Source organism: Clostridium sp. 16K-1-R1 (assembly GCF_023921145.1).
In the GTDB taxonomy this organism is placed as follows: domain Bacteria; phylum Bacillota; class Clostridia; order Clostridiales; family Clostridiaceae; genus Sarcina; species Sarcina perfringens.
This window is the reverse complement of the sequence record NZ_CP046515.1, coordinates 2,076,170-2,133,840: the sequence shown is the minus strand read 5'-3', so window position 1 is coordinate 2,133,840 and position 57,671 is coordinate 2,076,170. Positions and strand designations below refer to the sequence as shown.

Genomic DNA, 57,671 nt, shown 5'->3' with positions numbered 1-57,671 from the left:
ATCCAAATCTTAGCTAAAAGACCAGAGCACAATACTAAAGGTATCATATTCGCAGCAATGGTTGAAACATATGCATTATTAGGATTCGTTATATCATTCTTATTAGTAAATGGTGCAAGCGTAATACAATAATAGTAAGCAAAGATTGGAGAAGTGAAGGGAATGTCAAATTTAAATAATTTAACTTCCAAGATTCTAAATGATGCTGAAGAAAAGAAAAAGTATATATTAGCTGACGCTGAAGCCCAAAAAGATAAAATAATATCTAAGAAAACTAATAGAGCTGAAGCAGATAAAGAAGAAATAATAACTAAAGCTAATATAGAAGCAGAAGTTAAAAAGGCAAGAATAATTTCAAATGCTAAATTATCAGTAAGAAATGATATGTTAAGAGCTAAGCAAGACGTTATATCAAAAGTATTTAACGAAGCTATAGAAAAGTTACAAAATCTTTCTAACGGAGATTATAAATACTATGTTATCTCAACTTTAGATTCTTTAGAGTTAGAAGGAACAGAAGTTATTATAATCAATGAAAAAGATAAAGATATATTTAGCAATGAGTTCTTGGAAGCATTAAATAAAGAACTTGAATCTAAAGGAAAAAAAGGAAGTATTACATTAAATATGGAAGGCAAATTTAATGGTGGCTTCATATTAGATAGAAATGGAATACAAATAAATAATACCTTTGAAGCTTTAATTAACTCTTTAAGAGGAGAGTTAGAGTTTGAGGTGAACAAAGTATTATTTGATTAAGGAGGATGAAGAATGGATTCAATGCAATTTTTGCAATTAATTCCTAGAATCAGAGTATACGAAAAGAAACTCCTTGATAAAGCTCAAATAGAAAGAATGATAGATGCAAACACTTCAGAAGGTGCATTAAAAGTTCTACAAGAAACAGAGTATGCAGCATTTATGAATGAAGTAAGAAGACCAGATGATTATGAAATTCTTTTATCAAATGAGTTAGTTAGATTATATAAAACTATGTATGAAGCTAGTCCTTTAAAAGAAATCATAGATGTTATGGCTTTAAAATATGACTATCATAACATAAAAGTGTTAGTTAAGGGGAAAATCTTAGATAAAGATTTTTCCCAAATGCTAATACCAGTTGGTATGGTAGGAGTAAATGATTTAAAATCTGCAATAAATGGAGAAGATTTTGGTAGACTTCCTAAGAAAATGGAAGAGTGCTTAAGAAAAATATTTGAAAAGTTTGAGGAAACTAATGATCCTCAATTTATAGATTTAATCGCAGATCAATACTTATATGCTCATATTCATGAAATTGCAAATAAGAAAAATATAAAAGATAAGGCTTTAGATAGATATCTTACTAATCTTATAGATTTAAATAATGTAAAAACATTATTAAGAGCTAAAAAGCAAGATAAAAATGTTAACTTCTTTTTAGATGCTATAGTACCAGGTGGTAGTATAGATGCAAGTAAGTTTAGAAGTTTATACTTAGATACAATCGAAAATATTCCAAACAACTTAAGTAGTAAAGAATATTCACAAGTACTAAGAGAAGGTATAGCTAGTTACATAGAGACTTCATCAGTTAGTGAATTTGAAAAGCTTATTGATAATCACATAATGGGTATAATGAAGGAAGCTAAAATAGTAACTAAAGGTTTAGAGCCAGTTTTAACATATATGTATGTTAAAGAGAATGAAATAAAGCAAATAAGAACTATCATGGTTGGTAAATTAAACAATATTACTAAGGAAGTAATAAGAGAAAGGCTGCGTGATGGATATGTATAAGAAAATAGGAGTTGTAGGTGATAAAGATTCAGTTTTAGCTTTCAAAGCTCTTGGAATAGATGTTTTCCCTGTAGTTGAAGATGAAGAAGCTAGAAAAACAATTGATAAGCTTGCAATGACAGGTTATGCAGTAATCTTTGTTACAGAGCACGTAGCTAAGAATATAGAAGAAACTATCGAGAGATATACAAGACAAGTACTTCCTGCTGTAATATTAATTCCAAGCAATCAAGGAACTCTAAATATAGGAAAACAAAGAATATCAGATAACGTTGAAAAAGCAGTTGGCGTTAACATTTTATAGAAAGTAGGTAGATAACTTGAAAACGGGGAAAATTATCAAGGTTTCAGGTCCTTTAGTAGTTGCTGAAGGTATGGATGAAGCTAATGTATATGACGTTGTAAAAGTTGGAGAAAAAGGTCTTATCGGAGAGATCATTGAAATGAGAGGAGATAAGGCTTCAATCCAGGTATATGAAGAAACATCAGGTATTGGACCTGGGGACCCAGTTATAACTACTGGAGAACCACTTTCAGTAGAGTTAGGACCAGGACTTATAGAGTCAATGTTCGATGGAATACAAAGACCTCTAGACGCTTTCATGAAAGCAGCTAATTCTGCTTTCTTAAGTAAAGGGGTAGAAGTTAAATCTTTAAATAGAGAGAAAAAATGGCCTTTTGTGCCAACTGCTAAGGTTGGAGATAAGGTTTCAGCTGGAGACGTAATAGGAACAGTTCAAGAGACTGCCGTTGTTCTTCATAGAATAATGGTTCCTTTCGGCGTTGAAGGTACAATAAAAGAAATCAAAGCTGGAGATTTCAATGTAGAAGAAGTTATCGCTGTAGTAGAAACTGAAAAAGGTGATAAGAATTTAACATTAATGCAAAAATGGCCTGTAAGAAAAGGTAGACCATATGCAAGAAAATTAAATCCAGTTGAGCCAATGACTACAGGACAAAGAGTTATAGATACTTTCTTCCCAGTAGCTAAAGGTGGAGCTGCTGCCGTTCCAGGACCTTTCGGAGCTGGTAAAACAGTAGTTCAGCACCAAGTTGCTAAATGGGGAGATACTGAGATAGTTGTTTACGTTGGATGTGGAGAACGTGGTAACGAGATGACAGACGTTCTTAACGAATTCCCAGAACTTAAAGACCCTAAAACTGGGGAAAGCTTAATGAAGAGAACAGTTCTTATCGCTAATACATCTAACATGCCAGTTGCTGCCAGAGAAGCATCAATATATACTGGTATAACAATAGCAGAGTATTTTAGAGATATGGGATACTCAGTATCAATCATGGCTGACTCAACTTCACGTTGGGCAGAAGCTCTAAGAGAAATGTCAGGAAGACTTGAAGAAATGCCAGGAGACGAAGGTTACCCAGCATACTTAGGATCAAGACTTGCTGATTACTATGAAAGAGCTGGTAAAGTTGTAGCTTTAGGTAAAGATGGAAGAGAAGGAGCCGTTACAGCTATCGGAGCAGTATCCCCTCCAGGAGGAGATATATCTGAGCCAGTTACACAATCAACTTTAAGAATAGTTAAAGTTTTCTGGGGACTAGATGCTCAATTAGCATATAAGAGACACTTCCCATCAATTAACTGGTTAACATCATACTCATTATACTTAGAAAAAATGGGTGAATGGATGGATGCTCACGTAGCAGACGATTGGTCAGCATTAAGAACAGAAGCTATGGCACTTCTTCAAGAAGAAGCAAACTTAGAAGAAATAGTAAGACTTGTTGGTATGGATGCACTTTCAGAAGGTGATAGATTAAAACTTGAAGTTGCTAAGTCAATAAGAGAAGACTATTTACAACAAAACGCATTCCATGAGAATGACACATATACTTCATTAAATAAACAGTACAAAATGTTAAACTTAATCTTAAGTTTCAAACATGAGGCTGAAAAAGCTTTAGAAGCTGGAGTTTATTTAGATAAAGTATTAAAACTTCCTGTTAGAGATAGAATTGCAAGAAGTAAATATATTTCAGAAGAAGAAATAAGTAAGATGGATGACATCTTAGTTGAATTAAAATCAGAGATGAACAAGTTAATCAGCGAGGGAGGTGTTCTAAATGCTTAAAGAGTACAGAACAGTTACAGAAGTTGTAGGACCCTTAATGGCTGTTGAAGGCGTGGAAGGTGTTAAATACGATGAACTAGTTGAAATAGAAATGCAAACTGGTGAGTTAAGAAGAGGTAAAGTTCTTGAAGTTAACGGAGATAAAGCTATGGTTCAGCTTTTCGAAGGTTCAGCAGGAATCAACCTTAAAAATACAAAAGTAAGATTCTTAGGAAGACCACTTGAAATTGGTGTTTCAGAAGATATGTTAGGAAGAGTATTCGATGGTATGGGAAGACCAAAAGATAATGGTCCAAATATAATACCAGAGAAGAGATTAGATATAAATGGAGAAGCTATAAACCCAGTTGCTAGAAACTACCCATCAGAATTTATTCAAACTGGTATTTCTGCAATAGACGGACTTAACACTCTAGTTAGAGGACAAAAACTTCCTGTTTTCTCAGGATCAGGTCTTCCACACAAAGAGTTAGCTGCTCAAATTGCAAGACAAGCAAAAGTTTTAAACTCAGATTCTAAGTTCGCAGTTGTATTCGCTGCTATAGGTATAACTTTCGAAGAAGCTGAATTCTTCGTAGATGAATTCACAAAAACTGGTGCTATAGATAGATCAGTTCTATTTATGAACTTAGCATCAGACCCAGCTATCGAGAGAATAGCTACTCCAAGAATGGCATTAACTACTGCTGAGTACTTAGCATATGAAAAAGGAATGCACGTTCTTGTTATAATGACAGATATAACAAACTACTGTGAAGCTTTAAGAGAAGTTTCTGCTGCTAGAAAAGAGGTTCCAGGAAGAAGAGGATATCCAGGATACTTATACACTGACCTTTCAACATTATATGAAAGAGCAGGAAGATTAGTTGGAAAAGAAGGTTCAATAACTCAAATTCCAATATTAACAATGCCTGAAGATGATAAAACTCACCCAATTCCAGACTTAACTGGATACATCACTGAGGGACAAATAATCCTTTCAAGAGAACTTTACAAGAAAGGAATAATGCCTCCAATAGATGTTTTACCATCATTATCAAGACTTAAAGATAAGGGTATTGGTAAAGGAAAAACTAGAGAAGATCACGCTGATACAATGAACCAATTATTCTCAGCATATGCTCAAGGTAAGCAAGCAAAAGAACTTGCTGCTATCTTAGGAGAATCAGCATTATCAGATGTAGATAAAGCATACGCTAAATTTGCTGAAGCTTTCGAAAATGAATATGTTTCACAAGGTTTCACAACTAACAGAACAATAGAGGAAACTCTAAATCTTGGATGGAAATTACTTAAGATCTTACCTAGAACAGAGCTTAAGAGAATTAGAGATGAATATCTTGAAAAGTATATGCCTGTTGGAGAGGATGAGTAAGAATGGCACAAAGATTAAATGTCAATCCTACTAGAATGGAACTCTCAAAGCTAAAGAAAAGATTAGCAACAGCAACAAGAGGACATAAATTATTAAAAGATAAGCAAGATGAGTTAATGAGACAATTCATAAATCTTATCAAATATAATAATCAATTAAGAGATGAAGTTGAAAAGGAACTAGGAAGTTCCTTAAAAGACTTCGTTATGGCTAGAGCTGTTATGAGTTCAGAGTTCCTAGAGGAAGCTATAGCATACCCTAAAGAAGAAATTGAGGTTGAAGTGGGAAATAAAAACATAATGAGTGTAAATGTGCCTATAATGAACTTCAAAAGAAAATTAGAAGGTGATGAAGGTAGTATTTATCCTTATGGCTTTATGAATACTTCAGCTGAACTTGATGATGCAATTTCTAAACTATATGGAATTTTACCAAAGTTATTAGAACTTGCAGAAGTTGAGAAATCTGGTCAGCTTATGGCAGACGAGATAGAGAAGACAAGAAGAAGAGTTAACGCTCTTGAATATATGACAATTCCTCAATTAAAAGAAACTATCAGATACATCAGAATGAAGCTTGATGAAAATGAGAGAAGTGCCTTAACAAGACTTATGAAAGTTAAGTCTATGATAGAGCAAAGAGGATAATATATTTAAATTAATAAAAAAGGCAATCTTATGTTAATAAAACATCAAGATTTGCCTTTTTTCTTTACTATTTTCAAAATAAAATGTATAATCTTATTAAGCAAAATAGATATTTTAATATAATAAAAATTTTAATAACACCTTATATATGTAAAATATCTAAAAATATGGTATAATAAGTAAATATTATACTGAAATATTAGGGGGGGCTTAAAATGAACAGTGTTATGAATTTAACAACTTTAGAACAAATAAAAGCATATTCAGATCCTTATAGGCTGAAGATAATAACTTATCTTAGAAATAATCAAGAATCTGCTACGGTAAAGGAAATTGCTGATTTTTTTGGGGAAGTACCAGCAAAAGTTCATTACCACATTAAAAAATTAGAAAAAGCAGGTATCTTAGAGCTTGTAAAAACAAAAGAAATAAAGGGAATAATAGCAAAATATTATTATCTAACTGCAGAAAGCTTCAATATAGAGGGAAATCAAATAAAAAAAGAAGCTAAACAAGTTTACAAATCTCAAATATTAAATATTCTAAGTGAATATTATGATAGTTCAAAGGAACAAACTATGAAAAGAATATCTGAGAAAGTAGATACTGGTAATGCAGAGGATTCCATAGGTTTCAATTATAAGAACATATACTTAAATGAAGAAGAGTTTAAAGAAGTAAATAGACAAATGAGAGAACTGGTTAAAAAATACGAAAGAAAAGAAGAAGGGAAAATGCCTTGTCATGTATTTTCAGTTTGCTTAAAACATGAAGTAGAGTAATTATTAAAATATGATTAAATTTCTTAATTAGTGATATAATAAGAAGTGATAAAATAATTTTAATTAAAATGTCATTAATATGACTTATTAATCTACTAGAATAGTATATGTAAGAAAAAATGTTTTTAATACAGAGGGAGAAAAAATGATTAAGTATTTAATTGTAATGCTTATTCCTTTTGTCATAGTATATCTATTAATGCCAAAGTTTATTGAATTTGCAAATGAAAAGGGTTTTGTTGATAAGCCTACAGGAAGAAAAAAACATGATAAATTAACACCTTTAATAGGTGGGGTTGTTATGTATATAGGATTTTTTGCAACATACCTTTTTGGAATAGATTCTACAAGGCAATTATCACAAACTTTTATTATATTTATAGCAGCTACTTTGGTAATAATAATAGGAGTGATTGATGACTATTATAAGGGAAAGGGCAAAGAGTTTCCGATTTATCCAAGAGTTATAATTCAAATTTTAGCTGCAACTATGGTTTTTAAAGCTGGGATTGTTTTTAGGGGTATAACTAATCCATTTACTGGAGAGTTTACTCAATTTTCAGGATGGATTCAATATATACTTACAATAACATGGATTTTTGGGGTTACTACAGTAATAAACTGGTCTGATGGAATGGATGGATTAGCAGGAAGCATTTCCATAATATCTGCTATGACTATGTTTGTTGTTGCTCTTGCAAAAGGACAATTTAACTCTGCATATATGTCAATAACTCTAGTAGGGTCAATATTAGCCTTTTTAAGATATAATAGACATCCAGCGCGAGTATTTATGGGTGATTCAGGTGCTAACTTTTTAGGGTTTATTTTAGCTATTATAGCCTTAGAAGGTGCTTTTAAGCAAGCAACAGCATTATCTATATTAGTGCCAGTATTAGCCTTAGGAGTTCCTATTTTTGATAATATCTTTGTAATTTTTAGAAGATTTCAATCTGGAAAGCCTGTTTATGAAGCTGATAGAAGCCAAATACATTATAGGCTACAAGAAAGAGGAATGTCTGTAAAGCAAATTGTGTCATATATATGCATACTAAGTGGATGTTTAAGTTTAGTATCATTATTAATAATTATGATAATATTATAAGTATTGACTGTCTTTAAAGTATAATAAGTTTTAACTTAGATGCTTTAAAGACAGTCAATAATATTTTACAGAGAATATAATATATAATTTATTAGTGAAAAATTTATATTTTTATGTTTTAATATATTTATAGGAATTTTGAAAGGAGAAGTTAAATGGCTGTTAAGAAAATAGTTCAAATAGGACACGAAGCTTTAAAAAAGGTTTCAGAACCTGTTAAAGATGTTAATGAAGTTAAAGGATTAATACAAGATTTAAAAGATACATTAGCAACTGTAGAAGGAATAGGATTAGCTGCACCTCAAATAGCAGTTAATAAAAGAGTTGTTTATATAAATTTTGGAGATGGTGAGAATGAATATGTTCTTATAAATCCAGAGGTAACAGGAGTTTCAAAGGAAACTTATGAAGATTATGAAGGTTGTTTAAGCTATGTAATGCATGAGGGATTAGTTGAAAGACCAAGAGCAGTAAGAATACAAGCTTTAAATGAAAAGGGCGAATTAAAAGTTTATGAAGCTCAAGATCTTTTAGCAAGATGTTTCTTACATGAGATAGATCACTTAGAAGGTATTATGTACGTTGATAGAGCTAAAGAAATGTACGAATTAGTTGAAAAATAAATAGCTAGTTTAAGAGTATAGATTTAAAAATCTATACTCTTTTTTTATATTTTTACAAAAAAAGTCTTGATTATCGTTTACAAAAGTATTATTATATAGTTAATCGGTTCACTGAATCGGTTAACTAGGGAGGGATATTAATGAATAAGATATGTGTACTTGGAAGTATGAATATGGATTTAGTTTTAAAGGTTAAAGATATGCCTAAAGTAGGAGAAACTATACTCTCTAAGTCATTTCAAAAAATAGCTGGTGGAAAAGGAGCTAATCAAGCAGTAGCAGCTAAAAGAAGTGGCGCAGAAGTTTTCATGATTTCTAAAATAGGAAAAGATGAAAATGGAAGAGAGTTAAGAGATAAATTAGTAGAAGATAATATAGATGTTAAATATGTTTTTGAAGATAGAATAGAGCCAACTGGAATGGCTTTAATAATGGTAAATGATAATGGAAATAATTCAATAATTGTTAATGCTGGTTCAAATATGACATTAACAAAAGATGAAATACATAGTGCTGAAAATTTAATAAAAGAATCAGATATTATAATTTCACAATTTGAAACACCAGAGGATATTACAATAGAAGCATTTAAAATAGCTAAGGAAAATGGAAAAGTTACAATATTAAATCCAGCTCCAGCTAAAAAAATAAAAGATGAATTATTAAAATATACAGATATAATAGTTCCAAATGAAACAGAAGCAGAGCTTTTAACTGGAATTGCAATAAAAGATATAGAAGATGCTAAAAAGGCTGGGGATATATTCTTAGATAAAGGAGTTAAGTTTATAATTATTACTCTTGGTGAAAAGGGAGCAGCTTTAATAGGAAAAGATTTTTGTGAAATAGTTCCAGCGTATAGAGTTAATGCAATAGATACTACAGCTGCTGGAGATAGCTTCATTGGAGGCTTAAGTTCAAAGTTAGATACTAAAAATTTAGGAAGAGAGACTTTAAGTAGTTCCATAAGATTTGGAAATAAGGTATCATCAATAGCAGTACAAAGGAAAGGGGCTCAACCATCAATACCATATCTAAAGGAAGTTTTAGAAGTTTATAAGGGAGAAGAGTAATTATGAGAAAAACAAGCTTATTAAATAGTAACATAAGTTCAGTAATATCAAAGATGGGCCATACTGATATGTTGGCTATAGGAGATTGTGGATTACCTATACCAAAGGAAACTGAGAGAATAGACTTAGCTTTAATAAAAGGCGTACCTGGCTTTATAGAAACTTTAAAAGCTATTTTAGAAGAATTACAAGTAGAAGAGGTACTTATTGCTAAGGAAACAGAAAAGGTAAGTCCAGAATTATTTACAGAAATAAAAGAGATTATAAAAGATACTAAAATAACTTTTATATCACATGAGGAATTAAAGAAAGAATTAAAAGATTGTAAGGCAGTTGTTAGAACTGGAGAACAAACTCCATATGCAAATATAATCTTAAAATCAGGGGTTGTTTTTTAAAAAGTTTAAAAATGAATATTCTGCTCAGTATTTATTGGGTGGAATATTCTTTGCAAAATAGGAATTATTTTGGGAGGTGTAGTAAATGGGTGAAAGAACACCAATGCTAAAAATGGTAGGTGTATCAAAATCCTTTCCAGGAGTCAAAGCTTTAGATAATGTTAGCTTAATGGCTTATGGTGGAGAAGTTACTGCTTTAATGGGAGAAAATGGAGCAGGGAAATCAACTTTAATGAAAATACTAAGTGGAGTATATAAAAAAGATGAAGGTAAGATATTCATTGAAGGAAGAGAAGTAGAAGTAAAGGGAATTAAATCAGCAGAAGAAGCTGGTATAACAATAATTCACCAAGAACTTAGTGTTTTAAATAACTTAACTGTTTCAGAAAATATATTTTTAGGTAATGAAAAACATAGTAAATTTACAGGAAGAATAAATAAAAAATTATTAGATGAAAGAAGTAAAATGTTCTTAGAGCAAATAGGCTGTGATATAGATCCAAATAGATTAGTTAGTACTCTTAATGTAGGTGAAAAGCAAATGATAGAAATAGCAAAAGCCTTAACTAAGAATGCTAGAATAATTATTATGGACGAGCCTACTACAGCCTTAACTGATGTAGAGACTGAAAACCTTTTTAAAGTAATAGAGAATTTAAGAAAAAAGGGAATAGCAATAATATACATATCACATAGAATGGAAGAAATATTTAAAATATGTCATAGAGTAGAAGTATTAAGAGATGGTAAATATGCAGGAAGTGCAGAAATAAAAGACATAGATAATGATAAGCTTATAGCAATGATGGTTGGAAGAACCATAGAGGATCAATTTCCATACAGAGATGTTAAAAAAGGAGATTTAGCTTTAGAAGTTAAAAATCTTAGCTGTAAGGAAGGAGTTAAAGGAGCTTCATTTACTCTGAGAAAGGGAGAAATATTAGGAATTGCAGGTCTTATGGGATCAGGCAGAACAGAGCTTGCAAAAACAATATTTGGAGAATATAAAAGAACAAGTGGTGAAATTTCTTTAAATGGAAGTCCTATTAATATAAATTGCATAAGTGACGCAATAAATAATGGTATATGTTATCTTTCAGAGGATAGAAAAAAAGAAGGCTGTATTTTAGGAATGTCTGTTGGAGAAAATATGACCTTATGTAACTTAAAGAAATATGAGAATAAGTTTAAATCTCTTGATAAAAAAGAAGAAGCAAAGGATATAGAGTACTATATTAAGAAGATAAACATAAAAACTCCAAATAAGGAGCAATTTATTAAGAATTTAAGTGGAGGTAATCAACAGAAGGTTATACTTGCTAAATGGCTTATGTTATCTCCAGAAGTATTAATAATTGACGAGCCAACTAGAGGAATAGACGTAGGGGCAAAGAAAGAAATTTATGAACTTTTAAATGAACTTAAAGCTAGTGGAAAAGCCATAATAATGATTTCTTCAGACTTACCAGAGGTTTTAGGAATTAGTGATAGAATTATGGTTATGAGTGAAGGAAGAATCTCTGGGGAATTAAATAGAGATGAAGCAAACCAAGAAAGTATAATGAAATTAGCCGTTGGAATAAACAATTAGGGAGGATTACATAATGAAAGCGAATGTTAAAGCAAATATATCTAAATATAAATCTCTTATAGGACTAGTATTATTATGTATAGTTATTACTATAGTTACTCCAAACTTTTTAAGTGTATCTAATATAACTAACGTATTTACACAGGTTTCAGTTAATGCAATCATAGCAATAGGTATGACTTTCGTAATTTTAACTGGTGGAATAGACTTATCAGTTGGATCTACTTTAGCTATTAGTGGTGCCGTAGGGGCTTCTATTGTTAAGTTAACTGGAAACGTATTCTTAGCAATTATAGTGGCAGCTGTTATTGGTATAGCAGTTGGATTAATAAATGGTTTATTAGTATCAAAAGGAAAATTACAAGCATTCATAGTTACTTTAGCTACAATGACAATATTTAGAGGAGCTACTTTAGTATTTACAGATGGTACTCCAATATCAAAATTACCTGAAGCTTTTGTTAAAATAGGAAATGGTAAACTTGGATTTATGCCAATACCAGTTATAATAACAATAATAATAGCAATCATAGCAGTATATGCTTTATCACAAACAAGATTTGGAAGATATTTATATGCTTTAGGTGGAAATGAAGATGCTTCAAGATTATCAGGAATAAATACAGATAAGATAAAAACTTTAGTTTATGTAGTATCAGGTTTTGCCTCAGCTATTGCAGGGGTAATAATAACAAGTAGAATAGGATCTGCTTCACCTAATGCAGGAACAGGATTTGAATTAGATGCTATCGCTGCTGTAGTAATAGGAGGAACTTCTTTAGCAGGGGGAGAAGGAACAATTACAGGTACTTTAATAGGTGCTCTTATTATAGGTGTACTTAATAATGGATTAAACCTTATGAATGTATCACCATTCTATCAATCAATAGTAAAAGGTTTAGTTATATTAATAGCAGTACTTTTAGATAAAAAGAGCAGAAAAAATTAAGAAGCTTAAGAGGTGAGTTTTATGCATATAAATAAAAAGATATTTTCAGTTGGATTAATGCTCATGATGCTTATGACTTCATTTATAGGGTGTGGAAGAGATAATAAGCCTAAAATAGGAATGGTATTATCAACTCTTAATAACCCATTCTTTGTAAATATGAAAGATGGAGCAGAAAAAGAGGCTGAAAAATTAGGATATGATTTAGTAGTATTAGATTCTCAAAATGATCCAGCTAAGGAAAGAGCAAATGTAGAGGATTTAGTACAATTAGGAGTTATTGCTTTACTTATAAATCCAACAGATAGCGATGCCGTAATTAAGACTGTTGAGGTAGCTAACAAGAGTAATATTCCAGTAATAACATTAGATAGACAAGCTAATGGTGGAAAAATAACAAGTCATATAGCTTCAGATAATATAAAAGGTGGAGAAATGGCTGCTGAGTATGTATTAGATAAATTCAAAGATGAAAAAGGACCAATAAATGTAGTTGAGATACAAGGTATTCCAGGTGCATCAGCTACTAGAGATAGGGGAGAAGGATTCCATAATATAATGGATAAAAATGATAAATTTAACTTTATTTCAATACAAGCTGCTGATTTTGATAGACAAAAAGGTCTTCAAGTTATGGAAAATATAATCCAAGCTAATCCTAATATACAAGTTGTATTTGCTCACAATGATGAAATGGCTTTAGGGGCAGTTAAAGCAATTAAGGCTAGTGGAATAAATGCATTAGTTATAGGATTCGATGGAAATGATGATGCTAAAGATTCCATAGATGCTAATGAAATGACAGCTACAATAGCTCAACAACCAGATTTAATTGGAGCATTAGGAGTAGAATTAGCTAATAAGATATATAATGGTGAAAGCATTAAAGATAAAATAGCAGCAGACCTTAAGGTATATACTAAATAAGTAGTAAAAGTTTAGATTTGTTTTGATTAATAATATTAAATAATGCTTGTATATGCTAAATAGTAGGGGTATAGGTAGTCATAATATGGTATAATTACTGTTGTTATAAAAGGAAGCGGACAAGAGGTGTTGCGTAAAATGGGAAAAACTACATTACTAGACATAGCTAAAGCAGTAAATGTATCAAAGACCACTGTATCTATGGTATTAAATAATAAAGAAATAAATGTTTCAAAAGAGACTAGAGAAAAAATATTTAAAGCTGCAAAAGATATGAATTATATACCAAATTCCTTAGCTAGAAGCCTAAGTACTAAAAAGAGTTATACTTTAGGTATGATAATACCAGATATTCAAAACCCTTTTTTCTCAGAAATGGCAAAGGCCATAGAAGTTGAAAGTGAAAAGCATGGTTATAGTATTATTTTGTGCAACACTCTCAATGAAAAAAAGAAAGAAGAGGAATACTTAAAACTTTTAATTAGTAAATTAGTAGATGGCGTTATAATAGCAGCTTGTGGTGATGGTAAAGAGTGGATTAAAATTCTAAAAAATAATAAGATTCCTTTTGTTATGATTGATAGAATGGTTTCAGATGAAAAGAATGCTAATGGTGTATTTTGTGATAACAAGAAAGGTGTTGAATTAGGAGTAAATTACTTAGTTAATAAGGGTAATAAGCATATTGCCTTTGTTACAGGAAAGGCTAATTTAGAAATAGCTAATTTAAGACTAGAGAGTTTCAAAAATACGGCAAAGAACTTAGGAATATCTAGTGAGACCATAATAGAAGAATCAGATTTCTCTATGGAAGGTGGAATAAATGCCACAGAGAGAATAATTAAAAATAATAAAAAGGTAGATGCAATTTTTTATAGTAGTGATGTTATGGCAATTGGAGGTATGAAATACTTAATAAGAAACGGATATAAAATACCTGAAGATATAAGCATATTAGGTTATGATAATATAAACATTTGTTCTTATATGGAGCCAGAATTAACTACCATAGCTCAACCAATATATAAAATTGGAGAGTCTTCTTGTAAACTACTTATGGACTTAATAAACAATAAATCTTTAAAAAGCAAAATAATAAATTTAGAGCCTTCTTTAGTAGAGAGGGGAACAGTAAAATAATTAAATGAGGTTGTGTCAAAAGTTAATAATAAGACTTACAAACATATTCCGAGAATTACTAGATTTCGCTAAGAATTTATAATCATTACTACGAAGATATTACTAAAGCTTCGAAACTTGCTTCGCTTCGAACAGTATCAGCTTTTTAACGTAATATCTTCTCCGTAATAATTTAAATTCTAAAGCTCATCTAGATATTCTCTTCATATTGTTTATAAGTCTTATTAAAAGCTATTTTGATACAGCCTCATTTTTATTTTACTTAAAAATAAGTTTTGTAAAAAGTAAAGTTAACATAGTTTTTCAGAGAAAATAAATTTATGTTATAATTATAAGATATGAAGCACTTAAATAGAGGAGTAAATATGTTAGTTGAAGATTTATTGTTACAAAGGTTTAAAGAAGAAACTACAGGAAGAAATTATGCTAAGGGACAAAGAATAATAAATAACGATCTTGTGGAGTCAGTAGAAATAGAAGACGAGGAAGATTTAGTAGCTGTTAATGGAATAGTAATTTCAGAACAATTATTTAGTAAATATAGTACGAAATTAGAGATAGATATTAGAAGTAGGGGGATTTTATCAACATATTGTACCTGTACTGATTATGAAAAACATGAGTTTAGTAAGGAAAATTATTGTTGTAAGCATTTAGTAGCAACTTTTTATAAGGCTTTAGGGGATTTAGCTAAGAAAAAAGAGTTTGAAGAGGATAAAAACTTATTTTCTAAGAAGAAAGAAAATAAAATCTTAGATTTAATTCTTCAAGAGGAAACAGATAAAGAAGAGTTAAAAATAGAGGTTTATATAAATAAAAATGAGTGGAGTAATAGTATATTAGCAGAGTTTAAAATAGGAACTAAGTCCATGAGTTCAAATAAACTTTATATATTAAAGGATATTGAACAATTTTTAGTAGCTTACTATAACAGAATACCTATTAAATATAGTAAGATTTTTACTTTTGATATAAGGGAACAAAAGTTAAGTACTAAGGATAGGGAGTTAATAGAGTTTATAGAAAGCTTAAAAGAGATAGAAAAGCCAATAAAAAGCTTCTTAAGAAATAGAGATACATTTATAGAGGGTAAAAGCATAAAGATACCTAATTATTTAGTAAGAGATTTTTTCCGTGTTATAAAAAATCATAGAATTTATTTGAATGAAGGATTTTTTTATAGAGCAGTAGAAAGTGAAGTACTTTTTGAAGAGGTTCCAATAGATTTTTCTCTAAAGGATTCAAAAAATAATTTTGAACTTAGCTCCTTAAACGGAATGCCTAAGGTTTTAGGAGATAGAGCTGATGTATTCTTATATGGAACTAATATATATATTCCTAAAAAAGATTTTTGTTATAAAATAAAGAATTATTTAGATATATTTTCAGAAGGAAAGGTTGTAAAGATTGATAAATGTGAAGAGGAAAGAGTATTTAGAAAATTAATACCTTCCTTAAGAGATTTAACTGAGAATGTAGTTCTTTCTAAAAATATAATGAATAAGACGGTTTTAGAGCCTGTAAAATTTAATTTTTACTTTGATAAAGAGGGGAAAGAAGTAACCTTAACCTTAAAAGTAAAATATGGTTCTTATGAATTTAATATATTTGATGATTGTAAGGAAAAAATAATATATAGAGATATAAAAAAAGAAAAAGAAGTAATTGCCTTAATTGAGAGATTTAGCCTTGAAGAGATAAATAAAAAGTTTTATTTCCATTTAGGAGATGAATATATATTTAGCTTTTTTAAATATGATGTATGCAAATTACAAGAGTATGGAGAAGTGTATTATTCAGAAAACTTTAAAGGTATAAAAAGCTTAGGAAGCAAGGGAATAAAGGGAGACATCAAACCAGGAAGATATAATTATTTTGAGTTTGACTTTAAAATAGGAGACATACCTAGCGAGGAGACAAGAGAAATACTTAGAGCTTTTAGGGAAAATTTAAAGTTTTTTAAACTTAAAAATGGAGAATTTCTTGATTTAGAAGAACTAGAATTAAAGCAATTTTTAAAGTTATTAGATTCAGTGGATAATGGAGATTTAGAGAATAATAGTCTAGAAATAAATAATAGTAGGGCATTATATATAGCTAATTACATAGAAGAGAAGGGTATTAGATATATTAAGGGGAAAAAGAAGTTAAATGAATTGAAAAGTAAATTTAAAAATATAAATAAACTGTCCTTTGAAGTTCCTAAGGATCTTAAGGCTGAGCTTAGAGAATATCAAAAGTTTGGATACAATTGGCTTAAAACTTTAGAGCATTTAGGCTTAGGAGGAATTCTTGGAGATGAAATGGGACTTGGAAAAACCCTTCAAGCAATTACCTTTATTCTTTCTAATAAGGGAAAGAAGACACTAGTAGTAGCACCAACTTCATTAATATATAACTGGAAGGAAGAATTCAATAAATTTGCACCTAATTTAGTTGTGGAGGTATTAAATGAAGGCAAGGATAAGAGGGAAGAAGCTTTAAGAGATATAGGGAGTAAGGATGTAATTATAACTACCTATAACTTATTAAAAAGAGATTTAGAGGAATATAAGAAGATAACCTTTGATTATTGCTTTATTGATGAAGCTCAAGCTATTAAGAACCCAGATTCTCAAAATTCTGAAGCTGTTAAAGAGGTTAATTCAGAATATAAATTTGCTTTAACTGGTACCCCTATGGAAAATTCTCTTATGGAACTTTGGTCTATTTTTGATTTTGTAATGCCAGGATATCTTTATGATAGAAAAAGATTCACTGTTAGATATTATAAAAAGTTAAATGAAAGTGAAGAAGTATTAAGTGAAATACATAGTCTTATAAAACCTTTCATACTAAGAAGAAAGAAAAAAGATGTTATAAAAGAATTACCTGATAAGATTGAAAAGATGCATTTAGTTGATTTAGGAGAAGAGCAGAAAAAGGTATATTCAATATATGCTAATAATGCCTTATCAATTATGGAAAAGAAACAGGATGCAGAGGAATTTAATAAGAGTAAAATAGAGATATTATCTTATATAACTAAACTTAGACAATTAGCCTTAGATCCTTCTGTAACAATAAATGATTATATGGGGGAAAGTGCAAAAATAGAGGCTTTAGTTGAAATATTAAATCAAGGAATAGAAGAAGGACATAAAATTCTTGTGTTTTCACAGTTTACTTCAGTATTAAAAAATATAAGTAGTAGACTTAAGGAAGAAAAAATTTCTTTTAGTTACTTAGATGGAAGTGTTTCATCTAAGAAAAGAATAAATATGGTGAATGAATTTAATGAAGGTGAAAACTCAGTATTTTTAATAAGTTTAAAAGCTGGGGGAACAGGACTTAACTTAACTTCAGCAGATATTGTAATTCATTTTGATCCTTGGTGGAATCCAGCAGTAGAAAATCAGGCAACGGATAGAGCACATAGAATGGGACAAAAAAATGTAGTAGAGGTTATAAAATTAATAGCTAAAGGAACTATTGAGGAAAAGGTAGTAGCTCTTCAAGAGGAGAAGAAGGAATTGATTTCTAAGATTATTGAAGAGGGAGAATTAGGAGCAGGAAGTACATTTAATACCTTAAGTGAAGAAGAGTTAATGGATTTATTCAAAGTAGATTATTTAGGTTAATAATAAACTATAAGATAATAAATTTAGGTGATTTAAGAAACGCTAAGCTTTAGTATATAGTTAATAATGAACTGATCATAGTGGTGAAACCTGTATTGGAATGTTATTTATATAGTTAATAATGAGCCCTATAAATAATTTAAAATAATAAAGTTTATTAATATAAAAAAGAGCTTATATGAAAATAGCTTATGAATAAAACTTACAAAAATCATTTTTATTAATTTGAAAAATTAGATTTTAAGTTTTATTAAGCTTCATATAAGCTCTTATATTTTTATAAAATTAAGATAATATTATTAAGGTTTATAGTTTAATTTTCTATTCACTTATAATTTAATCACATAAATAAGTTTTTTATCTCATTATAAATTTTATTCTAAGTGTTCTTATAATGAGATAGTTACTTAAGAAATAAGCTTTAATTAATATATAAACCCATTAGAGGCAGGGTTATAAATTACTTTTCTAGAGTAAGGACAATTAATAAGAGAATCAACTGTTGAGTCTAATAGGTTTATTATATCTATTAATGAAACCTTTTCTTTAAGGGAATATTGTAATTTACTTTGAAGCTTAATTAACTCATCTTTATTTATTCCACATACTAATCCTAAATCTTTCTTTAAGAGAGTATAGTAGCTTAAAGAAGCAGTAAGATTTTCAGTTAAGAGTATTAACCTGTTTATATCCTTATCTTTTTTTTGAATATTTCTAAGTGTAAGCTTATTACACATAAGCTTTATATGTATGGTTAAGTTTATTATTTCCTCTTCATTTTTTGAAGGGTTTTTTATTAGATCTTCTGCTAATATATTTACATATTTTATTAATTTAAGGCTTAATTCCTTTAGTCCTTGATCTAAGTTATAAGGAAATAAAAACTTATTAGCTAAGAAGGTTATTAATATACCTAAAGCTAAATAAAAAAATCTAAAAATAGCTAAGGTATTAACTCCATAGCTAAGAGATGCCATGCAAATAGCAGAGATGGCAGTAAAGAGAGAGAGCTTATAATAGCTTTTAAATCCATAGGTTAGATACAGGCTACAAACTAATACAATAATATGCACAACTTGGCTTTGAAACAAGTTTAAAATAATAATTACAAGAAAAATAGCTAAAAGATTACCCTTTAATCTGTCTTTACTTTTATTTAAGGTCTCTTCATAATAAGGTTGCATTATTGACATTATAGTTATTCCAAGCCAACTCATTTTAGTAAAATCAAATAGATAGCTAAGAAGTAAAACAAGACTTAAGGTTAAAGAAATCCTTAGGGCAAAATTAAGTTTTATTGTACCAAAATGTAGAGAATCTCTAAATTTAAATTGGTTTTTATCTGTATTTTTCCATAAATCATAGCTTTTATATCCTTCACCCTCTTCAAGAGTAGTCATATCAGCTAAATACAAATAAAGATTAGTTACTGAAATAGATAAGTCATGAAAAAAAGTGAACTGATCAGGTAAATCTTCATGAAACCTATTTAATCTATACAGTTGTTTATCTATTTCATAATAAGAAATCTCATCATTTAAATATAATCTTAAAATATTTATAGATTTTTTTAATTCCTTTAAAAATGATTTAATTAGGGCACTATTGTAATTAAGCTTTGAGTAGAGCTTATTTAGATTATATAGATCTAAGTTTAAGTTTTCTAATATTATATATATTTTAAATTGAATACTACCTAAGTTATTAGTTAAAATTTTTCTTTTTCTTGTAGTATAAAGGTTATAACAAATAGTAGTAAGTTCTTTAGAAATAGATTGCTGCAAATCTAAATTATAACTTTTAAAAATAAGGTTATCCACTTGGCTTTCTAATAAAAATAAAGATTTATTTATACTATCTTTTATTAAGGATTTATAACTTAGTTTGTTTAAAAATAAGTGAAAGATTATTATTAAACTAAAGCCAAAGAAAATAGATAATAATCTTCTAGGTAAGCCTTGAAAGTCTACCTTATAAAAATAAGTAAATACATATAACATTAAGAATGGTTTGTATAATAAAGGAGTGTAGGCAACTGAGAGCTTATAAGCTATGAAAAATATGGTGAAGAAGTTTATTATAATTCCTAATAAAAAATGGTTTGATGCTAAAAAAGATAAAACAACTATAAAACAATATAAAAATAAAAGTCGTATAGTTTTTTCTAAAGGATTTATTTTAAAATTTTCTTTTAAAAGAATTGAGGAGGTTAAAGCTATTGGATATGCTAAGATTGCATTATTAATTCCAAAGAATATCCAAGAGGCTAAAAATGTTAAGCAGGCAATTGTACCTTCACGTTTCATAGAATCCACATCTAAATTGTGTTTCTTTATAACTTTATCAATCATAAACATCACCTAAATTAATATATAATAAATCTATTATTCCACTTAATATATAAATTTATGTTTGAAATTAAAAAAAGGCATTTATCAAAATACCTTTTGATAAAACTTATAAACAATATGAAGAGAATATCTAGATGAGCTTTAGAATTTATAATTATTACGGAGAAGATATTACGTTAAAAAGCTGAGACTGTTCGAAGCGTAGCAAGTTTCGAAGCTTTAGTAATATCTTCGGAGTAATAATTATAAATTCTTAGCGAAATCTAGTAATTCTCGGAATATGTTTATAAGTTTTATTATTATATTTTGATAAAGCCATTTTTTAGTTTAGGTTTGGAAAGATTGAGCTAAGTAAGGGAATAGTACCATTAAATACTATTACTATTTTATTATCCTCTACCTTTATAGATTTTATTTGAAGGTATTTTATTATATCCTTAAAAGAAAGGATTATATCTCCATTAGTTTTGTCAAAGGAAAGTATTGAATTATCTTGAAGGTTTTTAAAGATAGTATCCTTAGAAATATCAATAAAACCAACCTTTCCTTCTTTATAGTGGAATATTCCTTTACCATCCTTACTTTGAGCTGTAAAGGTAAGTTTTCCTTGGAAAGGTATATCTTTATAGTTTATATCTACATAAATATTAATATCATCGTTTTCTATATCAACCTTTAATCCTGTAAGATCTTTTATTGCATCAGGTTCTTCACGCAAAGCTAGTATAAATAAATCTGTTAATTCAGAATCAGAAAATTCAGTTGTAGAGCTAACATTTATTTCTTTTAAAGAAAGATTTATATTGTTAGGAAGGAATTTTTTTATTAAATTCCAATCGTTAAGTTCTATGTTAGAATTTATTGAGGTTACAGATACTTTAGGAGCAAAATATGATTTATAAACTGCTTTTACTCCAAAAAAACAAGCTAATATTAAAATTAATACTGATAATATAACTATAAAAAGTTTCTTTTTCTTTTTAGTCATGTTAATTATCTCCCATCTATAAGAGTTTATTAATTCAATTATAAACTAAATTAATTTAAATTTCACTTGTTTTCAAATGAAAGTAACAGATAAGGAGATAGAAGATAAAATAATATTATAACTATATAATTTGGAGTTAATATGCTTGAGAATAATAATGAAAAAATAATAGATTATAAATTAGGAGACGTTACTGGTGATGGTATTAATGACGAAGTTTATATTATGTCCTGTGCCTTTAATAAATGTTTAAATAGACATTGGTTACTTATTAAAGAGGGGAATTCAGGAAGGGTTGTAAGGTATGAATTAGAAGAAAATAATTATAATTTTGAAGTTCATTTAGAACCCTTTAGGGATCCAAATAAATTAGATATATTTATAAGATCCATAGGTGATTGTTTTGGGGGATGTGTTAAGGGGCAAATTCTTACTTATGAGAATAATGAATTAAAGGAAATATTTAATACCAATGATTTCTATGAGAAAAATAAAGTAAGTGCTTTTTATAGAGATGATTATAAAGTTGAGGTACTTAACTATGAAAGAAATAAAAAATATATTATTGATATAAAAGAAAATTTTAAATATTATCTAGACTTTGTATATTCTGGAGATGGAAAAGTAAAAGAAGGAAAGGAGAAAGCAAATATAAATAGTGTATGGGGAAGTAATTCATATTATCCTATGGGAAGTGAAGTTGCTAATTTAAGTATTGTTCAAAAGGTTATTGGTCAAGCAGCTACGGATAATATAGGTCTAATTGAAAGTACATTAAAATGGCAAGGTAATTCTTTTATTATAATTGATCAAACAGTAATTTTGAAAGGAAATCTCATAAATCAAAATAACAGAAGTAAAGAAATAAGTAATAAAAAAGATTTTTTAATTGGTACAAGAAATCTTTATGAAAATAACTGGAAAAGTTTAGCTGAATACTTTGATGATAATGTAAATTTTGATTCATCATCAATATATTGGTACTATTTAGCTGTGTTACAATTCTTTGCGAAAGATTTAATTGAAGCTTTAAAATCAATAAATATGAATTTAAGTTTTCAATATCCCTATCCTTCAAAGGAAAAAGCTCTAATATTAAAAGAAAATATTGAATATAGTATTAGATTAAATAAATAATTAGTTTTTAAAGTAGCTTTCTTATATAAAATAGTGCTTAAAATGTTTTATACTAAATTTTATACAAGGTAAAGATAATATAATAGTGTCATATTTAAGACTTATTAGTTAGTGAATTTCCTTGAAAAAAACCATAAAATATTATTAGAAGGTTTATTTTGAGGTGAAATTTATGGAGACGGAAAGTTATTTGCTTAAGATATCTACATTAGGAACATTGTTTTTTGCTGTGTTAGGAATAGCATGGGGATGAACTGTAAAATCAGAGATGATTTTATTTGATGGAATGTATTCCTTAGGTGGTGTAATTTTATCATTACTAGCCCTAATGGGAAGTATTTATATAAATAAAAAAGATTATGAGAAGTATCCCTTTGGTAAGAAGATGATAGAACCTTTAATAGTAATAATTAAATCCTTAGCAATTTTTATTATGTGTATATATTCACTTACAGGTTCTATTAAAGATTTAATAAATGGGGGTAATGAAGTTCAATATGGGTATGCCTTAATATATGCCTTAATATCAACTTTAGGGTGTGGAATTGCATATTTTTTCTTAAAGAAAAAAGGAAAAGCTATTAACTCAAGTTTAGTAAATATAGAAAGTAGTCAATGGTTAATGGACACTTTATTAAGCATGGGAGTTTTAGTAGGATTTTTAATAGCAAATATAATTAAGCATACAGAGTTTATTTGGTTTAATAGATACTTAGATCCATTAATGGTTATTATTTGTTCATCAGTATTTATAAAAATGCCTATAAAATCCTTCGGTGATGGATTAAAAGAACTTTTAGAGTTTAAGGCTGATGATAGTATAACTTTAGAAATAGATAAACTTGTAGAGGGAATAGAGAGAGAATATAACTTTGAAGATACCATTACAAGGGTTTCTAAAACGGGAAATGATTTAAGAATAGAAATAGATTTTATATATAATGAAGAATCTAATATTAAAGCATTAGATGAAATGGATAGTTTAAGAGAAAAAATATTTAATTCTTTATCACATATAAATTATGAAAAATGGCTAAATGTATCCTTTACTAAGGATAAAAAGTGGGCTATATAAAAGCTTAAATTAAAACTTATAAATAGTTTAATAAACAATTTATAAGTTTTATTTATAGGCTATTTATATAGCCTAGTTTATTTAGAAAAAGTTAGCTTGGTGAGGGCTTGAATACTCATTTAATTTTTTGCTAAGCTCTTCATTTTCTTGTATCATATTTTTTACTAGGTCAATTGATTCTTTATCTAATTGATCTTCTTTTTCATGTAAAAACTTTTGAAACATAATTATACCTGTCTTAAAAGCTTTTATGCTTTCTTCTAGAATTTCACTATCTGTATCAGCTGTAACAGTTTTTATATTGTAAATAGCCTCAGAAGCTTTTCCTAGAATGCCAACATTTGAAGCTGGTGAATCACCAAGAGCAGATATTTTACTTGAAAGTTCACAGGCTTCCTTAGAGTAAAGGTTTATAACATCATTTAGTAAATTTTTTAAGTCATTAGACTTACATTTTTTTTCGTAACGTTTAAAAATATCCATTCCCATATAAAGCCCTTTAAGATTATCGTTTAAAGCTTCACTAGGAGTTCTATCTGTAATTTTTTCCATGAATATCACCTCTACTTTATTTTGTCCTTTTATAAAAAAATAATTAGAAAAATTTATTTTAAATAAGAAATTCTTAGTTTTATATTAATATTTTAAAATATTGTTTTTAGTAAAGGTTAATTAATAAGGTTATTATTTTAGAGTAGATTAGATTGTGTAATAGAAAATATAATTGAACTTAATAATAAAATCTAATATAATTAACAATATGATGTAGGCAAGTTATAATAATGACTTTATGAAGGAAAATAAATTGATTATACCTAAAAATATGTTCTATCTTTAATATGATTTTAGCTAAATAGATTAAGATTATAGAAGAATTTAAATGATTAAAACATATTTCGTGAAATAAAGGTGTAAAAGGACTTACATTGTTAGTAAATAATAATGAAGTAGTCTTTTACACCTTTTTTAAAGTGTATTCTAGAAATTAAAATTTTTTGTTTTATAAATTATTTTTTTATTATTTATGATTTAAATGAGAAATTAAATGGGACTATTTAGTGAGGGAGGTATTTATTATGAGTGATAATAAGATTTTAACTTATGAGAGAGAAGTCCTTTCAGAAACTAAAAGGTGGATTGAAAGTGAAGAGGAAAGATTAGAAGGTGAGAAGTTAAAAGCCAATGAAAAATTAGATGCTTTAAATAAGAAATCTAAGGGAGCCTATGATCCAGAGATAGAAATAGTTAAGAAGTCTGTGGACTTTTTATCAAAGGAAGAAGAAAAATTTAAAGAATCTTATAATAAGCCATACTTTGCAAGGATAGATTTTAGGGAATATAGAAAAGATTTTGAAAGTTTTTATATAGGTAAATGCGGACTTGGAGATATGCTAGAAGGAGAAGAAAAGGTAATAGATTGGAGAGCACCACTTGCTGATCTTTATTATAGTGGTACTCAAGGAGAAGCATATTATAAGGCACCTATTGGGGTTATTGAGGGTGAGCTTAGCTTAAAGAGAAAATTTCTTTTTGATGATGAGCATAACTTAAAGGAATGTTTTGATGAGGGAATTAATGAAATTATTTTAAAATCTGGTCTTGATGAAGAAGGGGATGGGTTAATAGACGAATTCCTTAGAATTAATTTAGAAAATAGCACAGGTACTAAATTAAAAGATGTAGTAGCTACTATACAAAAAGAGCAGAATGATATAATAAGAGCACCTAAAAATTCACCTTTAATAATACAAGGGTCAGCAGGTTCGGGAAAAACCACTGTAGCTCTTCATAGACTAGCTTATTTATTATATAGATATAAGGAAACCATAACTGGAGAAGATATTTTAGTTGTAGCGCCAAATAAAATATTTTTAGATTATATTTCTGAAGTGTTGCCTAACTTAGGAGTAGATAAGGTTGAACAAAAAACTTTTGAGGAACTAGCCTTAAAAAAGTTAGGTATGAAGGGTAAAGTTATAACTAAGGATAAAAAATTAGTAGAAATTTTAGAAAATGATTTAGAAAAAAATAAATATATAATGAATGATAGTAAAATAAAAGGGTCTATATTATTTAAAGAAATGTTAGATAGATATATTCAAATTCTTGAAAGAGAAGATAGCGATATAGATAATATAAGAATTTGTGGATATTCAGTTTTTGATTCAAAGGAGATAAAAAGATTATTCCTAAAGGATTTAATAAAATATCCTGTTAACAAGAGAAAGGATGAAATCAAAAACTATTTTTCTAAGAAATTAGGAGAAAAGGTAAGTAAGGTTTTAGATAAGGTTGATTTTCAGTATGAGTATAGAATAGCTAGACTTAAAAAAAGCATGGAAGATTCTAAGGAAAGAAGAGAAAAACTTATAGAGCTTTATGATGAGAGAGATAATCATAAAAAAGAAATAAAAAAGTCTGCTAGAAAAGAATTTAATGAATACTTTAATAGATGGAAGGGTATAGATACCACTAATGTTTATAAAAATTTCTTTGAAAACAAGGAGATTTTTAATGAAGTAACAGGGGGAAAAATACCAGAGAAGTTAGCTGAATATATGAGAGAAAATTTGGCTAATAATATAGATAAAAAAATAATAGATTCAGATGACTTAGCAGCTATGCTTTATTTAAAATTTAGAATAGAAGGAATAGAGGAAAGCAGCTTATTAAAACATATTGTCATTGATGAGGCACAGGACTATTCTATGCTACAGCTATATGTTATGTCTATGATGGCTTCAGGAAAGTCTTTAACAATAGTTGGAGATATTGGTCAGGGAATATATTCATTTAAAGGTATTAATGATTGGAAAGAGGCTATTAAATTAGTTTATGATGAAAATGCAGAGTATAAGCACTTAAGCCAAAGCTATAGAAGTACAGTAGAGATAATAAATTATGCAAATAAGGTTTTAGTTAAACAAAATACCTATGAAGAGCCAGCAAAGCCAGTTTTAAGACATGGAATGGTTCCAGAGGAAATTGAGTTTAATAATGCAAAAGAATTTTGTGAAAGATTAGATAACATAGTTAAAAAAGTAAAAGATGAAGGAAAAACTTCAATAGCTATAGTGGGTAAAACCATTGATGAATGTAAGAAGATAAGAACTTTAGTTAAGAAATATTCAAATTATGACTTTGAATTAATTAAAGATGATCAAAAAGAGTTTGATTTGAACTTAATAATTATACCGTCATATCTTACTAAAGGATTAGAATTTGACTGTACTATAGTTTATAATTTAAATAAGGAAAATTATAATGATAATGAAATAGATAAGAAACTTCTTTATGTGGTTTTAACTAGAGCGTTACATTATGAATATATATTTTATAAAGAGGAAAAATCACCTTTAATAGGTTGATTTAGGAGGAGAAATAATGGAAGAAAAACAAATAATGGCTTTTAGAGATGAAGAGGGAAATAAAGTTGAATTTGAGGTTGTTGCTAAAATATATTTAGGAGAAAAGAACAAAAAAGAATATATAGTTCTTTCACCAGTAGAAGGTAACGGAGATGAAGCTGATGACTTTGTTTTTAGAGTTGATAAAGTAAATGATTCAGTTGAATATAACTTAGTTGAAGATGATGAAGAATTTAGATTAGTAAAAAAAGAATATAAGAAGTTATTATACTAAAAAGAGGTAAATATTATGGAAAAGTATAGAATAATAAATTTTTTATCTACTAATGGATTAACAGAAATAGAGGAAGTTTCTTCAGAAGATAACAGATTAGCTCTTAAATTTTATTATGATTTTGAAGATGTAGAAATACAAGGAGCTAAAGCTTGTGCAAATGATGAAACAGACTATGAAGAAGATAGTAATCCATGGATTGTGGAAGGTGTTATTCCATATTTAGATGATATTGCAACAGATAGTGTTGAAGAGATTTTAGAAGAAGTTATGGAAGACTTTGAAATAATAGCTAAAGCTGAAGGATATGAAATAGAAGCTAGCAATTATTCAGGAAAACAGTTCTTAGCTGTGTTCTTACCAGAGGATGAAGAACTAGAAATAGATGATATTTTAGATGAATTAAAATAGTTTTTAGAATAGTTTTAAGTTTATACTTAACTAAAACTATCTTAATAGTAAAAACATTCTAAAAATTCAATGTTGATTTTTTTATATCTTGTGTTATAATAAAAACATGATTAATCCTGAGATGTACGCGAAGCTTATTAATTTTAACCTACATGAGAAATACGGGATTTGCAAAACAGCTAATGAAATCGGGCTTCAAGTTTTACTTCACTTTTGTGACGGAAGATGATCGAGTTAGTTTGCGTAAAACCCACCTGCGAGAGGCAGGTATAAAATTGTAAGTGTGACGGCATATTTGGGAACATTAATTGAGTTTGTTTAAAGGTTCAACTTTTGTTGGACCTTTTTTTCATTAAAAAATTGATGTGTTTTTTAGCTTTTCTTTTAAAGAGAAGAACTTACTTTCTAGTGTGTCTACTTTTTTAGAATACACTTCTCGCTCTTTCTTGTTAAGATTTTTACTTAACAAATCATTGTAATAATCAATGTCACCCATTAAGGATAGAATTTCTAAGGTATAGTCCCAAGCAGATTTACTCATAAAAAACCTCCTAAGTTTAAAATCTAGTAATAGTATAGATATTAATAGAAGATTTGGTGAATAATTTTAATTAATTACTTTAATATATTTTAGTCCATGTGTATAATATAATTATTAATAAATTATTAACTTGTATAGGGAGTGAATGATTATGAGTAAAGAAATAGGTAGTAAAGATAGAGAAAATATAATAAAAAGAATATATGAAAGAATGAAACATGATTTCAAGGAAGAAGAGTTTTATGCTGAAGTTTCACTATCAGAAATGGAAGATAGCATAAAAAAACATTACTTAAAAGGAAAAAGTAAGTTTAAAACTCTAGAAGAACTTATAGATGATGAAATAAAAAATAAAAAATGAAAAATTTTAATTTATAATTAAGGACTATATAAAAGCATATTACTTGAGAAAAGTATGTTTTTGTATAGTCTTTTTAAAAACATGGTTAAGAAAAAGTTAATTTAATTTACTATATATACTTATTATATTAACAAAATTATTTTTATGGTGTATAATATGTTGATGTGTAGTGTTTTAGTAAAATAATATATTTAAAGAAGAAATAGGTGAAATATTATGAACAAGAGAAAATTAACTGCAATTATACTTAGTATATCAATGATTTTTGCGGTTTCAATAAATAGCACTAATATTGTACAAGCTAAGACTACAGAAGAAGCTCAACAAGAAATTGATAGTAATAAAAATAAAATAGATGATCTTAAAGATAAACAAAGTGATATAAATTCTGAGAAGAGTAAATCTCAAAGTAAATTAGATGAAATACAAAAACAAGTAGCTGATAAAAATCAAAAGTTACTTACTTCTCAAAAGAAGGTTGATGAATATAAAGGTAATATTGACTCCTTAAAGGATAGTATAGATAAACTTCAAGGACAAATTAATGATATTCAAAGTAATATAGATAAGAAGAAAAAGGAAGAAGAAGAAAAAGAAGAAATACTTTCAGGTAGAATAAGAAGTGCTTATAAATCTAATTTAAGCAATCAGTTTTTATACATAATGCTTGAATCAAAAAATGTAGGGGACTTTATAAGTAATGTATCAAGCATAAAATATGTGGTAGACACAGATAATAAGTTAATTGATGATATAAAGAAGGTTCAAAGTGAATTAAAAAGTGAAGAATCTCAATTAAAAAGTCAAGAAGAAGACTTATCAAGTAAAAAAACTAAGTTAGAAAATGAGAAGAAAGAATATGATACCTTAGTAAGTCAGTATCAATCTCAATTAAATGAATTAAATTCTTTAGAAGAAGAAAAACAAGCTGAAATAAATAGCTTAAGTGAAAAAGAAAGAACAGTATTAGATGAAATTAATAGTTACGAAGAAGATAATGCTAATCTTAAAGATTATATAAATAATTTAATTAATGAGAAAAAAAGTGTTAAGGTAAATAGTGATAATAATAGTAAAAGTAGTACAAACAATAAAAGTACAGAGGAATCAAGCTCATCTAGTAATGAGGGAAATTCAGAGACAAAGGCTAATTCCTCAAGTGGATTTATGAGACCAGCTCCAGGTGGAGTTACAGATCCCTTTGGACCTAGAGTGCATCCTGTTACAGGAAAAAGAAGTGTTCACACAGGGGCAGATTTAGGAGCATCTTATGGAACACCTATTCTTGCATCAAAGTCAGGTACTGTTGTTGAAGCAGGGTGGAATACTGCTTATGGTAATATGGTTATAATAGATCATGGAGATGGAACAAGTACTTTATATGGACATTCATCTAGACTTGCTGTACAAGCTGGTCAACATGTATCACAAGGACAAGTAATTGCTTATGTAGGATCAACAGGATATAGTACAGGACCTCACCTTCATTTTGGTATAATGATAAATGGTGAATGGGTAAATCCTATGAATTATATAAGTTAATTTAAAGGGAGTGTATTAAAATTATATTTACAAAGAAAACTATGATAGAATTTCTTTGGAGTTAAATTTTAATATGCTCCTTTTTACTTAATATAGTTTAAATAAAAATTTAGTTTGGAGATGATTAGGTGAAAGCTTTAATTTTAGTAGGAATAATATTATTTGCTGTAGGATTATTATTTGAGTCAATGTATAAAATAAAAATGGTATTTAAGAGTTTTTCTAAAGATACTAATGGAAAGGCTGGAAAGGATTTTAATTTTGACTTTAAAAATCAGTTTAATAATATATCAGAAGAAAAGAGAGAAGAATTTATAAGATCCTTATCAGATGATAAGAAGAGTTTATTTAAAGAATACTTAGCTTGTAATAAAGAAGATGAAAATTTATTAAGAGAAAAATTAGATGAAAAACATGTGTTTAATATGTTTAACAGATGGGCAAGACAAAATAATATAGAACCAATAAATATAAGTAACTATAAAGATTTATAAAAGGTTTTTACAAATATAAAAATAGTCCTAGGAAGAAAAAATCCTTGGACTATTTTTATTTTGTAAAAAGATTTAATTATCTTTTGCTAAATGCTTATTTATATAAATTTTCTTTAAGAACACAGATACTATTATAAATAATATTAATAGACTTACAGATAGATATATACTTGTTTTGTTAAAAGTAATCCATTGAGCTCCTAAATTTACAAAAACTAATATGCCAGGAATAGTTCCTATTAAAGTACCTAAAGCAAAGTCTTTATATGATATTTTAGTAAGACCAGCTCCATAGCTTATTAAATCAAAGGGGAAAAGAGGAATTAATCTTAAAAGTAGAATCATTAAAAATCCATTATCCTTTAATAATTCTTGTATGTTTTTAAGTTTATCATTTTCAAACTTTTCCACAAAGGATTGACCAAGGATTCTAGAAATAAAGAAAGATATACTTCCTCCTATTAAAGCACCAATACTTGTATATAAGAATCCTCCTCCTAGTCCAAATATACTTCCACCTAAGATTGCTAGTACTGAATCTGGGAAAAAAGTTAATGGAACTAAGGCAAAGGCTATTATATAAATTAGAGGAGCAAAATATCCAGAACTTAAAATTAAGTTTTTTAAGCTATCTAAATTTAATATATTACTCTTAGCAAGGAAAAATATAAGACAAACTAAGGCTAATATTATTATAGAAATTAAAAATTTATAAAATTTCGTCATTATTAAACCATCCTTTATATTTATTCAGCAATTTTTATTGTAAAATAAAAATATAGAATTGTAAAATTAAATAAAAATATAGTTTTAGTGAGGGGGGATAGGATGATAAATAGAGATTTTATTATAAGCTTTATTGTTGTAACTTGTATTATATATCTTATATATGTATGTTACGGCAAATATTTAGAGAAAAAGCAAATATATCTTAAAACTTTAACTATATTTTTAATAATAGAAGTCTTAAGAAGGATTTTTATTTATGGAAAAGTCAACAATCGTTTAATAAGTGGACTTTCTTTTATTCAATTGATATTTTTAGGAATTTCAGTAGCTATGTATGGACTTATGTATTTTAAGAATAATTTAAGCTGATAAATTTAATTAATCATAAGAATAAACTTTAGTAATTTATCTTAATAGAGTTTATTCTTATTTTTTATTAGAAAATATACTTTCATTTGATATATAATAATATTTAGACTAAAATTAATTTTATAATTATTAAAAAAATGTAACTATTTTGAAATGATAAATTAAAAAAATTAAAAGATAATTATCTAAGTGAGAAATGGAGTAATTATAAAATATATAAATTTAACATAGGAGGAAAGAATGAGTAAGGAGATTTTTTCTAAAAGAAGAAACTCAAATAAAAATAATTTTTTGAAAATATTTTTAGGAGTTTTAGCAATTATAATATTATTATGGGGTGGAATAAAAGTTGTCACAATGATAGGCTGCAATTTAGCTAATAAGGCTTCAATTAATAAAGAACAGAAAGAACAGGAAAAGGTCATAAAGCCTAATCCAGATGATGTAATGCCTAGAATGAATATTACATATGAAGCAGATAAATATGCAGTTGATGCTAAAGATGTACAAGCAATGGCTAATGATACATATAAAGGTGAAGGAAAATATGTATTTTTAACCTTTGATGATGGACCATCTAATTCAACAGAAAAGATATTAAATATATTAAAAGATAAGAATGTACATGGAACATTCTTTGTTTTAGGAAGCAGTATAGAAAAAGACTCTAAAAGACAAGAGTATTTAAAAGAAGAATTAAAAAGTGGAAATGCTATTGCAAACCATAGTTATAGTCATGATTTTAAAAAATTATATCCAGGAAATAAGCTGAAAATTGATTCCTTTATGGATGAGTTTAATAAGACTAATGATATAATGCAGAGCATTTTAGGAGGAGAATTTGATTGCAAGGTATTAAGAATGCCAGGTGGGTATGGAACAAGAAAATATTATAAGGATCCTTCTCTTAAAGAATTTGACGATACATTACAGGAAAATGGAATAATAAATGTTGATTGGAATGCCTTAGATGGTGATGCAGAGGGAAAACCATATTCTACAGAGGAAATGCTTAATTATGTGAAAAAAACATCAAAAGGAAAAAATCATGTAGTTATTCTTATGCATGATGCAGCAGGAAAAGAAAAAACCGTAGAAATATTACCACAAATAATAGATTACTACAAGAATGAAGGATATGACTTTAAAGTTATAAAAAACACTTCTAAGGAAGAAAATAATAGCAATCAAAGTGAAAATAATAAAGATAAATCAAGTAAATAGTATAAGAAAACATCATTAGAAAATACTAATGATGTTTTTTATTTTTTATCTATATTAAGTTTCCATTTCCAAAAGGATTCATTAGTTAATTCATATATGCGATTCTTTTCTTTACTTGTAAAATCTTTGCTAGAAAAAATATCACTAATCTCCTTTTCAAGTAACTCTAAATATATTTTTTTATCTTTTAGGTTCTCATAAATTTCTTTTGAAAAGTCATTTGTTAGATTTTTTTTCTTTTTTGAGTTTCTAAGCCAGCTACATTGTTCTTTAAAATGAATTTCAGAGATCATTTTATTACTTTTTGCTTGAACTTCTTTTATATTATCAATATTCATAAAAACTCCTTTCTGAAAGAGAGATTATATTATATATTCTTCCATTTTATAGAAAATCCTTTGTGGAAAATATAAATATAAATTTTTCTTCCTTGAAAAAATTTAACATATAATTATATAATAGAATTTAAAAAGAAGGTGATTAAAATATGAACAGTTTTAATATAGAAAAACAATCAATGTGGAAATGCATAACTAAGAATAAATTAATTTGTAATGAAAGTGATACTTTAGCAATAATACCACCAGGCTTTGGGTACACCCTAGATAAAGCACTTTTAGATTATTCTAAACAGCTTATTTTAGATTTTAAATTTGATTGTTTAGGAATAGAATATGGATTTCAAGTTAGTAGAGAAGCTTTTAATAGACAGGATGAAAATGATATAAGAGAATTATTACTTGAAACTCTAGATATTATTTTTAGTGCCTTAGAACTTAGAAGAGGAAAATATAAGAGAATTATTCTTATAGGTAAAAGTCTAGGTACAGTATTACAAAGTAGAATAGATAAAGAAATTAAGGAAAATTATGATATTCATATTAAAAATATTTATTTAACTCCTATCAATGAAACCTTTAAAGAGAAATTAGATAAAGAAGGATTAATAATAACTGGTACTAAGGATACTTTAATATCTTCAGAGAATTTGGAAAAAATAAAATCTGAGGGATTAAGAGTATTAGGAATAGAGGATGCTGGCCATTCATTATGTATAAAAGGAAATGTATTAAGGAGCATTAAAGCTTTAGAAATAATAATTGAAAATATAAAAGATTATCTTGAAAGAATGTAAATATAACTCATTAAAATAATATTTTACATAGGTATTATTTTAAAATAATAATAAATAAAAAATGGAGTGATCATTTTGAAATATACAAAGAAGGAAAAAGAGGAATTAAAAAAAGTCTTAACTGAGGAAGAATATTATGTTACTCAAGAAAATGGAACTGAAAGACCTTTTACAAATGAATATTGGGACTTTAATGGAGAAGGAATATATGTAGATATAACTACTGGAGAGCCTTTATTTACTTCAAAGGATAAATTTCACTCTTCTTGTGGATGGCCTGCCTTTTCAAAACCAATAGATAGAAGCATAATAAAAGAAAAGGTAGATAAAAGTCATGGAATGATTAGAACAGAAGTTAGAAGTAAACTAGGAGATTCACATTTAGGCCATGTATTTTGTGATGGACCAGAGGATTTAGGTGGATTAAGATATTGCATAAATTCTGCTTCTTTAAAATTTATTCCAAAGGAAGAATTAAAGGAAAAAGGATATGAAGAATATTTAGAGCTTTTTAAATAAAGTTAAGTATTTTTAAGATAAGGATATAATAAAGGAAATAGAAAAGTAGGTGTTTTAATGGGATTCTTATTAAACAATGATGGAGAAAATGATTTTCTTTTAGCTGATACTTATTCAAAGGATGATATCTTTTGGATAACTTTAAGAGGATTAATATCTAAAGGGAAAATTGATGAGGCTGAGGATATGCTTTTTAAAGAGGCAGAGAAAAATCCTTCTATGGAAATATATGAAATAGGAGAGAAAATGTATAGCTTATTAGCTAATAAAAGTGAAGAAGAACTTAAAAAATATAATTTCTCCAAAGAGGAAATTGATTTAGGTTTAGAAGATTTAAAGAGATTAATAGATAAACATAGCTTATAGTCTACTGTATATAGCAATAAATCAAAATAAGGGGAGATAGTTATGAGAAGTTTAAATAAAGAAGTTTTTCTTAAGAAATATCCTCATGTAGAAGAATATATAGAGAAAAATAAAATTGAATTTGAAGATTTACAAAGGATATATAAGGATTTTGTAAAGTTTGAGGGTTCTTATTATAATCAAGCTGATTTTATAGCCAATATACTTCGTTCTAATGAAAATGTTCATTCTGTTAAATCAAGGATAAAAAATCCAGATAGATTAATAGAAAAAATAATTAGAAAAACAGAAGATAGAAAAGAAAAGTATGGTGAAGATTTTTATTTTAATGAAGATAACTATAAAAATGAAATAACTGACTTAATAGGAATAAGGGTTTTACATATATTTAAGGATCAATGGAAGGATATACATGATTTCATAATAAAGACTTGGAATGTAATTGAAATAACAGCAAATATAAGAGATGGAGATGATAGAAGTATTTTTGATAATCTGGGTATTGAAGTTATATCAAGACAATCAGGATATAGATCAGTTCATTATCTTGTAGAATGTTATCCTACTAACCAAAAGGTTATTGCAGAAATTCAAGTAAGAACTATTTTTGAAGAAGGGTATGGAGAAATTGATCATAGACTAAGATATTCTCATAATGAAATTCCAGAGATATTAAAATCTAATCTTTTACTTTTTAATAGAATTGTAGGAAGTGCAGATGAAATGGCTTCATTAATAAATATGCTAAATAATAATTTAGATGATAAAGACAATTATTATGAAACTAAATTAAAAGAAAAAGATGAAGAAATAAGAAAATTAAAAGAAGAAATTGAAAAGTTAAAATAATTTAAATGGGCTACATTTATGTATCTTATAAATAAAACTCATAAACATTTGTTGAAATTATTCATGAATTTTATTTTTAAGATTTAATGTAGCCCTTAATTTTTAGAAAATATAATGTTAACAAAATATTAACTAAATGTGAATAAAAATAAAATAAATAAGGAGTTTTAATAAATTTTGGGAGAATTTAAGAAAATTCAAACTTTGATTTTACAAGCTTTAGGTAGTAAACTGAACATAGTTCACTGTGAGTTTTATTAATAGTATTCAAAGAAATAATATTAATAAAAGTCACACTTAGAATAAGTAAAAACTTACGAAAGGGTGATAATAATGAAGAAAAAATCAGTTGGAATTACCATGGCTGTCTTCTTGTTAGGAATCTTCATGGGAGCTATTGACTCTGGTATAGTTTCACCAGCAAGAGATATAATAGCTGATGGATTAAAAGTTTCACAAAATGCTAGTGTTTGGGTTGTAACAATATACACCTTAGCATATGCAGTATCAATGCCTCTTATGGGAAAACTTTCTGATAAGTATGGTAGAAAAAAAGTTTACATGGTTTCAATAACTCTATTTGGACTAGGTTCTTTACTATGTGGAGTATCAGATTACGTAAATAGTTATACATTCTTATTATTCTCAAGAGTTATAGAAGCAATAGGTGGCGGAGGTATAATGCCAATAGCTACAGCATACATAGGAACATCATTCCCCGTTGAAAAAAGAGGTTCAGCTCTAGGGATGATTGGAGGAGTATATGGAATAGCAACAGTTGTAGGACCAACCTTAGGTTCAGGAATACTTTCTATTTTTGGAGACAAAAACTGGGGATTTTTATTCTTAGTAAATGTTCCAATCAGTATAATAATATTACTTATGGCAACTAAATTAGAAGAAAATACTTCTGCACAAGGAATTAAGAAATTAGATGTTTGTGGTTCAGGAGTATTAACAATATTAATTTTATCTTTAATGTATGGAGCTACAAACTTAAAATTCTATGATTTTGCTAATTCAATAAAATCACTAGATGTTTGGCCATATCTTTTAATATTTATAATATCAATTCCAATATTAGTTTGGGTGGAAAAGAAAGCAGAAGATCCAGTAATAAACTTATCTTACTTTACTAATAAGGAAATAGCTATAACTTTAATATTAAGCTTTGTTGTAGGTTGTGGATTAATGGCAACAGTATTTATTCCTCAATTTAGTGAAAATATATTAAGAACACCAATGGGTAGTGGTGGATATATAGTTACAATATTTGCAATATTTGTAGGTATAGCAGCACCTTTAGGTGGAAAATTTATAGATAAAATAGGAGTTAAAAAAGTACTATTAATAGGTATGTCTTTAGTTATCATAGGTAACCTTTATCAAGGATATGTAACAACTAAACACCCAGGTATGGTTAACTTAATAATAGGTTTAGCTATTATGGGATTTGGTTTAGGATTCTCTATGGGAACACCAATAAATTACTTAATGCTTAGCTTAGTACCTGATAATGAAGCTACAGTTGGACAATCAGCAGTATCATTAATTAAATCCATAGGTATTGCAGTATCACCAAATATTCTTATTAACTTTATATCAGATGCAGGTAGAAGAGTACCAGAAGCATTACAAAAAGTTATGCCACATGTAGATGGAATGTCTAATATCATGTCAAATAGTGGTGGAGCTTCAAATGTTGCTAATTCAATGGGAAATGCCAGTGTTACTAATATATTTAGTCTTATAAAAGGAATGGCACAATCACAATTTGCAGCTTTAGGAGACAAGTTTGCAAATAATCCTCATATGAATATTGATATTATTGAAAAATCATATATGCAAAGTTTAGATGGAGCTAAAGATGCAATAGAAACTGCATTCCAACAAACTATGAATACAGGATATACTAAATTATTCTTAACATGTGCTATTATAGCTTTAATAGGATTAATATTAACAGCTATGTTAAATAATAATTTAATAACAATGAAAAATAGAAGATTAGAAAAGAAGGAAAAAACTAATTGATAAAAAATGTTTTTTGAGTTATGATAAATAAAAACAAATAATTTTAAGATATTGCTAGGGGTGCTGTAAAAGGCTGAGAGGGATAATAAGTCCTAACTCTAATAACCTGATTTGGTTAATACCAGCGTAGGGAAGTATATTTTAAGTTGTGATTTTTCATATTAGAAAATATTATTATGATTAATTAGAGAATATATTTTTAAAGGTTTAGCAATATTGCTAAACCTTTTTTTGTTGGTATAAAAGTCTTAAGAATATAGAAAAGAGGTGAATAGATGATTGTTAATGGTAAGAAAGTAGAAAAAGGTGAACTTAATACAGTTTATGATTTACTAAAAAGTTTAAATGTAAATAGTAAGAGAGTTGTTGTAGAACTAAACAAAGAGATAGTTAATTCCTGTAATTATAATGAAATCTTACTTAATCATGAAGATGTAATTGAGATTATTGCCTTTGTTGGTGGAGGATGATTAAGAATCATTTAAGAAGTTTAAGATAACAAAAGGTGAGTGAAAATAAAAGATAAAAAAGATAAGAGGGACCTTTATGAATATAAAGATTAATGAAAAGTGGAGAGAGGTAAAAGAAAATTGCACATTATATTCTTTAAAAAATGAAGAATTTCCTGATTCTCATGTTATAGTTTTAAATGGATTTCCACTTGTAGAAGATAAGGAGCTTAAGGATGGAGATAGGGTTGTCTTTATAAAAAAGGGAATTATGCCTAATAAAGAGGAGTTAGAAGAACTAATGGTATCTAGGCATACACCAGGTATTCATAAAAAACTAAAAAAAATTAAGGTTTTAATAGCTGGATGTGGAGGCCTTGGATCTAATATTGCTATTTCTTTAGGAAGAATAGGGGTTGGAAGTATAAGCTTAGTAGACTTTGATATAGTAGAATCTTCTAATTTAAATAGGCAGCAGTATTATATTGAGGATATTGGAGAATTTAAAGTAGTTGCTTTAAAAAGAAACTTAATTAGAATAAATCCTTTTATAAAAATAGAAGCTTTAAATCTTAAGCTTTCTGAAGATAATATGGGTATTTTACAAGGAGCTGACATAATAATAGAAGCCTTTGATAATCCAGATTATAAAGCCTTATTAGCTAATTATGTTTTAAGTAATATGAAGGACAAATTTTTGATTTCCTCTTCAGGAATGGCTGGTTTTTATGATTCAAATTTAATAAAAACAAAGCAAATAACAGATAAGTTTTATATTTGTGGAGATTTGGTAAATGAAGCTAAGGAAGGCTGTGGATTAATGGCTCCTAGAGTGGCTATATGTGCAAATCACATGGCTAATTTAGTTATAGATATAGCTGTTAACAAAATAGAATTTTAAAAATAAATAATAGTAAAAATAGAGTGGATTTTAAGTGCTTTTTAGACAGAGTTTATATATAAAAAATAAAATACTAGTCTAAAATATGAAGAAATAAGAAGAGTAGTGAGTAGAAAAGGGGAATTTTTTATGGACAAGTTAATAATAGGTGGAGTAGAGATAAAAAATAGACTTTTTGTTGGAAGTGGTAAATATCCTTCAAATGAAATAATAAAGGATATTTTAGAGGGAAGTGGCTCTCAAGTTATAACTTTAGCCTTAAGAAGGGTAGATTTAGATAATAAGGAAGAGGATATTCTTCAAAATATACCTAAGGATGTAATACTACTTCCTAATACTTCTGGGGCAACTAATGCAGAGGAGGCTATTAGAATAGCAAGGATAGCAAGAGCTATGGGATGTGGAAACTGGATAAAGATAGAAGTTATATCAGATTCTAAGTATTTGCTTCCAGATAATGAAGAAACCATAAAGGCAACTAAGGTATTAGCTGATGAAGGATTTATTGTCCTTCCTTATATGTGTCCAGATCTTTATGCAGGAAGAAGATTAATAGAAGTTGGAGCGGCAGCTGTAATGCCACTTGGTGCACCAATAGGAAGTAATAGAGGGTTAAAGACTAAAGAATTGATTCAAATAATGATAGATGAATTAGATATTCCTATTATAGTTGACGCAGGTATAGGAAAGCCATCACAGGCTATGGAAGCTATGGAAATGGGAGCTGCAGCTTGTTTAGTTAATACTGCCATAGCATCCTCAGAAGATCCTATAAATATGGCTAGAGCTTTTAAAATGGCAGTAGAAGGTGGCAGATTAGCTTATGAAGCTAAAATGGGAAGAGAATCAAAGTTTGGAAATGCTTCATCTCCACTTACTGGATTTTTAGATTAGGAGATGATTTAATTGAGTTTTTATGATGTAGTAGAAAAATATAGAGGTTTTGATTTTTATGGATATTTTGATTCTGTAAAAAAGGAAGATGTATTAAGAAGTATTTATGAAAGAAAGAAGAGACCAGAGGATTTACTTAATTTAATATCTCCTATGGGAGAAGAGCTTTTAGAAGAAATGGCTCAAGAAGCAAGAAATCTCTCTTTAAAATATTTTGGAAGAACAATATTACTTTATACACCTATGTATATCTCAAATTATTGTGTAAATAAGTGTTCATATTGTGGGTATAATGTAGAAAATAAAATATGTAGGAAAAAATTAAATCAAGAAGAAATAGAAAAAGAGGGGGAAGCTATTTCAAAGGATGGATTTAAACATATTCTAATATTAACAGGGGAAAGTGAATATCATACTCCAGTAGAGTATATAGAAGAGAGCATTAAAACTTTGAAAGAGAAATTTCCTTCAATAACCATTGAAATATATCCAATGACAGAAGAGGAATATAAAAAGGTGGTAGAAGCAGGTGCAGAAGGGCTTACTGTATATCAAGAGACCTATGATGAAAAAGTATATGATAGGGTTCATGTGGCTGGTCCAAAGAAAAATTATAAATTCAGATTAGAAGCTCCAGAGAGAGGAGCAGAAGCTGGAATGAGAAGCATAAGTATAGGAGCCTTATTAGGATTAGCTGATTTTAGAATAGATGCCTTCTTTACAGCAATGCATGGAAAATATTTAAGAGATAAGTATCCTCATATAGATATAAGTTATTCAGTTCCAAGAATAAGACCCTGTGAAGGAGGGCTTAAAAAGTTAAATGAAGTTGAGGATAGGGAACTAGTTCAAATACTTTTAGCCTATAGACTATTTGATCCTCAAGGGGGAATAAATATATCTACTAGAGAAGGAAAGGATTTTAGAAGAAATTTAATTCCTTTAGGAGTAAGTAAAATTAGTGCTGGAGTTTCAACTGAGGTTGGAGGCCATTCTTTAAAAGAAAAAGGTACAAGCCAATTTGATATAAATGATGAAAGTTCTGTAAGTGAAGTTAAGGAATTAATAAAAAGTCAAGGTTATCAACCTATATTTAAGGATTGGCATAGATTTTAAAATAATTTTTTATTAAAATGGTGATTTTTATGTTTTTAATAACCAATAGAAAGTTAGTAAATAGGGAAAGATATTTTAATACCATAGAGGAAGCAGGTAAATATGGTGTTAAAAATATAATTTTAAGAGAAAAAGATTTAAGTACAGAGGAATTAATAGAGGTTTATATAAAAATAAAAGAGTTAGTTCCAGAGGAAACAAATATAATAATAAATTCCAATATTGAAGCAGCAAGGATTTTAAAAGAGAAGTTTATTCATTTAAGCTTTAATGATTTTAAGAGAAATTTAGAAGAAATTAAATCCTTAAAGGTTGGAGTATCTGTTCATTCTATCTTAGAGGCCCTTGAGGCTGATAGATTAGGGGCAAGCTATATATTAGTATCTCCTATTTTTGAAACGCAATGTAAGAAGGACGTAACTCCTAAGGGAATTAATTTTATAAAAGAGATTAAGGAAAAGGTAAATTGCAAGGTCATAGCCTTAGGAGGAATAAATGAACTTAACTTTAAAGAAGTATTAGGGGCTGGTGCTGATGATTTTGCATGTATGTCACTTTTATTTATGAGTAATAATATAAAGAAGTCCTTAGATACTTTTAAAGCTCTTTAAATATATCTAGATTTATATGAAGGAAAATGTAAATTATATGATTATTAATAGAATTATGGTATAATTGATATTAATTAATAATTACAATTTGTTATCAAAGGAGAATTGCTTATGTCATTTGAGAGAATAGATATTTCAGATAGAAGTGAACAAGAAGGAAGAAGTTGTGTAATCTTATATAACTTTGGAAATAAGGAATTAAAGAAAATACAAAACTTTGCTAGAATAATGGGAATAAAAGATCAAATAGTTTTAAACTCTAAAAATGGAGATGAAACTATAAAGAATATATTAGAAGATAAAATTGAAAAAACAGAAGGTGAAGGAGTTAAAGAAAGAGCAATAATATTTAATGCCATAGCTCCTGGAAAAGTTCATATATTTTTAGAAAACTTAAAAAAAGTAGGCATCCAAAGACCTTTAGTTGCAATGGTTACAGAAACATCTATTAATTGGACTATTGACGTTTTAGTTAAAAATTTAATAGCTGAAAGAAGAGCATTAAGATCAGGAGATATGACTACTCACGAAAATAACTTTTAAAAAACTTACAAACATATTATGAGAATTACTAGATTTCGCTAAGAATTTATAATTATTACTCCGAAGATATTACTAAAGCTTCGAAACTTGCTACGCTTCGAACAGTCTCAGCTTTTTAACGTAATATCTTCTCCGTAATAATTTAAATTCTAAAGCTTATCTAGATATTCTCTTCATTATGTTTGTAAGTTTTTTTATATGTTTATTTACTTTATAGTTTAGAAAAATATTATTTATTAAAATTTATTGATTTTCCATCTGAAGTTAGAATTATCTCTCCATCTGTATCAGTTCTAAAGGTCTTAATATTATATTTTTTTATTATGTCTAAAGTTTCTCTATGTGGATGTCCATATTTATTATCTTTAGCACAACTTATTATTCCATACTTTGGAGAAACAGCTTCTATAAAGGCATTGCTTGATGAACTACTAGATCCATGATGACCAAATTTTATTACATCTGAATCAAGAGAAGTTTTATACTTAGCTAAGGCTTCCTCTTCAGCTAACTTCTCAGCATCACCAGTGAATAAATAAGAAGTGTCACCAAAGCTTAATTTCATTATAGGAGAATAATCGTTAAGTTCTTCGTACTCTGATTTTTGAGGAGTAAATACCTCAAATTTAGCTCCTTCTCCTAAATCTATAACCATTCCACCTTTTAATTCTTTAGTTTTTAATCCTTCATCTTTCACTGCTTTAACAAGATTTTCATATGTTTTAGTTGTATGAGTTATTTTAGGAGAATAGAAAGCCTTTACTTCATATTCTTTAAATACATCAACCATTCCACCAATGTGATCTTCATGGGGATGAGTTGCAATAACTAATTCAAAATCATCAATGTTTTTAGCTTTTAATTGTTCTAATAGTTCTTTAGAATTACTTCTTGGACCTGCATCTATTAAAATATCATTTCCATTTACTTTTATATATGCTGCATCACCTTGGCCAACATCCATATAAGAAATCATAAGTTCAGAGTCCTTAGGAACTTTAGAGCCTTGTGTTAAATCTATTCCAAAATATCCAGCTAAAAGAACAACTATAATTCCAATAATTGAGCTAATAATTTTCTTTTTTTTATCCATGTAATAAATCTCCTTGTATTTTATTTGTGAGAATTAAATTCATCAATAAGAATTATAGTTTAATATGAGATTTAATAGATGTACATTGTTTATATTAAGAGTAAACTTTTTAATAAAATTTAAATTATTATTCTAAAGATTTAATAATTTAAATCATCTTATGGCAATATAGATAATTGTTAATCTACAAGGAATAGTTAAATTGAGAGATAAAATATGATTTAGAGTATATTTAATTAATTTTATAGAAAGAATTTTCTATGATATATGTTTAAATATAATATATGAATTAATTGAAAGAAATACAAATTAATGGTAAAATTAGGGATATAGTAAATGTTTAAATTAAATGAAAATAAAAAAATATAAATAATTATTTATAAGGGGAGAATAATTATTTAATTAAGTGTAGGTTTATGGGAATATAGGGGGAAGAGTATTATGGCAATCTTGGATATGTCTTTGGAAAAACTTTATGAATACAGAGGGATTAGCCCACTGCCAGAAGATTTTGATGAATTTTGGAATTCACAGTTAAGGGAATTAGATGATTTAGACATTAAATTAGAATTAAAAAAAGCTGACTTTGAAAGTCCTATAGCAGAATGTTATGATTTGTATTTTAATGGTATTGATGGAACTAGAATATATGCAAAATTTATGAAACCTAAAGAAGTTAAAGGGAAAATGCCGGCTTTGTTAGAGTTTCATGGATATGAAGAGATAAGCAATGATTGGAGTAATAATCTTCACTATGTAGCTAGTGGAATGTGTGTTGCAGTTATGGAGTGTAGAGGGCAAGATTACTTGAAAGAAGATTCTTGTAAGTTTAAATCTTTTAAGTCAAAAGGGAATATAGTTAGGGGATTAGTTGAAGGTAGAGAAAAATTGTTATTTAAAAATATATTTTTAGATACTGCTATTTTAGCTAGAATAGTAATGAATATGGAATGGGTAGATGAGGAAAGAGTTTTTGCAACTGGCGGTTCCCAAGGAGGAGCCTTAGCTTTGGCCTGTGCAGCCTTAGAAAATAGAATAAAAGGTGTTTATGCTTATTATCCATTTTTATGTGATTACAAAAGAATTTGGGTTATGGATTTAGGGGGAGATTCTTATGAAGAATTAATAAGATATTTTAAGTTTATAGATCCAAATCATGAGAATGAAGAATATGTCTTCAATACCTTAGGATATATTGATATAAAAAATATGGTTCACAGAATAAAAGGAAAAGTAAACATGGCTATAGGACTAAGGGATGATATATGCCCTCCATCCATTCAATTTGCTGCTTATAACAATATTCTATGTGAAAAAGAGCTAGTTTTATATGATTCTGGACAAAAGCCTTACTTATTAAATTTAAAGGACAAGATATACAAGTGGGCTATAAATCTTTAAATTGAATAATATTTTATAATTGATATAATTATATTAGGGGATGAATTTTAGATTGAATTCATCCCTTTATACATATTTAGAAAGAAGATGAGTTTATGAGGATTATTGATAATGAAAAAGAATTTAAGGAATTCTGTAATGAAAAAGGGATAAGATTAGCTTATTTAAGTACTAATACATGTTGTGCCTGCAGCGTTTTAAAACCTAAAATAGAGGAATTAATAAAAAAGTACCATAATGCAAAAATTATAGAGGTTCAGGCTGATAAAAGTGTAGACATAGTATCACAATTAAGCATTTTTATGTTTCCAGCAATTATTTTATATATAGATGGTAAGGAGATTCTAAGAGAAGCTAAATATATAAGTGTTGTTGAATTAGAAAAGGTTATAGATAGATATTTTGAACTTTATAATTAAAAATAATAAACATATGAAAAAGGTTAGGTGATAATTCTAGGTTTTATTTCTATGTTTTATTAAAATATTTAATTCAATTTGATTTGTAAAATAAAATTTTATATACTATATACAAGTTAAATATGAATAATTTGACAATGTTTTAATATATTCTTAAAAGAAAGGAGATATTATGTGGGATTCACTAAAAAAAAGTTATAGACATTTAAAAAATATTTTAGGATTTGTTACTGATAAAAGAAATTATGAAAATATAAAGAAGCTATTAAAAAACTACAAAATCTTAAGTGATATATCAAATATAATAGTATCAGTTTTAGTATTTTTAAGTGGTATTCTTTTAATAATTTCAGGAATTTATCCTAGTATATTTTATAAGATAAAATTTTTAGACAATATATATAGTTTATCTTTTTTAAGGTTTTCACATAGAGCTTCAGTATTAATTGGATTAATGTTAATAATGACCTCTAAGGAAGTTTTCTTTAAGGTAAAAAGAGCTTATTATGTTACATTAACATTGCTTATAGTAGGAGGAGCCTTTGCCTTTGTAAAAGATTTAGATTACAAAGAAGGAATTTTTATTTTAGGAGTAATAATACTTCTAATATTATCAAAAAAGAGTTTTTACAGAAAAAGTATCCCTATTAAGGTTACTAAATTAAGTGGTATATTATTAGTTCTTTCAATTGTAATGATCATCTTTGCAAGTTTTATACATAAATTTAACATACATTTTAGTAAGAATTATAGGTACTATGTAGACTTTTTCCATAGCACAAAGGGATATTTAAGAATAGCGTTATTCACTTATATAGCCTTTATAATATTTGTGATAATATGGTATTTAACAATGCCTAAAATAGAAGATGACGAAAGGTATATGGATGCTGATTTAGAAAAGGTATCAAAATTCTTTAAAGAAATAGATTATGGAACAATATTCTCCCATTTAGTTTATTTAAAGGATAAAAAGGTCTTTTGGGCTAATGAAGGAGAGTCCTTAATAATGTATAGCAAGTACAAAGATAAGATAATAGTTTTAGGAGATCCTATAGCTACAAAGGAAAATCTATATAGTTGTATAGAAGAGTTTCAAGCTTTTACAAATTTATATGGATATGATGTTGTCTTTTATGAAATAGAAGAAAAAAACTTTTCTACCTATCATGATGCAGGGTATTATTTCTTTAAGTTAGGAGAAGAGGCAAGAATAGATTTAGAAGAATTTAATTTAATTGGTTCTAAAAAGAGTGCCTTTAGAAATACCTTAAGAAGAGTTGAAAGGGAAGGATATAGCTTTAGTATTATAGAGCCTCCTTTTAATAATGAGGTAGTAAGTCAATTGAAGGAAATATCTGATAAATGGCTAGGTGACAGAAAGGAAAAGGGATTTTCTCTAGGATGGTTTAGTGAGGATTATATACAAAGATCGCCTATAGCTATTTTAAAGAATGAAGAAGAAAATAAGATTATGGGTTTTGTAACAATAATGGATGCTAATGATGGAGGGGAGACAGTAGCAATAGATTTAATGAGAATAGATAAAAATGCTCCTAATGCCTCTATGGATTACTTAATGCTTAATTTATTCTTAACATTTAAAGAAAAAGGATATAAATATTTTAGCTTAGGAGAAGCACCATTATCTAATGTAGGATTTAACACTCATTCACATTTACAAGAAAAGCTTGCAAGATTAGTTTATAATAGTGGTAATATATTCTATAGTTTTGATGGACTAAGAAGATATAAGTCAAAGTTTTCTCCAATTTGGCAGCCTAGATATTTAGCATACCCTAAGTTTATGTCCTTACCAGAGGTGTTTATTAACTTATGTTTATTAATAGCTAATTCAAAGGAAAGAGTAGAGAAAAAATAAAAACGTATATTCTAAGTTAAGTTTGATTTAAAATTAAATCTTTATATCTAGCTTAATTAAGTTTATTATGTTAAAGAGAGTCTTTTACTTATAAGGCTCTCTTTTTATAAAAATTTACTTTTTATAAATAAAGCTTATTTTTTATATTGAAGTTTAAAAAAATAAGGGCATTATTTTTAATTTATTTAGAAGAAACAATGAGTTTTTAAATAGATATAAAAAATCTAAGGATTTAGGCTAAGATTTGTCAAATGAAAATGTTTTGAAGTGATTTTTAAGAGGTGTATAATAGTGTTAAATATTTAATAAAACATATTAAACTTTGTTTTATTAAGGAGGGTATAAATATGGGAAACTTTTTTTTAGAAAGTGATTTTAGAGCTTTTGATATAGACAAATCAAGAAGTAGAGATAAGGTAATATTAGAAAGAAGAAGAGTTGCTGCTGAGAAATTAAGAGAACTAAATAATTTAGGGCTTTTTGAATTTATGAATTCTAAAGGGTTAAGCTCTCATTGGGAAAAGCAATATATAACCAGTATAACTTGGCCACTAAAAAGAGTTAATGATGAATATGTGGATAGAATATATTTATCATATGGAAAAAATAGAGCTGATGTTAGAAAGCTTATAAAGGTTTTAAATTTATTCCATGATATTGAGGGAAGTAGAATAGAAGATGACATGGTATTTAATTATATTCCTCGCATTCAATTAGGATTAGACTCTAATTCTTGGAATACAGCTTTATATTTAGATAAGTATGGAGCCATAGAACAAAGAAATCTTGTTAATAAAATAAGAGAAAACTACGAGCTAAAAGAAAGATTTAAAAACATACTTATGGCTTTAGAAGAAAAGGGGTATAGATTATATTTAATTAAGGACAATAATCCTAGAAGTTATGAAGATGAAACAGATTACGTTGAGGATATAATAAAATATACAGATAGTGGAGAAAAATATGGATTAACCATAAGAAAAGATTATGATAAAAATCATGTTAGCAATTCAAGAAATGAAATATTGGATTTTGTTAAAAATGAATTTGATAATTTAATGGATGTTTATTATTTTATTTCTTGGGATTCAGAAGAGAATGACTATTTAAGATAATAGCTATAGTTTAAAAAGTTAATGACTTTAAATTATAAATTTAGAGTTAACTTTATGCTTAATCTTATAGATAAATAAAAATCTAGTATAAAATTCATAAAAGGAGTTATATCAAAATAAGTTTTATTGTTAACTTTTGATATAACTCCTTTTTATGTGATTTATTGTATCTATAAAAACATTTTAAGCAAACTAAATACTTTTATTTAAATAGTTATTATTTTCAGTACTTTTAATTTTACTATTAATAAGTCTTTTTATAGAAAAATATAGCTTAGTAAAGGATGAAACTAAAACAATTCCAGTAGCTATTGAACCAGCTAACATTAGTGTATTGCATCCTAAGGATAAAGCTTTATCTATATTTCCTTTTAAAGTCTCTAGCATGGTATAGAACATGCCTCCTCCAGGAACTAGAGGAATTATTCCACAAACTAAAAATACTAATACAGGAGCTTTTAATACTCTAGCTGAAATCTCAGAGAATATGGCTATGAAAATAGCAGCTAAAAAATAATTAAAGCTTTCATTTGTGCTCATAAAGCTTGAGGAAAAAAGATAGACAAACCATCCTAAACCGCCACATAGGGAAGAAAAAAATAAGTTTTTACCTTTTATATTAAATATTATTCCAAAACCTAAAGAACTAAAAAATGCATATATTGAGTTTATTATTAGGTTCATATAGCCATACCCCCATAGTGATTTATTAATATAGATAAAATACTAGCACTTCCAATAGCAATACCTACAGCTATTAAAAAGGCTTCAATAAATTTAGCACTTCCAGCAACTAAATCACCAGCTATTATATCACGAAGTGAGTTAGTTATAGCAAGTCCAGGTACTAAGGGCATTAAAGAACCTATTATTATTTCATTTAGATTAGGAGCAATATTAAATCTTACTGCAAGAAAAGCTAGTAATGATGCCAAAGCTCCAGATATTATATTTACAAAGAAATTGTTTGTCTTTAAAATATTAAAAAAGTATGCAAGAAGACAAAGAACTATTCCTATAAAACCTGAGACTAAAGAATCCTTTAAATTACCTCCAAAAAGTAGAGTAAATGTTGAAGCTGAAATTAAATATCCTAATATTTTTATTTTAAGAGGATATTCTTTTTCATCAGCTATACTACTTAGCTTTTTTTCAGCATCTTCAATAGAAACTTTATTAAAGGCAACCTCTCTTGAAAGGTTGTTTAATTTAGCTATTTTATCTAAATTAATAGTTCTACTTGTTACCCTTCTAGTTCTAGAAATTGCATTTTTATATGTTTTTATTGTTATTATTATGTTTGTAGGAATTACAAAAACATCAACTTTTTCTATTCCATAAGCCAAACAGATTCTGCTCATGGTTTCTTCAACTCTATATGTTTCAGCGCCATTTTCAAGCATTAGAGTACCAAGTTCAGTTGAGAAATTGATAATTCTATTAAAATCCATATGTACCTCCAAATAAGTATGTAAAAATTAATAAGAAATATTTTTTCATTATTACAATATTTCTTTTCTATTATACTTTGAAGAAGAGTTTATTATAAAGACTTTAAATTAAAAAAATGTAAAAAAATATGTTTTTTTAATGGAAAATAGCTAATAGATTTGTATTTATAATTTAGTTACTATAGTTAAAATTTTGCATAGATTAATTATGAATGGAATTTATTAGGGAGGATGAACTATAATGGCTATTTTAGATTCTAAAGTTGGACATATAAAAAGTAGAATTTCTAAAGATAGGGTTGTATTAAAAACAATGTATCCATTTAAAAAAGGAGAGTTAGCAGATGAAGTTGAAATAAATTTATACTTAGAAGGAAGTAATAGGGTAATAAAAAAAGAATTGCCTTATGGTGGATATAATATGCATTTGTTTTTAGGAGATTTTTTAGGCAGTGGAAGAGATTGTATTTTGGTGAAGGGAAGATTTCAAGGTTCTGGTGGAATTGCTATTTTATTATTATATGAATATGATAATGGAGAAATAAGAGAAATAACTAATCAGTGGGAAATAAGTGCTAGAAACAAAGCTATTATAAGATACTTACCAAATTATAAAGTAGAGGTATCTTACGGAGCGAAAGAAAAATATATTGTAGATCTTTCTTCAAAGGATAAATCTTACTTAAATCTTATATATGATGAAAAGGGAAATGTAAAATTAAAAATTAATCCTGGTATTTCTGATATTAATACCTATTATGAAATAAAAGAACTTGGAAGTAATAAATATGATTTTTTAATACGCCAAAATATCATAGGAATAGTACTAGTAGATGTTATAGGTATAATACAAAGTAGAGTTGTATTTAATCTTAATGGAAACTTTGTCATAAAAGATAGGGAACTTATAATAAGTAAAGATAGAAATTTGAATAACACCCATAATTAATTGTAATTTAATACCTAAAATAGTATAATTAAAGCAAAATATTGTGTTTATAATATTTTGCTTTAATGAGAGGTTTACTATGGGGGGAAAAGAGATGAGAAATTGTAAAGAACTTAAGCATGAGAAAAATGGTAACGTTACCGAAAAAGTGGGGAAAAACAAAGGAAAAAGCAAAAAAGTGTCTAAAGATGAAAGCTTATTAAGCTTTGATTTGTTTTTAGAGGGAAAAGAACATTCAGCTTATAAGTTTATGGGAGCTCATTTTATAACTGAAAATAGAAAAAGGGGTGTAAGATTTACTACTTGGGCTCCAAGGGCTAGCAAAATATATGTTATAGGTGATTTTAATAATTGGGAATTAAAAGAAGAATACTCCATGAAAAAAATTAATGAAAGAGGAATATGGAGTTTATTTCTTCCTAAATTAGAAGAGGGTATAAAGTATAAATTTGCAGTAGTAAATGAATGTGGAAATAATACAGTATATAAGGCTGACCCATATGCATTTAAATCAGAATTAAGACCTAATACAGCCTCTGTACTTACTAAAATTAAGAGTTTTAGATGGGGAGATAAGAGATGGCTTAATAAAAGAGAAAAAGAAGGTTTAGATAATAAACCTATGAATATATATGAACTTCATTTAGGGTCTTGGAAGAGAAAAGATGGAGAGTTTATGACCTATGAAGAAATAAGCGAAGTACTAGTAGAATATATAAAAGAGATGGGATACACCCATGTTGAGTTTATGCCTATAAATGAACATCCCTTAGATGCTTCTTGGGGATATCAAGGCGTAGGGTATTACTCAGTTACAAGTAGATATGGAGATTTAAATGGATTAAAGGCTCTTATAAATAAACTTCATAAAAATAATATTGGAGTATTACTAGATTGGGTACCTAGCCATTTTTGCAAGGATGAGCATGGATTATTTATGTTTGATGGGTCACCAACCTATGAATATGAAGCTTGGTGGAAGGCTAATAATGAAGGATGGGGAACTTGTAATTTTGATTTAGGAAGACCAGAGGTTAACTCCTTTTTATTTTCCAATGCTATGTACTGGATAAATGAATTTCATATAGATGGATTAAGAGTAGATGCGGTATCTAATATGCTTTATTTAGATTATGGAAGAGAATATGGAGAATGGGAGCCAAATATCTATGGAGGAAATGGAAACCTTGAAGCTATTGCCTTTTTAAAAGAACTAAATACAATTATAAAAAAAGAAGGAAAAGGAGCAATTACAGTAGCTGAAGAATCAACCTCATGGGAAGGAATTACTAAACCTGTTGAAGAGGATGGATTAGGATTTGATTATAAATGGAATATGGGATGGATGAATGATACCTTAAGTTATATTGAGTTAGATCCAATATACAGAAAGTATCATCACAATAAAATGAACTTTTCAATGATGTACAATTATTCAGAAAAGTTTATTCTACCAATTTCACATGATGAGGTTGTTCATGGCAAGAAATCCCTTATAAATAAAATGTGGGGAGATGATTGGAAAAAGTATGCAGGGCTAAGACTTTATGCTTCTTTTATGATGGGACACCCAGGGAAAAAATTAATGTTTATGGGCTGTGAATTTGGTCAGTTCGTTGAATGGAGAGAATGGGAAGAACTTCAATGGAATGTTATTGAAGAATTTGATATACACAGAAAAACCAAGGAGTATTTTAAAGCATTAAATCATTTTTATTTAGAGAATAGTTCTTTATGGTCACTTGATTATGAAGAAGAAGGCTTTAAATGGATTGATGCTGATAATTCAGAAGAAAGTGTACTTTCATTTATAAGAATTGGAAAGAATAAAAAGGAAAAATTAATATTTATATGTAATTTTACTCCAGAGGTTTATTATGATTTTAAAGTAGGGGTTCCAGGACTTGGAGAATATGTTGAAGTCTTTAATTCAGATTCCTTAGAATTTGGTGGAGCAGGAAATATTATGGGAGATAGTATTTTAAAAGCCACAGAGGAAAGTTTTAAGGATTTTGATTATTCAATAAGTGTTAAGGTACCTCCATTAGGAACGTTAGTTTTAAAAGTAAAATAAGAAAGAAAAGGCTACTATAAATCTAAGTACATAATATTATTTTACTTTGGATAAATAGTAGCTTTTATTACATAAATAATTAATAGAGGAGCATTTTATATGTTTGATTCTGTAAAAAGAAAACTTGTTTGTTATGATGATAATGAATACTACATAGAGATTAGTCCTTTAACTAATACCATAAGAGCAACCTTATGCTGTAAGGGGGCAATTGAGGCTTATTTAGTTGGAGATTTTAACAATTGGGAAAAAAGCGAAAATTTTAAGCTTAATTGGGGATTGGATACTAATGATGGTAGAGTAAAAATGATTAAAGATATTCCCTTTCCTTGTGGACTAAAGAAGGGAGAGTATAAGTATGGATATATAATTATTACTCTAGATGGAAAAGAAATATATGTAGATAACTTAAATGAAGAGAAAAATGATTTTTATTTCCTTTGGGAGCCCTTTGAAGAATCCTTAGAAATAAAAAGTTCAAGAGATTTTGTATCTACTAGATACCCAGTTGAATTAATAGCTGTTAAAAATTCATTTTATGGAAATATAACCATTGAAGAGGCGGTTCTTTCCATAGAGAACTCTTTAAAGGGAGTAACTTTAGAAAATGGTTTTTTAAAGATCAATGAGGAAGTAGCCCCTGGCACTAAAATTATAGTAAAGGCCTATGATTCTTTAAATGACATGACAGCTTATAAGGAAATTGAGGTTAGAGAAGAAGGGGAAAAAGGGACTTTTGTACAATTTTTAAAGAATGATGGATTATATTATGGAGAAAATTTCAGCTGGAATATTTGGGGCTTTGGAGAGAATAGCTCAGGTAAAGAATTTAATTTAAATATTAAAACAGATTTAGGTGTAGGAACTTTTGTAGATGAAGAGAAATTTATAGTAAGAAAGAGAACTTGGGGATGTAACTGGGTAAATGATTGGAATGAGCAGACATATACTTTTTATTTAGGTAAGGAAGATAGGAATTTATTTTGCATATATGAAAATAATAAGATATTAACTTCTTTAAAGACTGCCATAGAAGAAATTACTCCTAAAATACAAGTTGCCTTAATGGATCATAAAAATACTATAAAGGCATATCTTTCCCATAAGCCTTTAATTGGAGTTAAGTATGGATTGTATATAAACGGAATAAAGGCTAAGGGAGTTTCAACCCTAGTTAGAGAAAATGAAAAAGAAGTTTTAATAACTAATCTTCCAAGTGATATAGATCCATCAGATTTATTAGAAGTAAGAGCTTCTAGTATGTTTTCAAGTTGCAAAGTAATAGTAAGAGATTATTTAAATGATTATTATTATGGAGGAAATGACCTAGGTGTAAGATTTAGTGAAGAAAATATAAGCTTAAGGTTGTGGGCACCTACTGCTAAAAAAGTAGAATTATTAATATATGAAGATTATAAATCCCTAAGGGAAAATCCTTTAAGAAAATATGATATGAATAGGGAAAAAGAAAATGGAACTCATTTAATTAAAGTACCAAGAAAAGAAAATGAGGGTAAATATTATTTATACAGATTATATTTTAATGATTTAAGCAAAGAAGGTAAACATGTAAATAAGATAACCTATGCTGTAGATCCCTATGCTGTTTCAGTAGGAGTAAATGGAGAAAAGGGAGCTTTAGTAGATTTATTTAGTAAAGAGTGTGTACCAGAAGGATGGAATAAATATAATAAACTTAAGTTAATAAATAAAGAAGACTCAATAATTTATGAGATGCATATTAGAGATTTTACCATAAATGAAAATTCAGGAGTTTCTGAAAGCTTAAGAGGAAAATTTTTAGGGGCAGTTGAAGAGGGAACTTTCTATATTAATAAAGAAAATGGGAATAAGGTTAAGACAGGATTAGATCATTTAAAGGAATTAGGGATAACCCATGTTCACTTGCTTCCAGTCTTTGATTTTGCTTCTGTTAATGAAGAAATAACCAAGGATGAAAATAATAGAAACTGGGGATATGATCCTAAAAACTTTAATGCAATAGAAGGAAGTTATTCAACAGACCCATATACACCTTCAAGAAGAATAATAGAGTTTAGAGAGATGATAAAAAGGTTTCATGACAATGGAATACGAGTTATATTAGATATGGTTTATAATCATATGTATGAAACTAGTAATATGGATAATATAGTTCCTTTATATTACTTTAGAAGTGATAAATTAGGAAAATATACAAATGGATCTGGCTGTGGAAATGAAATGGCCTCTGAAAAGCCTATGGTTAGGAAATTTATTTTAGATTCCATATTACATTGGATTAAAAATTATCATATAGATGGATTAAGATTTGACTTAATGGAGCTTATAGATTTAGATACTATGAAGGAAATAGTAAAAAGAAGTGAAGAGATTGATGAAAAAATACTTATTTATGGGGAGCCTTGGAAAGGTGGAGATTCTCCTTTAAGTAATGGAACTTACAAGGGAAGTCAAAAAGGTCTTGGATTTTCCATATTTAATGATGATTTTAGAAATGCTCTAAGAGGAAATAATGACCCATCTAATGGATTTATAAATGGAGAACAGCACAATAAAAATAAAGCTTGGCAAGTTATAGAAGGAATTAAGGGGTCCATAAATTCAATAACCTATAAACCTATGGAAAGTATAAATTATTTAGAAGCACATGATAACTATACACTATGGGATCAAATAGTAAAAAGTCAAAATCATAGTGTGGAAAAGGGACATTATAGAGATTTTAATGAAGAAAATATATTAGATAATTTTTATGTTAAGGAAGATTTACTAGGAGCTTCTATATTATTTACTTCTCAAGGAATTCCCTTTATTCAATCTGGAGCTGAAATTTTAAGATCTAAAGATGGAGATCATAATAGCTATAAGAGTCCAGATAGTATAAATGCTTTAAATTGGGCAGAGAAAGAAAAGTATATTGATGTTTTTAATTATTATAAAGACTTAATAATTTTAAGAAAAAATCACAGTGCTTTTAGAATGAAAAATCCAGAGGATATAATAGAAAATTTAGAAGTTTATTTTTATGACAATAATGATACTAGCGGAGTAATAATAGCTTACTATAAAAATAATGCTAATGAAGATTTATGGAAAGATATAGTGGTAATATATAATGGAACTACCATTGATGATTATAATGTAATTTCTTCTATGCCTAAATCAAGTAATGGCTTTTGGAATATTGCAGTTAAAAATGGGGTTGTAAATCAGTTTGGTATAGAAAGAGTGAGTGAGGATGAAATTCCTAAAATAAAATCTCATTCTATGATGATCCTTTATGATGAATAAAAAAAGATAAATAATTTTTAAAAGACTACATAGAATATATCTATGTGGTCTTTTTTGCTTTTAAATTAAGGTAACAAATAAAAAAATAAGTAATATATTAAAGTTAGAAAGAATATATAGGATTATTAAAAAGGAGTAAGAGATGAGCAGAATTTTAAGTATTTTAAATATATGTGAGAAAAGCTTAGCTTATAGAGATTATCATGAGTATATATTAGGATTAATAAAAATATATACTGAAAATAAATTGAAGACCTATAAAGAGGACAATTTAGAAAAATTAAGGAAGATGAATAATATAAATTACTTATTAGAACAAAAAAGAACTGATTTCTTCTGGAGAATGAATAGAATGTTTCAGGGACTTGATTATGATGAATTAAAAACCTTAAAAAAAGATAGTAAAAGTTATGAAATAAAAAGAAATGTTAGTGAGGTTATAAAAGAAAAAAGAAATAAAAAATGATAAAGAGAAATACTTTAAAAAGTATTTCTCTTTATCATTAAAAGATTATTTTTCAACTTCTCCATCCCATTTAGATATTCCATCTTTCATGTGAACAAGATTTTTAAAACCATTTTCCTTTAAAATATCTACAGCCTCAGCACTTCTTTTTCCGCTTCTACAGTAAACTAAAACTAATTCATCTTTAAACTTTTCTATATCACTTAGGTTTTCCTTAAGTTCCTTAACTGGAATTTGAATTGCATTTTTTAAATGTCCTTCAGCAAATTCATCTTCATTTCTAACATCTAAGATTAGAGTAACTTCCCCGTCATTTATAAGTTTTTTAGATTCGTCTATTGATATATCCTTTGAAACTGCTTCAGATTGAGTTTCGCTTGAGGATTCAGAGCTTGTCTGTGTATTAGCATCCTTATTTTCAGTGTTATTATTACCGCATCCTACAAATAAGCTAGCTGTTAAAGTCAAACTAAGTAATAATAATGATATTCTTTTCATAAATATCCTCCCTATCTTAAAATATACAAATAAAATTTAACATATTATTACATGATAAGGCAATTAAGAAAGTGTTAATATTTAAGGGCTTAGCTTAAGGTTATTGACAATTACTTTAATAATCTTTATAGTTAACTGTGTGAAATTATGTTTATAATTATAGATATTAAAAGGTATTTTATTATCTAAAGATAGATTTTTCTAAAATGGAGATGAACAATGAAAAAAAACAAACTATCAATTAAAACAATTGTAGCTATAGGAATTGGCTCAGCAGTTTTTATGATATTAGGTAGATTTGGTTCTTTGCCTACAGGAATTCCTAATACAAACATAGAAACAGCATATGCGTTTTTAGCTTTAATGGCATTGTTATATGGTCCTTTAGCTGGTTTTTTAATAGGATTCATAGGACATGCTTTAAAAGATATAGTATTCTTTGGATCACCTTGGATAAGTTGGGTTTTTGCTTCAGGTATAGTAGGATTAATAATTGGATTTGGAGCTAGATTTATAAAAATTAATCAAGGAGTATTTAAGTTAAAGCAAATATTTACGTTTAATTTAATACAGATAATTGCCAATGGAGTGGCTTGGTTTTTAGTAGCACCAACTTTAGATATATTAATTTACTCTGAACCTG

The 57,671-nt window shown here is 27.8% G+C and carries 57 protein-coding genes, 1 other RNA gene and 1 riboswitch (2 of these 59 running past the window's edge); of the genes, 48 read left to right on the top strand and 10 right to left on the bottom strand.

All coding sequences use genetic code 11. From position 1 onward, the window contains the following. From GOM42_RS09310 to GOM42_RS09230, 17 genes are all read left to right on the top strand, one after another. Nucleotides 1-132 carry the 3' end of a V-type ATP synthase subunit K gene (locus tag GOM42_RS09310; protein WP_003456004.1) on the top strand. 363 nt of this gene lie to the left of the window's left edge, so 132 of the gene's 495 nt are visible here — the last part of the coding sequence; the start codon falls outside the window, past its left edge; it ends in the stop codon at nucleotides 130-132. Between the two features lie 30 nt (nucleotides 133-162). Then, nucleotides 163-759 carry a V-type ATP synthase subunit E family protein gene (locus tag GOM42_RS09305; protein ID WP_003449544.1) on the top strand — a complete coding sequence of 199 codons (597 nt, stop codon included), beginning with the start codon at nucleotides 163-165 and terminating at the stop codon, nucleotides 757-759. Between the two features lie 12 nt (nucleotides 760-771). Further along, on the top strand, nucleotides 772-1,779 hold the full coding sequence (locus GOM42_RS09300) for a V-type ATP synthase subunit C (RefSeq protein ID WP_003465148.1): 1,008 nt from the start codon (nucleotides 772-774) through the stop codon (nucleotides 1,777-1,779). Continuing rightward, nucleotides 1,766-2,083, top strand: a complete 318-nt coding sequence (locus tag GOM42_RS09295; protein WP_003449642.1) for a V-type ATP synthase subunit F — start codon at nucleotides 1,766-1,768, stop codon at nucleotides 2,081-2,083. Before GOM42_RS09300 ends, GOM42_RS09295 begins: the two co-directional genes overlap by 14 nt. Nucleotides 2,084-2,099: 16 nt before the next feature. Further along, entirely contained in the window at nucleotides 2,100-3,875 is a 1,776-nt protein-coding gene (locus GOM42_RS09290) for a V-type ATP synthase subunit A (RefSeq protein ID WP_003449648.1), read from the top strand. Then, complete coding sequence (locus GOM42_RS09285; RefSeq protein ID WP_003449785.1) at nucleotides 3,868-5,250, top strand: V-type ATP synthase subunit B; 1,383 nt, start codon at nucleotides 3,868-3,870, stop codon at nucleotides 5,248-5,250. The genes GOM42_RS09290 and GOM42_RS09285 overlap by 8 nt, the downstream gene beginning before the upstream one ends. Before the next feature lie 2 nt (nucleotides 5,251-5,252). Then, nucleotides 5,253-5,897 carry a V-type ATP synthase subunit D gene (locus tag GOM42_RS09280; protein WP_003449608.1) on the top strand — a complete coding sequence of 215 codons (645 nt, stop codon included), beginning with the start codon at nucleotides 5,253-5,255 and terminating at the stop codon, nucleotides 5,895-5,897. Nucleotides 5,898-6,112: 215 nt separating this feature from the next. Next, on the top strand, nucleotides 6,113-6,679 hold the full coding sequence (locus tag GOM42_RS09275; RefSeq protein ID WP_003456056.1) for a helix-turn-helix domain-containing protein: 567 nt from the start codon (nucleotides 6,113-6,115) through the stop codon (nucleotides 6,677-6,679). Nucleotides 6,680-6,824: 145 nt separating this feature from the next. Further along, complete coding sequence (locus GOM42_RS09270; protein ID WP_080970072.1) at nucleotides 6,825-7,784, top strand: MraY family glycosyltransferase; 960 nt, start codon at nucleotides 6,825-6,827, stop codon at nucleotides 7,782-7,784. A gap of 155 nt (nucleotides 7,785-7,939) precedes the next feature. Continuing rightward, on the top strand, nucleotides 7,940-8,407 hold the full coding sequence (gene def, locus GOM42_RS09265; protein ID WP_003449734.1) for a peptide deformylase: 468 nt from the start codon (nucleotides 7,940-7,942) through the stop codon (nucleotides 8,405-8,407). A 140-nt stretch (nucleotides 8,408-8,547) separates the two neighbouring features. Continuing rightward, a complete protein-coding gene (gene rbsK / locus GOM42_RS09260; protein ID WP_025648236.1) occupies nucleotides 8,548-9,480 on the top strand; it encodes a ribokinase in 933 nt (310 codons plus the stop codon). A gap of 2 nt (nucleotides 9,481-9,482) precedes the next feature. Continuing rightward, a complete protein-coding gene (gene rbsD / locus GOM42_RS09255; protein WP_003456057.1) occupies nucleotides 9,483-9,878 on the top strand; it encodes a D-ribose pyranase in 396 nt (131 codons plus the stop codon). 85 nt (nucleotides 9,879-9,963) lie between these two features. Then, nucleotides 9,964-11,469, top strand: coding sequence for a sugar ABC transporter ATP-binding protein (locus GOM42_RS09250; protein WP_003478216.1), 1,506 nt, complete (start codon nucleotides 9,964-9,966; stop codon nucleotides 11,467-11,469). A 13-nt stretch (nucleotides 11,470-11,482) separates the two neighbouring features. Continuing rightward, nucleotides 11,483-12,418: a ribose ABC transporter permease gene (locus GOM42_RS09245; protein ID WP_025648237.1), complete on the top strand. Its 936-nt coding sequence runs from the start codon at nucleotides 11,483-11,485 to the stop codon at nucleotides 12,416-12,418. A 21-nt stretch (nucleotides 12,419-12,439) separates the two neighbouring features. After that, on the top strand, nucleotides 12,440-13,345 hold the full coding sequence (gene rbsB, locus GOM42_RS09240; RefSeq protein ID WP_110016163.1) for a ribose ABC transporter substrate-binding protein RbsB: 906 nt from the start codon (nucleotides 12,440-12,442) through the stop codon (nucleotides 13,343-13,345). Between the two features lie 138 nt (nucleotides 13,346-13,483). Further along, the gene (locus tag GOM42_RS09235; protein WP_025648239.1) at nucleotides 13,484-14,485 is read left to right on the top strand and encodes a LacI family DNA-binding transcriptional regulator; all 1,002 of its coding nucleotides are present in this window, start codon (nucleotides 13,484-13,486) and stop codon (nucleotides 14,483-14,485) included. A 365-nt stretch (nucleotides 14,486-14,850) separates the two neighbouring features. Continuing rightward, nucleotides 14,851-18,105, top strand: coding sequence for an SNF2 helicase associated domain-containing protein (locus tag GOM42_RS09230; RefSeq protein WP_110016164.1), 3,255 nt, complete (start codon nucleotides 14,851-14,853; stop codon nucleotides 18,103-18,105). A 425-nt stretch (nucleotides 18,106-18,530) separates the two neighbouring features. On the opposite strand, the gene GOM42_RS09225 is transcribed toward GOM42_RS09230, so the two are convergent. After that, the gene (locus GOM42_RS09225) at nucleotides 18,531-20,456 is read right to left on the bottom strand and encodes an FUSC family protein (protein WP_025649150.1); all 1,926 of its coding nucleotides are present in this window, start codon (nucleotides 20,454-20,456) and stop codon (nucleotides 18,531-18,533) included. Between the two features lie 322 nt (nucleotides 20,457-20,778). Beyond that, entirely contained in the window at nucleotides 20,779-21,444 is a 666-nt protein-coding gene (locus tag GOM42_RS09220) for a hypothetical protein (protein ID WP_025648945.1), read from the bottom strand. Between the two features lie 141 nt (nucleotides 21,445-21,585). On the opposite strand from GOM42_RS09220, the gene GOM42_RS09215 reads away from it, so the two are divergent. Further along, entirely contained in the window at nucleotides 21,586-22,581 is a 996-nt protein-coding gene (locus GOM42_RS09215) for a hypothetical protein (RefSeq protein ID WP_110077173.1), read from the top strand. Nucleotides 22,582-22,849: 268 nt separating this feature from the next. After that, nucleotides 22,850-23,656, top strand: coding sequence for a cation transporter (locus tag GOM42_RS09210; protein WP_110077172.1), 807 nt, complete (start codon nucleotides 22,850-22,852; stop codon nucleotides 23,654-23,656). An 81-nt stretch (nucleotides 23,657-23,737) separates the two neighbouring features. Here GOM42_RS09210 and GOM42_RS09205 read toward each other — a convergent pair whose 3' ends face one another. Then, on the bottom strand, nucleotides 23,738-24,208 hold the full coding sequence (locus GOM42_RS09205; RefSeq protein ID WP_003449550.1) for a PA2169 family four-helix-bundle protein: 471 nt from the start codon (nucleotides 24,206-24,208) through the stop codon (nucleotides 23,738-23,740). A 524-nt stretch (nucleotides 24,209-24,732) separates the two neighbouring features. Here GOM42_RS09205 and helD point away from each other — a divergent pair. The 4 genes from helD to ssrS all read left to right on the top strand — a co-directional run bounded on the left by helD (nucleotide 24,733) and on the right by ssrS (nucleotide 28,015). Further along, entirely contained in the window at nucleotides 24,733-27,024 is a 2,292-nt protein-coding gene (helD, locus tag GOM42_RS09200) for an RNA polymerase recycling motor HelD (protein ID WP_096071460.1), read from the top strand. A 16-nt stretch (nucleotides 27,025-27,040) separates the two neighbouring features. Continuing rightward, nucleotides 27,041-27,298, top strand: coding sequence for a DUF1292 domain-containing protein (locus GOM42_RS09195; RefSeq protein WP_003449706.1), 258 nt, complete (start codon nucleotides 27,041-27,043; stop codon nucleotides 27,296-27,298). Nucleotides 27,299-27,313: 15 nt separating this feature from the next. After that, nucleotides 27,314-27,709 carry a hypothetical protein gene (locus GOM42_RS09190; protein ID WP_003449533.1) on the top strand — a complete coding sequence of 132 codons (396 nt, stop codon included), beginning with the start codon at nucleotides 27,314-27,316 and terminating at the stop codon, nucleotides 27,707-27,709. A 110-nt stretch (nucleotides 27,710-27,819) separates the two neighbouring features. Then, nucleotides 27,820-28,015: non-coding RNA, 6S RNA (ssrS, locus tag GOM42_RS09185), on the top strand. A 46-nt stretch (nucleotides 28,016-28,061) separates the two neighbouring features. Here the strand turns inward: ssrS and GOM42_RS09180 are convergent. Beyond that, nucleotides 28,062-28,250 carry a hypothetical protein gene (locus GOM42_RS09180; RefSeq protein ID WP_025648948.1) on the bottom strand — a complete coding sequence of 63 codons (189 nt, stop codon included), beginning with the start codon at nucleotides 28,248-28,250 and terminating at the stop codon, nucleotides 28,062-28,064. Nucleotides 28,251-28,401: 151 nt separating this feature from the next. Between GOM42_RS09180 and GOM42_RS09175 the strand changes: the two genes are divergently transcribed. The 3 genes from GOM42_RS09175 to GOM42_RS09165 all read left to right on the top strand — a co-directional run bounded on the left by GOM42_RS09175 (nucleotide 28,402) and on the right by GOM42_RS09165 (nucleotide 30,647). After that, on the top strand, nucleotides 28,402-28,611 hold the full coding sequence (locus GOM42_RS09175; protein WP_110077171.1) for a hypothetical protein: 210 nt from the start codon (nucleotides 28,402-28,404) through the stop codon (nucleotides 28,609-28,611). Between the two features lie 216 nt (nucleotides 28,612-28,827). Then, nucleotides 28,828-30,153, top strand: a complete 1,326-nt coding sequence (locus tag GOM42_RS09170; RefSeq protein WP_011010541.1) for a peptidoglycan DD-metalloendopeptidase family protein — start codon at nucleotides 28,828-28,830, stop codon at nucleotides 30,151-30,153. A 128-nt stretch (nucleotides 30,154-30,281) separates the two neighbouring features. Next, a complete protein-coding gene (locus GOM42_RS09165) occupies nucleotides 30,282-30,647 on the top strand; it encodes a hypothetical protein (RefSeq protein WP_003465150.1) in 366 nt (121 codons plus the stop codon). A 72-nt stretch (nucleotides 30,648-30,719) separates the two neighbouring features. Here the strand turns inward: GOM42_RS09165 and GOM42_RS09160 are convergent, their stop codons facing one another. Next, the gene (locus GOM42_RS09160) at nucleotides 30,720-31,373 is read right to left on the bottom strand and encodes a TVP38/TMEM64 family protein (protein ID WP_003478202.1); all 654 of its coding nucleotides are present in this window, start codon (nucleotides 31,371-31,373) and stop codon (nucleotides 30,720-30,722) included. A gap of 102 nt (nucleotides 31,374-31,475) precedes the next feature. On the opposite strand from GOM42_RS09160, the gene GOM42_RS09155 reads away from it, so the two are divergent. Beyond that, on the top strand, nucleotides 31,476-31,745 hold the full coding sequence (locus GOM42_RS09155; protein ID WP_003449716.1) for a hypothetical protein: 270 nt from the start codon (nucleotides 31,476-31,478) through the stop codon (nucleotides 31,743-31,745). Nucleotides 31,746-31,985: 240 nt separating this feature from the next. Then, entirely contained in the window at nucleotides 31,986-32,969 is a 984-nt protein-coding gene (locus tag GOM42_RS09150) for a polysaccharide deacetylase family protein (protein ID WP_110016166.1), read from the top strand. 38 nt (nucleotides 32,970-33,007) lie between these two features. Here the strand turns inward: GOM42_RS09150 and GOM42_RS09145 are convergent, their stop codons facing one another. Continuing rightward, a complete protein-coding gene (locus GOM42_RS09145; RefSeq protein ID WP_003455891.1) occupies nucleotides 33,008-33,307 on the bottom strand; it encodes a hypothetical protein in 300 nt (99 codons plus the stop codon). A gap of 149 nt (nucleotides 33,308-33,456) precedes the next feature. On the opposite strand from GOM42_RS09145, the gene GOM42_RS09140 reads away from it, so the two are divergent. The 11 genes from GOM42_RS09140 to GOM42_RS09090 all read left to right on the top strand — a co-directional run bounded on the left by GOM42_RS09140 (nucleotide 33,457) and on the right by GOM42_RS09090 (nucleotide 42,386). Further along, nucleotides 33,457-34,104 (top strand): alpha/beta hydrolase, encoded by a 648-nt coding sequence (locus GOM42_RS09140; RefSeq protein WP_252597651.1) that lies wholly within the window; start codon nucleotides 33,457-33,459, stop codon nucleotides 34,102-34,104. 75 nt (nucleotides 34,105-34,179) lie between these two features. Further along, the gene (msrB, locus tag GOM42_RS09135) at nucleotides 34,180-34,623 is read left to right on the top strand and encodes a peptide-methionine (R)-S-oxide reductase MsrB (RefSeq protein WP_003456069.1); all 444 of its coding nucleotides are present in this window, start codon (nucleotides 34,180-34,182) and stop codon (nucleotides 34,621-34,623) included. A 57-nt stretch (nucleotides 34,624-34,680) separates the two neighbouring features. Further along, nucleotides 34,681-34,989: a DUF6483 family protein gene (locus GOM42_RS09130; protein WP_003449678.1), complete on the top strand. Its 309-nt coding sequence runs from the start codon at nucleotides 34,681-34,683 to the stop codon at nucleotides 34,987-34,989. A 42-nt stretch (nucleotides 34,990-35,031) separates the two neighbouring features. Further along, nucleotides 35,032-35,838, top strand: coding sequence for a RelA/SpoT domain-containing protein (locus GOM42_RS09125; protein ID WP_003456098.1), 807 nt, complete (start codon nucleotides 35,032-35,034; stop codon nucleotides 35,836-35,838). A 333-nt stretch (nucleotides 35,839-36,171) separates the two neighbouring features. Further along, complete coding sequence (locus tag GOM42_RS09120) at nucleotides 36,172-37,872, top strand: MFS transporter (protein WP_252597650.1); 1,701 nt, start codon at nucleotides 36,172-36,174, stop codon at nucleotides 37,870-37,872. A 46-nt stretch (nucleotides 37,873-37,918) separates the two neighbouring features. Next, nucleotides 37,919-38,022, top strand: a riboswitch (TPP riboswitch). A 125-nt stretch (nucleotides 38,023-38,147) separates the two neighbouring features. After that, nucleotides 38,148-38,342, top strand: coding sequence for a sulfur carrier protein ThiS (gene thiS / locus GOM42_RS09115; RefSeq protein ID WP_003449779.1), 195 nt, complete (start codon nucleotides 38,148-38,150; stop codon nucleotides 38,340-38,342). A 76-nt stretch (nucleotides 38,343-38,418) separates the two neighbouring features. Further along, nucleotides 38,419-39,222, top strand: a complete 804-nt coding sequence (gene thiF, locus GOM42_RS09110) for a sulfur carrier protein ThiS adenylyltransferase ThiF (RefSeq protein WP_025648953.1) — start codon at nucleotides 38,419-38,421, stop codon at nucleotides 39,220-39,222. Between the two features lie 129 nt (nucleotides 39,223-39,351). Continuing rightward, nucleotides 39,352-40,116, top strand: a complete 765-nt coding sequence (locus tag GOM42_RS09105) for a thiazole synthase (protein ID WP_110016168.1) — start codon at nucleotides 39,352-39,354, stop codon at nucleotides 40,114-40,116. A gap of 12 nt (nucleotides 40,117-40,128) precedes the next feature. Continuing rightward, nucleotides 40,129-41,232: a 2-iminoacetate synthase ThiH gene (gene thiH, locus GOM42_RS09100; RefSeq protein ID WP_110016169.1), complete on the top strand. Its 1,104-nt coding sequence runs from the start codon at nucleotides 40,129-40,131 to the stop codon at nucleotides 41,230-41,232. A 29-nt stretch (nucleotides 41,233-41,261) separates the two neighbouring features. Further along, nucleotides 41,262-41,843, top strand: coding sequence for a thiamine phosphate synthase (locus tag GOM42_RS09095; RefSeq protein WP_049039412.1), 582 nt, complete (start codon nucleotides 41,262-41,264; stop codon nucleotides 41,841-41,843). Between the two features lie 111 nt (nucleotides 41,844-41,954). Continuing rightward, the gene (locus tag GOM42_RS09090) at nucleotides 41,955-42,386 is read left to right on the top strand and encodes a DUF3783 domain-containing protein (protein WP_003466176.1); all 432 of its coding nucleotides are present in this window, start codon (nucleotides 41,955-41,957) and stop codon (nucleotides 42,384-42,386) included. A 229-nt stretch (nucleotides 42,387-42,615) separates the two neighbouring features. Here the strand turns inward: GOM42_RS09090 and GOM42_RS09085 are convergent, their stop codons facing one another. Beyond that, complete coding sequence (locus GOM42_RS09085) at nucleotides 42,616-43,479, bottom strand: ComEC/Rec2 family competence protein (protein WP_049039403.1); 864 nt, start codon at nucleotides 43,477-43,479, stop codon at nucleotides 42,616-42,618. 441 nt (nucleotides 43,480-43,920) lie between these two features. Here GOM42_RS09085 and GOM42_RS09080 point away from each other — a divergent pair, with 441 nt between their 5' ends. The 4 genes from GOM42_RS09080 to GOM42_RS09065 all read left to right on the top strand — a co-directional run bounded on the left by GOM42_RS09080 (nucleotide 43,921) and on the right by GOM42_RS09065 (nucleotide 48,296). Beyond that, on the top strand, nucleotides 43,921-44,880 hold the full coding sequence (locus GOM42_RS09080; RefSeq protein WP_110016170.1) for an acetylxylan esterase: 960 nt from the start codon (nucleotides 43,921-43,923) through the stop codon (nucleotides 44,878-44,880). A 95-nt stretch (nucleotides 44,881-44,975) separates the two neighbouring features. Further along, nucleotides 44,976-45,299, top strand: coding sequence for a thioredoxin family protein (locus GOM42_RS09075; RefSeq protein ID WP_003449654.1), 324 nt, complete (start codon nucleotides 44,976-44,978; stop codon nucleotides 45,297-45,299). A gap of 172 nt (nucleotides 45,300-45,471) precedes the next feature. After that, the gene (locus GOM42_RS09070) at nucleotides 45,472-47,181 is read left to right on the top strand and encodes a phosphatidylglycerol lysyltransferase domain-containing protein (RefSeq protein ID WP_003449680.1); all 1,710 of its coding nucleotides are present in this window, start codon (nucleotides 45,472-45,474) and stop codon (nucleotides 47,179-47,181) included. Nucleotides 47,182-47,528: 347 nt separating this feature from the next. Continuing rightward, on the top strand, nucleotides 47,529-48,296 hold the full coding sequence (locus GOM42_RS09065) for a hypothetical protein (RefSeq protein ID WP_003481696.1): 768 nt from the start codon (nucleotides 47,529-47,531) through the stop codon (nucleotides 48,294-48,296). A 192-nt stretch (nucleotides 48,297-48,488) separates the two neighbouring features. Here the strand turns inward: GOM42_RS09065 and GOM42_RS09060 are convergent, their stop codons facing one another. Beyond that, on the bottom strand, nucleotides 48,489-48,980 hold the full coding sequence (locus GOM42_RS09060) for a threonine/serine exporter family protein (RefSeq protein WP_110016171.1): 492 nt from the start codon (nucleotides 48,978-48,980) through the stop codon (nucleotides 48,489-48,491). Next, nucleotides 48,977-49,747 carry a threonine/serine exporter family protein gene (locus GOM42_RS09055; protein ID WP_003449600.1) on the bottom strand — a complete coding sequence of 257 codons (771 nt, stop codon included), beginning with the start codon at nucleotides 49,745-49,747 and terminating at the stop codon, nucleotides 48,977-48,979. The genes GOM42_RS09060 and GOM42_RS09055 overlap by 4 nt, the downstream gene beginning before the upstream one ends. Before the next feature lie 241 nt (nucleotides 49,748-49,988). Between GOM42_RS09055 and GOM42_RS09050 the strand changes: the two genes are divergently transcribed. The 4 genes from GOM42_RS09050 (at nucleotide 49,989) to GOM42_RS09035 (ending at nucleotide 56,530) form a co-directional block, all read left to right on the top strand. Then, nucleotides 49,989-50,696 carry a hypothetical protein gene (locus GOM42_RS09050; RefSeq protein WP_011590904.1) on the top strand — a complete coding sequence of 236 codons (708 nt, stop codon included), beginning with the start codon at nucleotides 49,989-49,991 and terminating at the stop codon, nucleotides 50,694-50,696. Between the two features lie 79 nt (nucleotides 50,697-50,775). Continuing rightward, a complete protein-coding gene (glgB, locus tag GOM42_RS09045; protein ID WP_199408001.1) occupies nucleotides 50,776-52,770 on the top strand; it encodes a 1,4-alpha-glucan branching protein GlgB in 1,995 nt (664 codons plus the stop codon). 99 nt (nucleotides 52,771-52,869) lie between these two features. Next, nucleotides 52,870-56,064 carry a type I pullulanase gene (gene pulA, locus GOM42_RS09040; protein ID WP_252597649.1) on the top strand — a complete coding sequence of 1,065 codons (3,195 nt, stop codon included), beginning with the start codon at nucleotides 52,870-52,872 and terminating at the stop codon, nucleotides 56,062-56,064. Nucleotides 56,065-56,206: 142 nt separating this feature from the next. Further along, nucleotides 56,207-56,530, top strand: coding sequence for a hypothetical protein (locus tag GOM42_RS09035; RefSeq protein ID WP_003449532.1), 324 nt, complete (start codon nucleotides 56,207-56,209; stop codon nucleotides 56,528-56,530). A 45-nt stretch (nucleotides 56,531-56,575) separates the two neighbouring features. Here the strand turns inward: GOM42_RS09035 and GOM42_RS09030 are convergent, their stop codons facing one another. Further along, nucleotides 56,576-57,028, bottom strand: coding sequence for a rhodanese-like domain-containing protein (locus GOM42_RS09030; RefSeq protein ID WP_003449631.1), 453 nt, complete (start codon nucleotides 57,026-57,028; stop codon nucleotides 56,576-56,578). 219 nt (nucleotides 57,029-57,247) lie between these two features. Between GOM42_RS09030 and GOM42_RS09025 the strand changes: the two genes are divergently transcribed. After that, a protein-coding gene (locus GOM42_RS09025; protein ID WP_003449529.1) for an ECF-type riboflavin transporter substrate-binding protein crosses the window boundary here: on the top strand, nucleotides 57,248-57,671 show its 5' portion. It continues 134 nt past the right edge of the window; the window shows 424 of its 558 coding nt (coding positions 1-424); its start codon is at nucleotides 57,248-57,250; the stop codon falls past the right edge of the window.

Excerpts from the sequence above, each read along its gene's own strand:
- GOM42_RS09305 (WP_003449544.1), top strand. The coding sequence starts at position 163 with ATGTCAAATTTAAATAATTTAACTTCCAAGATTCTAAATGATGCTGAA.
- GOM42_RS09300 (WP_003465148.1), top strand. The coding sequence starts at position 772 with ATGGATTCAATGCAATTTTTGCAATTAATTCCTAGAATCAGAGTATAC.
- GOM42_RS09295 (WP_003449642.1), top strand. The coding sequence starts at position 1,766 with ATGGATATGTATAAGAAAATAGGAGTTGTAGGTGATAAAGATTCAGTT.
- GOM42_RS09285 (WP_003449785.1), top strand. The coding sequence starts at position 3,868 with ATGCTTAAAGAGTACAGAACAGTTACAGAAGTTGTAGGACCCTTAATG.
- GOM42_RS09280 (WP_003449608.1), top strand. The coding sequence starts at position 5,253 with ATGGCACAAAGATTAAATGTCAATCCTACTAGAATGGAACTCTCAAAG.
- GOM42_RS09275 (WP_003456056.1), top strand. The coding sequence starts at position 6,113 with ATGAACAGTGTTATGAATTTAACAACTTTAGAACAAATAAAAGCATAT.
- GOM42_RS09270 (WP_080970072.1), top strand. The coding sequence starts at position 6,825 with ATGATTAAGTATTTAATTGTAATGCTTATTCCTTTTGTCATAGTATAT.
- def (WP_003449734.1), top strand. The coding sequence starts at position 7,940 with ATGGCTGTTAAGAAAATAGTTCAAATAGGACACGAAGCTTTAAAAAAG.
- rbsK (WP_025648236.1), top strand. The coding sequence starts at position 8,548 with ATGAATAAGATATGTGTACTTGGAAGTATGAATATGGATTTAGTTTTA.
- rbsD (WP_003456057.1), top strand. The coding sequence starts at position 9,483 with ATGAGAAAAACAAGCTTATTAAATAGTAACATAAGTTCAGTAATATCA.
- GOM42_RS09250 (WP_003478216.1), top strand. The coding sequence starts at position 9,964 with ATGGGTGAAAGAACACCAATGCTAAAAATGGTAGGTGTATCAAAATCC.
- GOM42_RS09245 (WP_025648237.1), top strand. The coding sequence starts at position 11,483 with ATGAAAGCGAATGTTAAAGCAAATATATCTAAATATAAATCTCTTATA.
- rbsB (WP_110016163.1), top strand. The coding sequence starts at position 12,440 with ATGCATATAAATAAAAAGATATTTTCAGTTGGATTAATGCTCATGATG.
- GOM42_RS09235 (WP_025648239.1), top strand. The coding sequence starts at position 13,484 with ATGGGAAAAACTACATTACTAGACATAGCTAAAGCAGTAAATGTATCA.
- GOM42_RS09230 (WP_110016164.1), top strand. The coding sequence starts at position 14,851 with ATGTTAGTTGAAGATTTATTGTTACAAAGGTTTAAAGAAGAAACTACA.
- GOM42_RS09225 (WP_025649150.1), bottom strand. The coding sequence starts at position 20,456 with ATGATTGATAAAGTTATAAAGAAACACAATTTAGATGTGGATTCTATG.
- GOM42_RS09220 (WP_025648945.1), bottom strand. The coding sequence starts at position 21,444 with ATGACTAAAAAGAAAAAGAAACTTTTTATAGTTATATTATCAGTATTA.
- GOM42_RS09215 (WP_110077173.1), top strand. The coding sequence starts at position 21,586 with ATGCTTGAGAATAATAATGAAAAAATAATAGATTATAAATTAGGAGAC.
- GOM42_RS09210 (WP_110077172.1), top strand. The coding sequence starts at position 22,850 with ATGATTTTATTTGATGGAATGTATTCCTTAGGTGGTGTAATTTTATCA.
- GOM42_RS09205 (WP_003449550.1), bottom strand. The coding sequence starts at position 24,208 with ATGGAAAAAATTACAGATAGAACTCCTAGTGAAGCTTTAAACGATAAT.
- helD (WP_096071460.1), top strand. The coding sequence starts at position 24,733 with ATGAGTGATAATAAGATTTTAACTTATGAGAGAGAAGTCCTTTCAGAA.
- GOM42_RS09195 (WP_003449706.1), top strand. The coding sequence starts at position 27,041 with ATGGAAGAAAAACAAATAATGGCTTTTAGAGATGAAGAGGGAAATAAA.
- GOM42_RS09190 (WP_003449533.1), top strand. The coding sequence starts at position 27,314 with ATGGAAAAGTATAGAATAATAAATTTTTTATCTACTAATGGATTAACA.
- GOM42_RS09180 (WP_025648948.1), bottom strand. The coding sequence starts at position 28,250 with ATGAGTAAATCTGCTTGGGACTATACCTTAGAAATTCTATCCTTAATG.
- GOM42_RS09175 (WP_110077171.1), top strand. The coding sequence starts at position 28,402 with ATGAGTAAAGAAATAGGTAGTAAAGATAGAGAAAATATAATAAAAAGA.
- GOM42_RS09170 (WP_011010541.1), top strand. The coding sequence starts at position 28,828 with ATGAACAAGAGAAAATTAACTGCAATTATACTTAGTATATCAATGATT.
- GOM42_RS09160 (WP_003478202.1), bottom strand. The coding sequence starts at position 31,373 with ATGACGAAATTTTATAAATTTTTAATTTCTATAATAATATTAGCCTTA.
- GOM42_RS09155 (WP_003449716.1), top strand. The coding sequence starts at position 31,476 with ATGATAAATAGAGATTTTATTATAAGCTTTATTGTTGTAACTTGTATT.
- GOM42_RS09150 (WP_110016166.1), top strand. The coding sequence starts at position 31,986 with ATGAGTAAGGAGATTTTTTCTAAAAGAAGAAACTCAAATAAAAATAAT.
- GOM42_RS09145 (WP_003455891.1), bottom strand. The coding sequence starts at position 33,307 with ATGAATATTGATAATATAAAAGAAGTTCAAGCAAAAAGTAATAAAATG.
- GOM42_RS09140 (WP_252597651.1), top strand. The coding sequence starts at position 33,457 with ATGAACAGTTTTAATATAGAAAAACAATCAATGTGGAAATGCATAACT.
- GOM42_RS09130 (WP_003449678.1), top strand. The coding sequence starts at position 34,681 with ATGGGATTCTTATTAAACAATGATGGAGAAAATGATTTTCTTTTAGCT.
- GOM42_RS09125 (WP_003456098.1), top strand. The coding sequence starts at position 35,032 with ATGAGAAGTTTAAATAAAGAAGTTTTTCTTAAGAAATATCCTCATGTA.
- GOM42_RS09120 (WP_252597650.1), top strand. The coding sequence starts at position 36,172 with ATGAAGAAAAAATCAGTTGGAATTACCATGGCTGTCTTCTTGTTAGGA.
- thiS (WP_003449779.1), top strand. The coding sequence starts at position 38,148 with ATGATTGTTAATGGTAAGAAAGTAGAAAAAGGTGAACTTAATACAGTT.
- thiF (WP_025648953.1), top strand. The coding sequence starts at position 38,419 with ATGAATATAAAGATTAATGAAAAGTGGAGAGAGGTAAAAGAAAATTGC.
- GOM42_RS09105 (WP_110016168.1), top strand. The coding sequence starts at position 39,352 with ATGGACAAGTTAATAATAGGTGGAGTAGAGATAAAAAATAGACTTTTT.
- GOM42_RS09095 (WP_049039412.1), top strand. The coding sequence starts at position 41,262 with ATGTTTTTAATAACCAATAGAAAGTTAGTAAATAGGGAAAGATATTTT.
- GOM42_RS09090 (WP_003466176.1), top strand. The coding sequence starts at position 41,955 with ATGTCATTTGAGAGAATAGATATTTCAGATAGAAGTGAACAAGAAGGA.
- GOM42_RS09085 (WP_049039403.1), bottom strand. The coding sequence starts at position 43,479 with ATGGATAAAAAAAAGAAAATTATTAGCTCAATTATTGGAATTATAGTT.
- GOM42_RS09080 (WP_110016170.1), top strand. The coding sequence starts at position 43,921 with ATGGCAATCTTGGATATGTCTTTGGAAAAACTTTATGAATACAGAGGG.
- GOM42_RS09075 (WP_003449654.1), top strand. The coding sequence starts at position 44,976 with ATGAGGATTATTGATAATGAAAAAGAATTTAAGGAATTCTGTAATGAA.
- GOM42_RS09070 (WP_003449680.1), top strand. The coding sequence starts at position 45,472 with ATGTGGGATTCACTAAAAAAAAGTTATAGACATTTAAAAAATATTTTA.
- GOM42_RS09065 (WP_003481696.1), top strand. The coding sequence starts at position 47,529 with ATGGGAAACTTTTTTTTAGAAAGTGATTTTAGAGCTTTTGATATAGAC.
- GOM42_RS09060 (WP_110016171.1), bottom strand. The coding sequence starts at position 48,980 with ATGAACCTAATAATAAACTCAATATATGCATTTTTTAGTTCTTTAGGT.
- GOM42_RS09055 (WP_003449600.1), bottom strand. The coding sequence starts at position 49,747 with ATGGATTTTAATAGAATTATCAATTTCTCAACTGAACTTGGTACTCTA.
- GOM42_RS09050 (WP_011590904.1), top strand. The coding sequence starts at position 49,989 with ATGGCTATTTTAGATTCTAAAGTTGGACATATAAAAAGTAGAATTTCT.
- glgB (WP_199408001.1), top strand. The coding sequence starts at position 50,776 with ATGGGGGGAAAAGAGATGAGAAATTGTAAAGAACTTAAGCATGAGAAA.
- pulA (WP_252597649.1), top strand. The coding sequence starts at position 52,870 with ATGTTTGATTCTGTAAAAAGAAAACTTGTTTGTTATGATGATAATGAA.
- GOM42_RS09035 (WP_003449532.1), top strand. The coding sequence starts at position 56,207 with ATGAGCAGAATTTTAAGTATTTTAAATATATGTGAGAAAAGCTTAGCT.
- GOM42_RS09030 (WP_003449631.1), bottom strand. The coding sequence starts at position 57,028 with ATGAAAAGAATATCATTATTATTACTTAGTTTGACTTTAACAGCTAGC.